The sequence below is a fragment of the Rhodococcus sp. no. 34 genome, from assembly GCF_054589475.1.
In genome coordinates this window covers 52,315-109,985 of sequence record NZ_BAAILK010000038.1, presented here as the reverse complement: position 1 = coordinate 109,985, position 57,671 = coordinate 52,315, and the positions used below count along the sequence as shown (strand labels likewise).

Here is a 57,671-nt window from a genome sequence, read left to right as displayed (position 1 = left end):
GCGCGGGCATCACACACCACCAGTCCGCCCGGCCAGTCCAGGAGGCGCTGCGCCATCGGCGCGCCCATGTTGCCTAGGCCGATGTATCCCAGTCTGGTTTTCGAAGCGCTGGCTTTCGGCGCCGATTCCGTCATGACCGGTACACCTGGCCTCCGTCGACGTTGAAGATCTGCCCGGTCACCCAGCCTGCGTCGTCGGAGAGGAGGAACAGGCACATGCCGACGAGATCGTCCGGTGTTCCCATGCGCTGCAACGGGATTCGCTTCACCATGTCCTTGACGATGTTGCCGGGGGTGACGGTTCGAGTCGCCTCCGTGTCGATAGGGCCGGGAGCGACGGCGTTGATTCGGATGTTCGACCAGCCGAGTTCGGTCGCGAGTTGTTGTGTCAGGCTGTTGACGCCGGCTTTCGCGAGTCCGTAGTAATTCGAGTACAGCCAGGCTGCTGTGGAGGACTGGTTGACGATCGAACCGCCCTTCGCTCGCATGTGAGGTACTACCGCCCGGCACACGTGCAATGCGCCGTCCATGTTGACGCTCATGAACTTTCGGTAGTAGTCCCAGTCCACCGTCAACAGGGAATCGATCTTCATTCCGCCGTAGATGGCAGCGTTGTTCACCAGGTGCTCGATGCTGCCGAACTGCTCGATCGTGAAGTCGGCGAGTGCCGCAGTCGACTCCCCGTCGGCGACGTCGACGTCCTTGAACACGGCACTTCCGCCGTCCGCGTTGATCTGCTTGGCGACTGCTTCGCCGAGTTCGCGATTGAGGTCCGCCACGACCACGTTGGCCCCCTCCGCGGCCAGAGCGCGGGCATACGCCTCTCCGATACCCTGCGCTGCTCCGGTGACTATCGCGGTGCGACCGTCGAAACGTCCCATGTCGACCTACTTTCGTGGTGATCATTCTGTGGTGAGGGTGTGGGGTGAGGGTGTGGAATGTCAGGAAGGTGAAGCGACGAGCTTGGTTTCGAGGTATTCCTCGAAACCCGCGAGGCCCATTTCGCGGCCGATCCCGGATTGTTTGTAGCCGCCGAACGGTGCGTCGGCCGAATACCAGACGCCGCCGTTGACGCTCAGCGTTCCGGTTCTGACACCGGCAACGACGTGCGCGACGCGATCGGGATCGGTGCCCCACACCGACCCGGACAGGCCGTAGGGGGAATCGTTGGCAATCCGGATAGCGTCGTCGTCGTTGTCGTACGGAAGGATCACGAGGACGGGCCCGAAAATCTCCTCCTGCGCTACGCGAGACGAGTTGTCCAGCCCGGCAATGAGAGTGGGCTCGACGAAGAATCCCCTCTCGCGATCGTCGGGACGGCCCCCACCCGTCACGATCGTGCCGCCCTCTTCGACCGCGAGGGCGAGGTAGCTCTCCACCCTGGCGCGCTGGCGCGCCGAGATGACCGGGCCACACACCGTTCCTCGCGCGCTGGGGTCGCCGGCTCGGATACCCGCCATCGCGGCAGATGCCGCGGCCAGAGCATCGTCGTACCGAGCGCGCGGCACCAGAAGTCTGGTACTGAGCGCGCATCCCTGACCGGCATGAACGCAGACGGAGAACGCGGCAACCGAGCATGCACCTTTGATGTCCGCATCGTCGAGGACGATGAATGCGGACTTACCCCCGAGTTCGAGGAAGACCTTCTTGAGAGTTTGCGCGGCCGTGGCCATCACTGTGCGTCCGGTGGCGGTGGAACCGGTGAAGGACACGAGATCGACGCGCGGATCGCTGCACAGCTGCGCGCCTAGGGAGTGATCCGTCGACGTCACGACGTTGACTACGCCGGCCGGGATCTCGGTTTCTTCTGCAATCACCTTGGCGACCAGCGCGGCGCACCAGGGCGTGTCCGGCGCGGGTTTGAGAACGATGGTGTTGCCGGCTGCGAGGGCGGGACCGAGCTTGGCGAAATTGATCTGGTGCGGAAAGTTCCACGGTGTGATTGCGCCGACGACGCCGACGGCTTCCTTGAGCAGTCGGCGATGGGTCGGAATCCCCATGGGTGACGCGTGCCCGAGATCTTGTTCCCACGAATAGGTTTCGATCAGATCGGCCCAGTAGCGAAGATCTTCGATCGGGCCTTCGAGTTGCGGACCGCTCGTCAGCATGACCGGTGCGCCGACCTCGGCGACGGTGATCTCACGCAACTCCTCGATGTGGGACTGGAGTGCATCGCACAGTTGGCGCAGGCAGCGAGCGCGAAACCCGTGATCGCGTGCCCATTCGGTGTCGTCGAACGCACGGCGCGCAGCGGCGATGGCCGCGTCCATGTCCGCGGCGGTGCCTTCGGCCGCACGGCCGATCAGTTCCTCGGTCGCCGGGTTGAAAACTTCGAAGGTTCCGCCGGATCCAGGAACCAGTTTTCCGTCGACGAGAAGTGCAGAACTGTCTGCGGGTCGAAGCGTCATAGCGCAAACCCTCTCTTTCTGGACATGTGTCTGGACTCTAGTTCACACTTGTGGTTGAGGCAATGGTTTTTGGGGCATAAGAGATTTCGAGAGCCCAGCGGTCTCGAGAGGGTCTCGGATCTGCTTCGACGAAAAGCGCCTCGTGTCCGGTGCGGCGCCGCTACGGTTCACCGCACATTCACAACCACGTCTTCACATCCACAGGAGAGAGGTCGAAATGAACAGAGTTGACGGAAAAGTGGTGTTGGTGACCGGCGCTGCTCGAGGTCAGGGGCGCAGTCACGCCGTCCGTCTCGCGCAGGAGGGCGCGCACATCATCGCCTTCGATCTGTGCGCAGACATCGCCAGCAACGAATACCCGCTCGCCAGTCCAGCCGATCTGGAGGAAACCGCTCGCCTGGTGAAAGAGGCCGGGCAGCAGGTGGTGACGGCGCGTGTCGACGTCCGTGATCGCGCCGGACTCGAAACAGCACTTGCCGAGGCGGTAGGGCAGTTGGGCGGATTGCATGTCGTCGTGGCGAACGCCGGTATCTGTCCGCTCGGCAAACACGTGTCGACCGCCGGTTTCGTCGACGCCTTCGATGTGAACTTTCTCGGTGTCGTCAATACAGTGCACGCGTCGATGGAATACCTCGGCGAAGGGGGTTCGATCATCGCGATCGGATCTGTTGCCGGTCTGGTGCCGCAGACCGGATTCAACGGGCAACAGGCGCTCCAGGGTCCGGGTGGCGACGGATACGGCTTGGCCAAGAAGCTGATTCAGGCCTATACCAGTTCGTTGGCGCTGACCCTCGGGCCGAGTTCCATTCGCGTCAACGCGATTCATCCGACCAATGTGAACACCGACATGTTGCAGAGCATGCCGATGTACCGGACGTTCCGTCCCGACCTCGAGAATCCGACGGCCGAGGATGCGGCAGTGACGTTCCCGTTCATGCAGGCGATGCCGACTCCGTGGGTCGAACCCGCGGACATCTCGCATGCGGTCGTGTACCTGTCCTCGGACGAGTCGCGATTCGTCACCGGCCAGCAACTGCGCGTGGACGCTGGTGCCGGGATGAAGATCGGTCTGTAGTAGAACTTTTCGCTTCGTGGCTGCCTGTTCGTGGTGAATTTTCGAAGTTTCCCCATTTCGTTGCCCTGGACAGGACGCTGTAGTAACGTCCAGACACGTGTCCAGCAAACGGGGCGATTCAAGTGGCGGGGGATCGATTGTCTATGAATCCACTCGCAGGCGCCTCACGGGCAAACAGGCGGAAACTGTGGCCAGGCTTGCCGAAGCAACAGTGAAAGTTCTACGCAAACAAGAGTTTTCCGGACTGACTGTCCGTTCGGTTGCGGCCGAAGCGGGTGTAGGAACTGCGACCGCCTACACGTATTTCGCGTCCAAGGAGCATCTGGTCGCAGAGGTCTTCTGGCGAAGACTTCAGAACTCGTCGGCGCCTGATGGCTCGGGGTTGGATCGCACCGCGCACGTGCTGTCTGTACTTCGAAATATCGCGCTGCTTCTCGCGGACGAACCGGAGGTATCGGCCGCCGTGACTAATGCACTGCTCGGATCCGATCCTGAAGTGGAACATCTTCGCGGGCGGATCGGACTCGAGATCCATCAACGACTCGCTTCGGCGTTGGATCCGAATGGCGAACCCGAAGTGTTGGAAGCGCTCGAAATGCTTTATGCCGGGGCGCTTCTGCGAGCGGGGATCGGCTACGGAACCTACGCGCAAATCGCTGGACGCCTGGAGGCCTCAGCTCTACTGATCCTGGAGAAATCATGACAGAAGCTTTGATCGATCCGGTGGTCTTCAATCCGTACGACTACCACTTTCACGACGATCCGTATCCGACGTACAAGCGTCTGCGCGAAGAATCACCGTTGTATCACAATCCGGACGTTGGCTTTTGGGCGTTGTCGCGATATGCGGACGTGGTCGACGGATTCAAGGACAACAAGCGTCTCTCGAGCGCCAACGGGGTATCGCTCGACCCCGCAGCCTACGGTCCACACGCGCATTATGTGATGTCGTTTCTCGCGATGGACGATCCCCGCCATATGCGGTTGCGCCAGTTGGTTTCTCGCGGATTCACGCCGCGACGGGTTGCGGAGCTCGACGGCCGGATCCTCGAACTCACGAAGCAACATCTGGTACCTGCGTTGGGCGCGGGGGAGTTCGACTGGATTACGGAGGTGGCGGGAAAGCTGCCGATGGACGTCATCTCCGAACTCATGGGGGTCCCCGAACCCGACCGAGCCGAACTGCGGCGCAAGGCGGATCTGGTGGTGCATCGAGAGGCGGGTGTTCTCGACGTGCCGCAACCTGCGGTGGAAGCTTCGATCAGTTTGATGGGCTACTACAAGGAGATGATCGCGCAGCGTCGCCGATCGCGGACGGACGATCTGACCTCGGCCTTGCTCGATGCCGAGATCGACGGAGACAAACTCTCGGACCAGGAGATCCTCGGATTCATGTTTCTGATGGTCGTGGCCGGAAACGAGACCACGACCAAGCTTCTCGGAAACGCTCTGTACTGGGGTTCGCACCACCGGGAGCAGATCACACCGGTTCTCGACGATCCCGAACGAGCCTCGGAATGGGTGGAAGAGACTCTTCGCTACGACACGTCGAGCCAGATCGTGGCTCGGACTTCGGTTGTCGACCTCGAATATCACGGACGCACCATTCCGGCGGGGGAGAAGGTCCTGCTCCTGATCGGATCGGCCAACCGAGACGCCGACGTCTTCGACGATGCCGACAGCTTCCAGATCGGCCGGAGTTCGTCGGGCAAACTCGCGAGTTTCGGTGGTGGCGTGCACTTCTGCCTCGGTGCCCACCTTGCCAAGCTCGAAGCCAAGATCGCCCTGGCGGAGTTCGGGCGTCGGGTCAGCGACTACGAAGTCGTCGAGTCCGGAATCGAGCGTGTTCATTCGACAAATGTCCGGGGCTTTGCGGCCCTGCCGGTGAAAGTTCAGGTGCGCTGATGCCTCGTTTCGAACCCAATCCCGTTCGCCGGCCGGCACTGATCAGTGGTGCGTCGTCGGGAATCGGCACAGCCACCGCGTATGCCCTGGCCGAACTCGGGCATCCGGTTGCACTCGGTGCGCGTCGAGTCGCCGAATGCGAAGCCATCGCCGAGAAGATCCGCAGCAACGGTGGTGAAGCGTTCGCCCACTTCCTCGACGTCACGGACGGTGATTCGGTCGACGGGTTCGTCTCGGCCGCAGAGGCAGTCCACGGCCCCGCGGAAATCGTCGTCTCCGGTGCCGGAGACCTCGAATTCGGGGCTGCGGACGAGATGAATCCTGAGGCGTTTCTACGGCAGATCCAAGTTCACCTCGTCGGTGCGCAGCGATTGGCGCATCGCGTACTCCCCGGTATGAGGCAACGACAGCGCGGTGACTTCGTACTGATCGGCTCGGATTGTGCCGAGCGCCAGCGTCCACTCATGGGTGCGTACGACGCAGCGAAGGCCGGGCTCGAGGCAATGGGGCGTCAGATGCGAATGGAGCTCGAGGGAACAGGCATTCGCGCGTCGATCGTGCGACCCGGGCCGACACTGACCGGCATGGGGATGGACACGACGCCGGAGATCATCGGACCGGTCGGGGAATCGTGGAGCAAGTGGGGGTTCGCCCGCCATGGTTACTTTCTGCGCGCCTCGGACATCGCCAATGCCATCGTCGCCGTTGTGTCGGCGCCGCGAGGAGCACACATCGTGCTCGTCGAAGTTCAGCCCGAGGCGCCACTGGACAAACTTCCCACTGCGAACTCACAGGAGACGACATGACGCACGGAGTGCAAGAGACGTCGCGAACACTGCCAGAGCCGCCGCGGGTGTCCGGCGGGGATCTCCCGCACGGGCATCTCGAGGAACTGCGAACCGACCCGATAGCGCTCATGCGCCGGGTGCGTGAGGAATGTGGTGACGTCGGCGCCTTTCAACTTGCCGACCGCACAGTGATCTTGCTGTCCGGAGCCGAGGCAAACGAGTTCTTCTTCCGCTCCACCGACGAGGATCTCGACCAACAAGCGGCTTACCCCTTCATGAAGCCGATATTCGGTGAAGGCGTCGTCTTCGACGCCAGCCCGGAGCGGCGTAAAGAGATGCTGCACAACTCGGCTCTGCGCGGCGAACAGATGCGCGGGCACGCCGCCACGATCGGCCGCGAAGTCGAGGCGATGGTCGCGCAGTGGGGAGACGAAGGCGAGATCGATCTGCTCGACTTCTTCGCCGAGCTGACCATCTATACCTCGTCGGCGTGCCTGATCGGCAAGAAGTTCCGCGACGAACTGGATGATAGCTTCGCCAAGCTGTATCACGAGCTCGAACAGGGAACGGATGCATTGGCTTTCGTGGATCCGTACGCGCCGATCGAGAGTTTCCGCCGCCGCGACGAGGCCCGGTTGGCGTTGGTCGCTCTGGTACAGGACATCATGAACGGGCGCATCGCGAATCCTCCGCAGGGCAAGGATGACCGCGACATGTTGGACGTGTTGGTCTCGGTCAAGGACGAGAACGGCGACCTCCGGTTCAGTGCCGACGAGATCACCGGAATCTTCATCTCGATGATGTTCGCCGGCCACCATACGACTTCCGGCACGGCAGCGTGGTCGCTGATCGAGATGTTGCGGCATCCCGACACCATGACGGACGTCGTCGACGAACTCGACAATCTGTACTCCGACGGCGCCGACATCAGTTTTCATGCCCTGCGCCAGATTCCGGTTCTCGAGGCTGTGGTCAAGGAAACCCTTCGACTGCATCCGCCGTTGATCATCCTGTTGCGGGTGGCACGTGGAGATTTCGAAGTGGGCGGCTTCGAGATCCGAGAGGGCCATCTTGTCGCCGCGACACCCGCGATCTCCAATCGAATCGCCGAGGACTTTCCCCGGCCGGACACCTTCGATCCCGGGAGGTACATCGACCCGAATCAAGAGGACATCGTCAACCGCTGGACGTGGATTCCGTTCGGAGCCGGCCGGCATCGCTGCGTCGGCGCTGCGTTCGCCCAGATGCAGCTCAAAGCGATCTTCTCGATCCTGCTGCGGGACTTCGAGTTCGAGATGGCGCAGCCGTCGGAATCCTACCGAAACGACCACAGCAAGATGGTCGTCCAGTTGCAGCAGCCGTGCGCGGTGAGGTACCGGCGCCGAACACGTCCCGGGCGTGAGGGGTGATCATGCACGTCGAAGTCGACCTCGACCTGTGCCAAGGCCATGCGGCGTGTGAGCTGGAGGCACCGGAGATCTTTGTCGTCCCGAAGCGGGGGAAGGTCAGTCTTCTGGACTCGGACCCACCCGAGTCGCTCCGCGGTGAAGCCGAGATGGCGGTCAGGTACTGCCCGACCGGCGCCCTGAGAATTGTCGATTGATTGCAGCGAATTCATGTGCTCGAGGGAGGAAGTTCAGATGACGGGTTTCGACCGCGCAGAGCTCGACGAGATGGTCCAACGCTGGATCGAGGCGAACAACAAGGCCGAAGCCGCCGGCGATTGGAAACCGTTGGCGGACATGTATACCGAGGACGCCACGTACGGGTGGAACTACGGCCCCAAGCAGGATTTCATGGCGGTGGGGCGCGAGGAGATTCGCGAAGTCGCGCTCGGTCTCGAGATGAAGGGCCTCGAAGGCTGGGAGTATCCGTATCAAGACTTTGTGATCGACGACCGTAGCGGAAACGTGATCGGCTTGTGGAAGCAGATTTCCGATGCCAAGCGTGAGGACGGTAGCAACTACTCCGTCTACGGTATCGGTGGTAGTTGGTTCCGCTACGGCGGGGATTTCCAATGGTCCTGGCAGCGTGACTTCTTCGACTTCGGGAACGTGTCGGCACTGTTCATGGAGATGATCGGCAACAACGCTCTCTCGAAGGGGATGCAGGGCCGGATCCAGCGATCGATCTCGGGCGACCCGCTACCGGGCTGGTATCCGGTGGGCACCGCGCCGGTTTCGCTGTGGTGAGTCCGATGTCGGTGCGCGATTCCTTCGAGGCACTCTCGCAGCGCGACCTTGCCGTGCTGGTGCCCGAGTTGCTCCTGTGCGGGCAGCTGATCGATCGCTCGGGCATGGCGCATCTGATCGTCGAATTCGGACGCGAGGGTATGGCACAGGTGGCCGTCGAGGAGTGGGAGTCGGCCAGCCCCTGGTACACCCGCCGCATGCAGAAGGCTCTCGGATACGAGGGCGACGACGTCGTGACGATCTTCAAAGGATTACAACTCGACATCGGCGCTCCTCCACAGTTCATGGACTTTCGATACCGGGTCGACGATCCGCTGCACGGTGAATTCTGGCTCGACCATTGCGGAGCACTCATGGACGTCGAGCCGTTGGGCGATGAGTTCGTGACCTCGATGTGTCACGACATCGAGGATCCGACTTTCGATGCAACGGCCATCGCGACCAACCCGCGCGCCCAGATCCGGCCGATTCACCGACCACCGCGCAGGCCCGCCGACCGACATCCGCACTGCGCCTGGACCGTGTCCATCGACCCGTCGCACACGCCTCCCGTGATGACCGCGCACACCGAGCAGATCGGAAGCACCGCCGCGGTGACGGTCGAGCTGAGCCCGATCGATCACGGTGGGGACGGTAGGGCGGACTACTCGGGTCCGTTGTTGTCCGACCTGAGGTTTTCCGACTTCTCGCGATCAGCCTTGGTTCGTATCGCAGAGGAGATCTGCGTGCAGCATCATCTGTTGGCGTTGGGCTTTCTGGCAGCGGTTCGCCGCCGTGCCGACGAAGACAAGGCTCGCGAGATCACGCGAAAGCAATTGACCGGAATCGCGGGAGTTGCGGCACAGCGTATTCGAGATGCGCTCGGGCTTCCTTCGACGCTGGAATCGTTGGCATTGGTCCTGTCCGTGCATCCCTTGCTGAATCCGAAGCAGTATGTGGAGAGCGAGATTCGACAGGACGGCGGTGCTCTGGAGCTGCGGATCTCGCGAGAAGCTCTTGTCGACCGAGACGGCGGTTGGCCGACCTTGCTCGGCAGCGAGCACCTCGATCCTCTCCAAGCTTTGGTCCGCGGCGTGAATCCGCACTTCACCGTGAGAGTGGTGGCCGAAGATGCCGCGGGGCTTCTTCTGGCCGTCGACATCACCGAAGCTCCCGCTCCGGAATGCGTCGAAGTCGCCATCACGAAGGTCAGTACCGGCGCGGCATTCGTATTCGAAGATCGCGGAATCCCCTTGCCTCTCTTCGTCGTCTGACCGGCCGAACCCGAAGGACTCAACCTATGGCGTACACGTTTGCAGACCTGTTCGAGCATTCCGTCGATGCGATGCCCGATCGCCTCGCGCTGATCGTTTCCGGCGACGAGGTGACATACCGTGAGCTCGACGAGCGGGCCAACCGATTGGCGCATTACTTCCAGTCCGTCGGGTTGGGTGTCGGTTCGCACATCGGTATTCAACTGCACAACTCGATCGAGGCGATGGTTGCTGTCCTCGCGGCCTTCAAGATCCGCGGCGTTCCCATCACGGTGAACTACCGCTACACGAGCGACGAATTGGTTTACCTGTACGAGAACGCGGATCTCACGGCGTTGGTTTTCCATCGTGGTTTCGCTGAGCGGGTTGCCGAGGCGTTGGTGTCCGCGCCGCGGGTCAAGTACGTGATCGAGGTGGCGGACGAACTCGCTCTCGGGAACGAACCGTCGATTCCGGGGGCAGTGGCGTACGAGGATGCGCTCGGCAACCAATCCCCGCTGCGCGTAGGTGAACATGCTTTTCCCGAGCGTTCCGGCGACGACGTCTACGTTCTCTACACCGGCGGAACAACCGGACGACCGAAAGGCGTCGTCTGGCGGCAGGAAGACATCTGGCGCGTGTTGGCCGGCGGTTACGACTTCTATTCGGGTGAGCCGATCGCCGACGAGTACCAGCAGTCGCGCGGTGGCGCCGCGGCAGCCGAACCGATGCGGTGGTGCATGCTTCCACCGCTGATCCACACCTCGGCACTGATGCCGACGTTCAACGCTCTGTTCTCCGGAAACACCGTCATCTTCGAACCGAAGTTCGATGCGGCGCAGGTCTGGAAAGTCGTCGCCGAATATCGCCCGCAGGTCATGGTCATCACCGGCGACGCCATGGGCCGTCCACTGGTCGAAGCCCATCACGAATTGCAACCGGATGCGTCGAGCCTGGCCGTGCTCGCCTCCGGCGCTGCGCTCTTCTCCGGATCGGTCAAAGATGCGTTCTTCGACGTCTTTCCGAATCTGATGATCTCCGATTCGGTTGGATCGTCCGAAACAGGCTTCGGCGGAATCGGATTCGCAACCAAAGGGCTCGAGCAGCGTGGCGGACCCAAAGTGGGTGCCAACAGATTCACGGTCGTCGTCGACGACGACAACCGAGTGTTGGAGCCGGGCTCGGGCGCCGAAGGATGGCTGGCGAAACTCGGAAACGTTCCACTCGGCTACTACAAGGACCCGGTGAAGTCGGCCGAGATATTCCGCGAGGTGAACGGCGCACGGGCAGTGGTGACCGGAGACCGGGCGCGGATCGAGGACGACGGCTCGGTCACCCTCCTCGGACGGGGAAACATGGTGGTCAACACCGGCGGTGAGAAGGTCTTCGTGGAAGAAGTCGAAGCAGTGGTGAAGGCCCATCCCGACATCTACGACGCGACAGTGATCGGTGTTCCGGACGAGCGGTGGGGCAATCGGGTGGCGGCGGTGCTTCGCATCCGCGACGGTGTGGAACCGGATTTCGAATCCATCGAGAAGCACGCCCGCAGTCACCTCGCCGGCTACAAGATTCCGCGTTCCTTCTGGACCGCCGACGAGGTCGTTCGAGCGCCGAGCGGCAAGCCGGACTACCGCTGGGCCAAGGAGTTCTCACAGAACAGCGACCCGGTCCACCGGATCGACTAGCGCTCACACGCAACACCAGGCACCCGGCACCCACCCGTAAAGGAGCATCTGCAATGCCTGAGATCGACCTTCCCGACGGGTTCGACGTGACCGACCCGCATCTGTACGGCGAGCGCGTCCCGCTTGCCGAGTTCGCCGAACTACGACGATGCGCTCCGGTCTGGTGGAACGCCCAGGAACCGGGTACCGGCGGATTTCACGACGGTGGTTGTTGGGTTGTCTCCCGCCACGCAGACGTCCGCGACGTCTCGTTGCGCAGCGAGGAGTTCTCGAGCAACGTCAACGGCTGCATTCCGCGGCATGAAGACAACATCTCGGCGGAGGAGTTGGAGGCGACAAAACACGTCCTCATCAACAAGGACGCCCCTGAGCACACACAGCTGCGCAAGTTGGTGGCGCGCTTGTTCACTCCGCGGTCGGTGGAAGCGATGCGGGCCGGGTTGGAAGCGCGGGCAGAAGACATAGCGTCGGCTGCCGTGGCGGAAGGTAGCGGTGATTTTGTCAGCCAGGTCGCCAGCGAGTTACCCATGCAGGCGATCTCGGAGCTGATCGGTGTACCGCAGGACGGGCGCCGTCAGCTGTACGAATGGTCGAATCAGATGACGGGATACGACGACGAGTCGCTCGCCGGCGAGTCTCGGATGGCGTCGGCGCAGATCCTGGGCTACGCCTATCAACTGGCCGAGGCGAGACGGGAGGAACCGCTCGACGACATCATCTCACGCTTGGTGCATGCCGACATCGACGGGCAGAAACTCACCCCGGAACAGTTCGGTTTCTTCGTCATCATGTTGGCTGTCGCGGGCAACGAAACGACGCGAAACGCAACGACACTCGGCATGATGGCATTTCTCGAGCATCCGGATCAGTGGGAACTGTACAAGCGCGAGCGTCCGCGCACCGCCGCGGACGAGATCATCCGCTGGGCTTCGCCACTGACGTCGATGCAACGAACAGCCGTGGTGGACACACAGATTGCCGGCACTGCGATTGCGAAGGGGCAGCGCGTCGTACTGCTCTACGGCTCGGCGAACTTCGACGAAACCGTCTTCGGGAACCCCGACGTCTTCGACATCACCCGAGACCCGAACCCGCACCTCGCGTTCGGAGGAACCGGGCCGCACTACTGCGTCGGCGCCAACCTGGCCAGAATGGAGGTCGATCTGATCTTCGGCAAGATCGCCGATCACATGCCCGACATCAGCAAGCTCGGCGATCCGAGCAGGCTCTCGTCCGGTTGGCTCAACGGGATCAAGGAATTCAAGGTCGACTACGGCAACTCCACGTCATGTCCTTCGGGGCATTGACGTGTACAGCGGAAGAGTTGCACTTGCGGGCCCGATGCGCGAACTCGGCCAGTTCTACCGGATGGGCGCCGATGTCGCAGTGGGCTTGTTCCGCACTCGCTTTCAGGTGCAGGAGTTTCTCGAGCAGAGTTGGATGATCGCCCGGGTGTCGATCGTGCCGACCGTATTGGTGGCCGTGCCGTTCACGGTCCTGGTGAGTTTCACGCTCAACATCCTGCTCCGTGAGATCGGTGCCGCCGACCTCAGCGGCGCCGGGGCCGCGCTCGGCGCCGTGACTCAGGTCGGTCCGGTGGTGACGGTGCTGATCGTGGCAGGTGCGGGCGCGACTGCCATCGCCGCCGATCTGGGATCGAGAACGATTCGTGAAGAGATCGACGCCATGGAGGTGCTCGGGATCGATCCGATCACTCGGCTGGTGATTCCTCGGGTGGTCGCGTCGACCGTGGTGGCTTTGCTGCTCAACGGACTCGTCTGCGTCATCGGCATCGCCGGCGGTTACGCCTTCTCGGTGTTTCTCCAGGGCGTGAACCCTGGCGCCTTCGTCGAGGGAATCACGTTGCTGACCGGCCTGCCCGAGGTGGCGTTGTCGATGGTCAAAGCTGCACTGTTCGGGATGCTGGCGGGATTGGTGGCCTGCTATCGCGGACTGTCGGTACGGGGTGGGCCGAAAGGCGTGGGGGAGGCCGTCAACGAAACGGTGGTGTACGCATTCATGGCGTTGTTCGTCGTCAACACCATCGTCACCGCGGTCGGCATCCGATTGACGGCGGGGTGATCGAGGTGACGCTGTCGGATTCGCTGGCACAAATCGGCAAGTTCGGACGCACGCGGGCGCGGGTGGCTCGAACGTCACGCTCGATCGACGACGTCGGGCGACAAGCTGTCTTCTTCGCGCGCGCCATCGCTCACATCCCGTGGGCAATTCGCAAACACCCGAAAGAAGTGTTGAGGCTGGTAGCCGAGATCAGCATGGGCACCGGAGCTTTGGCAGTGATCGGCGGCACGGTTGCGGTCGTAGGATTTCTGACTCTCGCCTCGGGCGGTACCATTGCGATCCAAGGTTTCAGCTCACTGGGAAATATCGGAGTCGAAGCGCTCACCGGATTCTTCTCCGCCTTCATCAACGTTCGTATCGCTGCGCCGGTCATCGCGGGAATCGGCCTGTCGGCCACGATCGGCGCAGGTTCGACCGCGCAGATCGGTGCCATGCGCATCAGTGAGGAAATCGACGCCCTCGAATCGATGGCGATCAGTTCGGTCCCGTACGTCGTCAGCACCCGCGTCACCGCAGGGATGATCGCGATCTTGCCGCTGTACTCATTGGCGCTCGTAGGATCTTTTCTGGCCGGAAGGTTCACCACGGTCGTGCTGTTCGGTCAGTCCTCCGGTCTTTACGACCACTACTTCACGACCTTCCTCGATCCGGTCGATGTCGCATGGTCCTTCGTTCAAGTGCTCGTGATGGCACTACTGGTGATGCTGATCCACACGTACTACGGATACAACGCGTCCGGGGGACCGTCGGGCGTGGGAACTGCAGTGGGCCGCGGGGTTCGGCTCTCGCTGATCTGCGTCGTGGCGGTGACCCTGCTCGTCTCACTCGCGCTCTACGGCGGTTCCGGCAACTTCAATCTGTCCGGTTAGGGGGACTGCGTGCACAGATACGGCTACAAGTTGGCTGCTCTGGGCTTGGCTGCGGCGATCGTCGGGGTCATCGCTTTGTCGGTCGCGTCTTTCAACCAGGTGTTTGTCGTTCGCGTCCCGATCACGGTGATCGCGGAGCGCGCGGGGCTCGTGATGGATCCGGGCGCGCGGGTGAAGATGGCCGGGGTGACCGTGGGCTCGGTGGAGTCCATCACGCCGACTGACGACGCTACCGCACAACTGTCGTTGTCGATCGATCCCGAAGCGCTCGAATCGATTCCGTCAAACGTGGATGTAGCGATCACGTCGAACACGGCCTTCGGCGCGAAGTTCGTCAGTCTGTCCTCGCCGGAGCAGCCGAGCAGCGTGCGACTTGCCGCCGGGGCGACGATCGACGCATCCCGGGTGACTGTCGAGCTGAACACGGTGTTCGAGAAACTCACCACCGTGCTCCGGACGGTGGACCCGGGCAAGCTCGATTCGACATTGGGTGCCCTCTCGACTGCTCTGCAAGGACGCGGCGAACGGCTCGGGGTCGCACTCGAGCAAGCAGATTCCTCCTTGCTCGAATTCAACACTGCACGTGAGGCTCTCGATCATGTGTTGACGGATTTACCAGCCGTCACACAGACCTACCGCGACGCTGTTCTCGACTTGATGGACACCCTCGACTCGCTCACGACGACGGGAACCACTGTTCTCGACGAGCAGCAGAATCTTGATCTCCTCTTGCTCAACGTGATCGGGGTCGCCCGCACCGGAGAAGATGTACTGGGAGCCAACGCCGACGGTATCGACACCGTTCTGTCGTTACTGCGGCCGACCACCGCACTGCTCGAGGAGTACTCCCCGGTGATTCCCTGCATGTTCCACGGACTTCAGGAGAGCAAAAAGATCGGCGACGGCGCCTACAACGGACAACCAGGAATCAAGATGTCGATCGGTCTGATCGCCGGAACCGAACCGTACCGATATCCCGACGACCTTCCGAAGGTCGCGGCAACAGGTGGCCCGCAGTGTATGGGTCTTCCACTGCGCGACCCGAACATCAATGCGCCGTACCTGGTGACCGATACCGGGGTGAATCCGTTTGCGCCCGAGCGTCAGCCGAATGGTGGGCAACCGATGAACACGGTCCCGGATCTGATGAGCTACCTGTTCGGGACGGAGATCCGATGAAAGTTCGTGGGTACACCGTCAAGTTCGGAATTTTTGTTCTGGTGATGATCCTCGTCAACGCCGGGCTGATCCTCGTGTTCGGCCAGATGCGAGGTGGCGACGCGAGGTCGTACTCGGCGGAGTTCGTCAACGCCTCCGGGCTCAGAGCCGGCGACAAGGTGCGCATCGCAGGTGTGCCGGTCGGTTCTGTCGGCTCCGTCGAATTCGGTGGGAATCACCGTGCCCACGTGAGTTTCAGTGTGGATACGGGTGACACCGTGACTGTATCGACCAGAGTCGCTGTTCGATATCAGGATCTGGTGGGTAATCGATACCTCGAACTGCTCGACGATCCGGGGATCGCGGAACCGCAACCGGAGGGCGAGAGCATCCCCGTCGATCGCACCGCACCGGCACTCGACCTCGATGCGCTACTCGGTGGTTTCAAGCCGCTGTTTCAAGCCCTGGACCCGGAGCAGGTCAACGCGTTGTCGATGTCCTTGCTCGAGGTGTTTCAAGGCCAGTCCGGAACTGTGGCATCGGTGCTGGCGCACACCGGATCGATCACGAACACTCTCGCAGACCGCGACCAACTGATCGGTCGAGTGATCGGCAACCTCGACGGTGTGCTCAGTGAATTGCGCAGCCGCGGTGGTCAGTTCAGTGACACTCTCGATCACCTGCAACAGCTGGTCAGCGGGCTCGCGGCGGACCGGGAGATGATCGGGACTGCCGTCGAGAGTGTGAACACAGCATCAGGCACCTTTGCCGATCTCCTCGCCGGAGTTCGCCCGGACATCGCGGGAAACCTGTCGAAGCTGGACGCAAGCCTGAATCCGCTGATCGAGCAACAGAGTGAGCTCGATCGGATTCTCGCGTCCATGCCCTCGAACTACAAGCAGCTGATCCGAGTCGGCTCGTACGGATCGTTCTTCAACTTCTATCTGTGCGGAATCGCGCTGAAGGTCGACGGTGCCGACGGTACTCCGCTCACTGTCGACCTGGTGGATCAGACGACCGGAAGGTGCGCACCACGATGAGAGAGATGGCACAGAGCCAGGCCGTACGCGTGGGGGTCGTGGGATTGGTCGTCACGGCCGCCGTCGTATTGGCATCGCTCCAGTATCAGAATCTGCAGTTCCTGAAATCGGGTGTCGGGTACAGCGCGGTGTTCGCCGACGCCAGCGGTCTCGCGCCGGGAGACGAAGTCAACGCCGCCGGAGTGAAGATCGGAACGGTGGATCGGATCGAGGTCGAGCACGGACTCGCGCGCGTGGATTTCACACTGGAAGGCTCGATCGGTTTGGGAGAAAGCACATCGGCAGCCGTCACCACGATGTCGTTGCTCGGCAAGCGAGCGATGTCACTCGATCTGGACGGTACGGGAAGGATCGCGGTCGGCGGCGAGATCCCGGTCGAGCGAACAAGATCGGCGTACTCGCTTCCCGACGTACTCGGTGACCTCACCACGACGGTCGAGGACATCGATCTCGACCAACTCTCCGAATCGCTCGACGCAGTGGGACAGGTGATGTCCGACAGTGCGCCGAACCTGAGGCCGGCACTGGACGGTGTCGCACGGATCTCCGACAGCGTCAATAGACGCGACGACATGTTGCGCACCTTGCTGTCCGATGCAAACGACGTCGCCGGGACGCTGGCCGAGCGTGGACCACAGGTCAACGCGCTACTCGTCGACGGCAACGCCTTGTTGGGAGAACTGGATCGGCGACAGGCGGCGCTGGGGGAAGTGATCACGAACATCTCGGCGTTGTCGACCCAGCTGAGCGGACTCGTCCACGACAACGAGGCGCAATTGCAGCCGGTCCTCGGCAAACTCGACACGGTTGTCGGCATTCTGCAGAACAACAAGGACAACCTTTCTCAGGGAATCGACGGTCTCGGTACGTACGTGGGCACGCTCGGTGACACCGTGGCCAGCGGCCCCTTCTACTACGCCTACGTCCAGAACCTGGTGCCGGCGCAATACACCCAACCGTTGATCAACGCGATGTTCGGGCTACCACCTGCGCCGCTACCGATTCCGGAGGTTCGATGATGGGTGCTTCACGAGTTCGCACTCCGCTGAACTGGCGTCGAATCGCCGTCGTTGGTGGAAGCGTCATCGGTGCGGCGATCGTCGTCGTGTCGGGATACCTTGCGGTGCAACATCTGCGCTACTACAACGTGACGGCCTACTTCACCTCGACGACCGGTCTGTATGTCGGTGACGACGTTCGTGTCGTGGGAGTCGACGTCGGCCGCGTCACCGCGATCGCCCCACAGGGAGATCGAATGCGCGTCGAACTGAAATTGGCGCGCGAGGTTCCCGTCGCCGAGGACGCGAAAGCGGTGATCGTTGCCCAGTCGCTGGTCTCGGCCCGCTTCGTGCAGTTGACGCCGGCGGTGACGGACGGCGCCGACGCACTGAATGACGGTGCGGAGATCCCACTCGACAGAACGGCGGTCCCGGTCGAATGGGACCAGATCAAGGAACAGCTGGGCCGGGCTGCCGATGCTTTGGGTCCCGACGGGGACGATCGCGGTCCCGCCGCCGACTTCCTCGACGATGCCGGATCCGCATTGGCCGGCAACGGGGAAGCGCTGGGGCGCTCGGTGACCGAACTCTCGGAGGCTATGAGCACACTCGACGAAGGCGGAGCCGATCTGTTCGGCACTATCCGCGGCCTGCAGACCTTCACGACCGCACTCGCCGCAAGCGACGAACAGATCGTTCAGTTCCAAGGACGACTGGCAAATGTCTCGAGTGCGCTCGCCGAGAGCCGGACGCAATTGGCTCCGGCTCTCGCCGATCTGGACGCCGCCGTCGTCGACGTACAGCGGTTCGTCGAACAGAACCGAACCGGCTTGACGGAGCAGATCGCGAAGTTGGCCGACGTGTCCCAGGTATTGGTCGACAAGCGCGCAGGTCTCGAGAAGGTACTGCATCTGGCTCCGACAGCGTTGTCGAACTACTACAACGTCTACCGGCCGGCCCAAGGAGCGATGGTGGGTGTGCCCGCATTCCAGAACGTCGGCAACCCAATCGACTTGATCTGCGGCGGAATCGCCGGCCTGGCCAACGACACCTCGAAGGGCGCGGATTTGTGCATCGAATACCTCGGCCCGTTGCTCAACACGATCAAGGCGAACTACCCGGACCTGAGCATCAATCCGACCCGGGCGCTCGGCGCTCTTCCGGATCAATTGGTGTACAGCGAGCCTGATCTGGAACCGACTGGCGCCTTGAGCTTTCCGACGGTACCGGTGGCGTCTGATCTGACCGGCTTGCTCATGCCGTCGACAGGATCACGATGATTGGCCGCCGGTGGGGAACAGTTTGTGTGGCGGCGAGCGCCGTGCTCGTTCTGACGGGTTGTCAATGGAGCGGGCTGAATTCGGTGTCGCTGCCGGGCGCGGCCGGCCGCGGTGAGGGAAGTTTCTCGGTCGTGATCGAGATGCCGGACGTCACGTCGATCAGTCCCAACTCTCCGGTCATGGTCAACGACGTGACAGTCGGAAGTATCAGTGCGATCGAGACCGACAACTGGCACGCACGGGTGACGGTTGCGCTCGACGGCTCGGTGTCGCTGCCCGCCAACGCGACTGCCAAGATCGGCCAAACCAGTCTGCTCGGATCCAAACACGTCGCGCTCGCGCCGCCCACCGAGGTGGCGTCGGAAGGGCGGTTGTCGGAGGGATCCGTGATTCCCCTTGCATCGGCCAGTGTCTATCCCACCACCGAGGAAGCGTTGACGGCACTGTCCTTGGTGCTCAACGGCGGTGGGCTGGCCCAGATTCACAGCATCACCACGGAACTGAACACTGCTCTCGGCGGACGGACGGATGCGGCGCGCGACCTGCTGAGCCAGATGGACACCGTGACCGAGACACTCGACCGTCAACGCGAGGCGATAGTCACGACCATGGAGAATCTCGACGTGTTCGCCGGCGAGATCACGGCTCAGCGAGACGTTCTCGGTGAGGCGTTGGAGACCCTTGATCCAGCCTTGGCGGAACTGAGCGCCCAACGCGTCGACCTGACCACCGCCCTCGATGCGGTCGGCAGGTTCGGGGACGTCGGGACCGATCTGGTCGACCGGACCCGCGACGATTTGAAAGCCAATTTGAGCGCCTTGGAATCGACGCTGCAGAAGGTGGTCGAAACGGGGCCGGACCTGATCAACAATTTGGGCAACCTGAGTACCTTTCCCTTCCCTCAGACGACCATCGACGACGGAATGCGCGGCGATTACACCAATCTGTGGGCGCTGATCGACCTCACGAGTAATCGTCTCCAGTCGGGGCTCGGCTTCGGCACTCCGTTCGGGGCGCCGCAAACCCCCGTGGAGAACGGAGTACTGGTCGATCCCTTGACCGCCCCACTCGGCACAGGGCAGCCCGGCCCACTTGGCACAGCGCAGCCCGCCCAGGGAGGTGGACGATGATTCTCACGAAGTTGGTGCGAAGGCAATTGACGATCTTCGCGATCCTGGCGGTGATAGGCATGAGCGCAGCGGCTATCTCGTACCTGAGAGTTCCGACCATGCTCGGCATCGGGCGCTATTCGGTGACAGTCGAACTGCCCGACGCCGGCGGCCTGTATCGGAACGCGAACGTGACCTATCGCGGCGACACCATCGGTCAGGTCAGGTCGGTGCGTCTGTCTCCGGGAGTGGTACGCGCCGAATTATCTTTGGAGAGTGCGGTTCCCGTTCCCTCCAGCGGGCTCACAGTAGCGGTGCGAAGCGTGTCGGCCATCGGCGAGCAATACGTCGACATGCAACCGAGAACCGCGGACGGACCCTTTCTGACCGACGGAGACGTGATCGGCCCCGACGCTGTCACGATCCCGACCGAGATCGGACCGGTCCTCGATCAGGCGCAGGCGATGCTCGCATCCGTACCGCAGGACAAGTTGCGATCGGTGATCGACGAGTCCGCGGCAGCATTCGGAGGCAGGGGAGAGGACCTGGCTCGTCTGCTGGATTCGACCACCTCGTTCGTCGATCAGATGTCCGCTGCCACAACGCCGGCTACGACGCTCGTACAGCAGTTGGATCCGCTCCTGCAGACACAGGTGGTGACGGGCGATCAGATTCGCCAGTGGGCGTCCAGTGTCGCTCAACTCAGTGGACAGTTGGAGGTCGCCGACGGGTCCGTGCGCAATATCCTCGAGACCGGACCGGGCTTCGCGACTGAAGCCGACCTGCTGTTTCAAGGCCTCAAACCCACTTTGCCTGTGCTGCTTGCCAATTTCACCAGCACCGCTCAGGTGGCTTTGACGTACAACGCCGGTTTGGAGCAGGTGCTCGTCATCTTGCCGCCACTGGTCGCGGCACAGGAAACCGTCGTACAACGCGGGCAGGTGGACGGCGCCGCGAACGTCAACTTCCATCTCCAAGCGCAGGACCCTGCGGCGTGCTCGACCGGTTACCTTCCTGCCGATCAGCGACGGGACCCGACCCAGACGAGTGTGCCGGACACCCCGGCTGATCTGTACTGCAAAGTGCCACAGAACTCGGTCTTCGCCGTTCGTGGATCTCGGAACATTCCCTGCATGGAGGTACCGGGCAAACGAGCACCGAGCCCGGAGATCTGCCGGAGCCCCGAAGCGTACGTGCCGTCGGGGACCAATGCACCCGGCGAGTTGTACACCGGGCCTGACGGAGTCGACTATCAACACACGGAGTTGGCTCCGGCTGACTCCGGCCCGGGGGAGGGTGAGCCGTGGCAACAGTTGCTGACGCCGACGAATCGCTGAGAGGTGAGGTGCTGGATCCGGTCGGAGGGAAGCGCGGTGTACTCACTGCCCTGGTCTGGATTGCACTCGCGGCTCTGAGCGTCGTTGTCGTCTTCGGTGCTCTGGCAGTTCAATCCGACCGGGCGCGCGAGACCCAGCGTCAAGAGTACGTCGACGGTGCGGTCGCAGGAGCCCTCGCTCTGATCGACGTTCACTCCGCCACAGTCGACGAGGATCTCGCGACGCTACAGGCGCTGAGTACGGGGGCCTTTGCCGACGAACTGAAGTCCGGCGAATCTGCGTTCGTCGCGTCCATCCGTGATTTTGCCGTCGATTCCGACGGGCGTGTCGACACCGCAGCCTTGGCATCGGAGTCCGGTACCTCGGGGGTGGTGCTGATCGCCGCCTCTGCTCAGGTCGCCAATTCAGCGGGAGAGTCTTCGGCTCGAACCTACCGTCTGCGCGTCGGTGTCGAGGACGTCGACGGGCGGGTACTGATGTCGAGTGTGGAGTTCGTGCCGTGAAGCGCATGGTCTTGGCGTTTGCAGCGCTGATCTTGGTGGGAGTCGGCGGGACTCTGCTCTGGAGTCACCACCGTTCGGCAGCCGCTGAAACCGCACGTGTAGAGGTGATCGGTGTGGCGCCGATGCTCGTCGAGTATCTCTTGACCTACAACAGCGACACGGTGGACGAGGATCTTGCACATGCTGCCGAGGGCGCAAGTGGAACATTTCAGGACGGCTTCGCCGAATTCGGATCGAAAACCGTTGCACCCCAGTCGAAGGAGCAAGGAATCAGCACGAAGGCGCGAGTAGTCGACGTCGGAGTGCTCTCCGCTGCTGCAGACCGAGCAGAATTGCTCCTGTTCGTCGATCAGATCACGACGAGTATCGCGCGGCCGGCACCAGCGTCGACGTCGAGCCGAGTCGAGGTGACACTCGATCGAGTCGACGGCACATGGCTGGTGAGTGCCATGACCCCCATCTAGTGAAGGTTGTCGCGGCCCGCCATGATCAGCCTGGCAGTGACTTCGAGCCGGTCTGCGATCTGCGAATAGGACTCGTAACCCATGCCGGCTCGAACAAGCGCTCCGGACCAGGAGATTTCGAGTGCTTCGAGTACGTCGGGATCGTATGACGGCCCCAGCGCCTCGATGAGCCGCTCGCGGATGTTCTTGCCGATACGTCCCCGAAGGTGTTCGACGTCGGGATCATTGCCCATCATCGCCGTGGTCACGGCCGCGGCCAGCTCCGGTTCGTCGGAAACGAGGAGTGCGACGCTTCGAAGGACCGAGCAGACCTGCGCTTCTCGTTCCGCCTCGGGGGAGGGCTCGTGCGGTACCGCGTCGAGTCGGCGCCAGAACAGTTCTGCCACAAGGTGACTCTTGGACGAAAAATAGGTGTATGCCGTGGCTGCGGCGACACCGGCTTCCGCTGCCACCATTCGTACAGTCAGATCGGCAAACCCTTTGTCGCGCAGGACCGTGATCGCTGCCGCGGTCAATCGATCGACGGTTTCGGCTTGCTGCTGTGTGAGCCGTCGACGAGTGGACTCGAACTTGGTCTTACCAGACATGTGTCCAGACACTACGGGATCAGACCCGTGCGAGCAAAGTGTGCGCTATCGCTGCTCGTTCTCGCTCCCGCTCGGCGTCATGTCTCGCTCCCGCTCGGTGGGACAGAATTTCGAACCCCCGCGATCGCTAAGTCCATGTGTTAGAACGATTTCTAGAACATGTTCGGAAACTGTGCCCAGAATCAGAGAGGCTGACGATGACGAAGTGGGACGAGACGTGCGACGTACTCGCTGTGGGATCAGGCGGCGGACTCACCGGCGCGTACACGGCAGCCCGCGAAGGCCTCGACGTCATTGCGATCGAAGCAACCGACAAGTACGGCGGAACAACGGCGTACTCGGGCGGCGGCGGAATGTGGTTCCCGTGCAACGCCGTTCTTCGTCGGGGCGGGGACGACGACACCATCGAGGATGCGCTGGAGTACTACCGATCAGTGGTGGGTGATCGTACGCCCGCCGACGTTCAGGAAGCCTACGTTCGAGGTGGCGCCGGGTTGATCGACTACCTCGAAGAGGACTCGAACTTCGAGTTTCAGATACTGCCGTGGCCCGACTACTTCGGTGAAGAGCCCAAGGCTCGAGCGAGTGGACGGCACATTGTTCCCAAGCCAATGAACGCGAACAAGATGGGTGCCCTTCGTGATTCGCTTCGTCCGCCGCTGGCGAGGGAACGGCTGGGGGAGAAGTTGCCGAAGTACCTCGTCGGCGGCCAGTCGTTGATCGGTCGATTCCTGTTGGCTCTTGCGGAACTCCCGAACGCCACCATGCACCTGAAGACCACTCTCGAAGAATTGGTCGTCGAGGACGGATCGGTCGTCGGCGCGGTCGTCGACCGAGATGGTCGGCGTCGAACCATTCAGGCACGCAGAGGAGTGATCCTCGCCGCCGGTGGATTCGAGCAGAACGAGACCTTGCGGGCCGAATTCGGTGTCCCCGGATCCGCTCTCGACACGATGGGCTGCCCCGGCAACCTCGGGAAGGCACACCAGGCGGCGGTCGCCGCGGGCGCCGACACCGACCTCATGGGAGAGGCCTGGTGGTCGCCGGGACTGACCCATCCGGATGGCCGCTCCGCGTTTGCGCTGTGGTTCACCGGCGGAATCTTCGTGGACGACGACGGTCGCCGATTCGTCAACGAATCAGCGCCGTACGACCGCTTGGGCCGCGCCGTCATCGAACACATGCGGGCAGGGAAAGTAACCACGCCGTACTGGATGATCTACGACAACAGCGAAGGCGCAGTGCCGCCGGTGAAGGCGCCCAACGTACCCATGGCACAGACGGAGCAGTATGTGGATGCGGGGTTGTGGAAGAGTGCACAGACACTCGAAGACCTCGCTGCCCAGATCGATGTTCCCGCAGCGGAACTGGTGGAGACCGTGAAGCGATTCAACGCGTTTGCGGCGACTGGCGTCGACACGGACTTCGGTCGAGGAGACGCTGCGTACGACCGCGCCTTCTCCGAGGGGGCTTCGCCGCTCGTACCGATCGACCAAGGGCCGTTTCACGCTGCCGCGTTCGGCATCTCCGACCTCGGGACCAAAGGTGGTCTACGCACCGACGCGACCGGGAGGGTGCTCAAAGCCGACGGTACGGCGATTGCCGGGTTGTACGCGGCGGGGAACACGATGTCAGCGGCAAGCGGGACTACGTACCCCGGCGGTGGAAACCCGATCGGAGCGAGCATGCTGTTCAGTCACTTGGCTGCACTCGACCTCGCGAAGCTGCCGTCTTGATCATCAGTCGCTCGTCTCGGGGATGTGGTCAGGCCTTGCCGAGTCCGGCGGCGATTCCCTTGTCCAGTTGGGTGAGCATTGCTGTACCCAACGACGAAAGCTGGGCGACCTGGCGATCGTCGAGGCCCTCGAAGAGGAGACCTTGAACTGAGGCGACGTGCGGCGGTGCGGCCGCGACCACCTTTGCCATTCCCTCGTCGGTGAGCACTGCGTTGGAGCCGCGGCTGCCACGAATGACTTCCCGTTTCACCCAGCCGGCCTTCTCCATCTTCGTGATCACGTGCGAGAGGCGGGACAGGGACGCGTTCGCGCGCTGGGCCAGTACCGACAACTGGAGCTTGTGGTCGGGGGCGTCCGAGAGTGCCGCGAGTACGAAGTATTCGAAGTGTGTGAGTGCCGAATCGCGTTGTAGTTGAGTGTCGAGTGCGGCAGGCAACCGTGTCACGAGAGCGATCAGTGTCAGCCATGCTTCTTGCTGCTCGGCTGTGAGCCACTTCGTCTGAGACTGCGCGTCGGGCTGCGCGGTCGGTTCACTCATCGGTGACTTCTCCTTCGGGTCGAGCATTCTTCGTGCACGGAGCGTGCTTGTGTACAGCGTCTCAGACGCATGTCCAGAAGAATCCTGCGGGGAATAGTTGCGGGACGCAAGTGTTGAGTTCTATATTAGGTTGAACCTTCAACTTACGACGAATGTCTATCCCGAGGAGTCCGTATGTCCACCACAACCATGCCTGCGCTGTATCTCAGCCACGGTGCTCCGCCGCTGGTGGACAGCGCGTTGTGGGTCGACCAGTTGGGGGCGTGGGCCGGCGATCTTCCGCGGCCGACGGCAATCCTCGTCGTATCGGCGCACTGGGAATCAGCACCGCTGACGATCGGATCGACGACCACGGGCACCCCGCTCATCTACGACTTCGGTGGTTTTCCCGAGAGGTTCTACCGCGCGAAGTACAACTCTCCCGGCGCTCCGGAACTCGCCGCCCAGGTTGCCGCGTTGATGCCGGACAACGAACGCGTGGTTCAGCAGCCGAATCGAGGCCTGGATCACGGTGCCTACGTGCCGCTCACGGTGATGTACCCGGACGCAGACATCCCGGTACTGCAAATTTCGCTGCCAACCCTCGATCCCGAGCGTTTGCTCCATCTCGGACAGCGCCTACGGCCACTCCGTGAGCAAGGTGTACTGATCGTGGGATCCGGATTCACCACGCACGGGCTACCGTTCCTGCGCGATCCGTCACCGGAGGCGCAGGCCCCGGGATGGTCGGCGGAATTCGACGCGTGGGCAGGGGAGAGGTTCGCTGCCGGTGACGTCGATTCCTTGATCGACTTCCGCGCTCAAGCTCCCGGGATGCCGTACGCGCATCCGACCATCGAGCACTTCGCCCCGTTGTTCGTCACGCTCGGTGCGTCGTCCGATCCGGAACAGGTGCCCACCCAGGTGATCGACGGATTCTGGATGGGGCTTGCGAAGCGCTCGATTCAGGTCGCCTAGAGATTTCAAATCGCGCAGAGAAGTCAGGTTGCGCAGAGAATCAGGTCGCCCAGGTGAGTCAGCTTCGATTGCGAAGGAACTCGAGCGCCTGGTCGCCGTGGGTGTTGGCGCGTAGTTCACTCGAGATGACTTTGAGGACGGTGCGGTCGGTGTCGATCACGAAGGTCGAGCGTTTGACCGGAGCCAACTTGCCCAGGAGTCCGCGCTTGACGCCGAACTGTTCGGCTACCTTGCCCTCGGTGTCGGCGAGTAGGGGGTAGTCGAAGGATTGTGCGGTGGCAAAGGTGGACTGAGCTTCGACCGTATCGGTGCTGATACCCGCCCGCGAAGCGCCCGCCGCGGCGAATTCGCTGCCCAGGTCACGGAAGTGGCACGCCTCGGCGGTGCACACCGGCGTCGAGGCTGCCGGGTAGAAGAAGAGGACCAAGGGGCCGTTCTCGAGCAGGCTCGTCAGCGAGCGCGGAGTTCCGTCCTGGTCGGGCAGCGAGAAATCGGGGGCGAGTTGGCCTGGTTTCATTCGGCCGAGGTTACCCGCGCACGACGACCGTGTGGGGGAGCCTGGGATGATGGAGGCATGCACGGCGAGCCCACCTCCATGTCCGCACGGTCGTCCGACACCGCGATCGTCGGTGACGCGTCCGATTCCACCACCACCCGGGAGCAGTTCCGTGCCCTCGCAGCTGAGCACCGGGTCGTTCCGGTCACTCGGAAAGTGTTGGCGGACTCCGAAACTCCGCTCTCGGCATACGAGAAGTTGGCCGGCAATCGTCCAGGCACCTTCTTGCTCGAGTCGGCCGAGAACGGTCGTTCGTGGTCGCGGTGGTCGTTCATCGGCGTCGGAAGTCCGGCTGCACTGACCGTCGTGGACGGAGAGGCGGCCTGGTACGGCAACGTTCCGGCCGGTGCTCCGGCCGGCGGCGACCCGATCAACGCGCTCGGCGCCACCCTCGAGCTGCTTCGTTCGGAGCGGCTGCCCGACCTGCCACCGCTGACCGGCGGAATGGTCGGATTCCTCGGCTACGACGCGGTGCGGCGCCTCGAGAGATTGGGTGACTCCGCGGTCGACGACCTGCAGATCCCCGAGATGGTCATGCTGCTTGCCGCCGACATCGCCGCAGTCGATCACCACGAAGGGGCGATCACCCTCATCGCCAATGCCGTCAACTGGGACGGCACGGACGAGCGCGTCGACACGGCGTACGACGACGCAGTCGCCAGGTTGGACGCGATGACTCGTGCTCTCGCGGCGCCGGCGAAATCGACGGTGTCGACATTTTCGAAAGCGACTCCGAACTACCGCCGTCAGCGCACCACCGAGAGCTTCGGTGTCGACGTCGAAAAGTTGATCGGCGACATCGAAGCGGGCGAGGCATTCCAGGTAGTCCTCTCGCAGAGATTCGAGATCGATTGCACTGCAGCGCCGATCGACGTGTACCGGATGCTGCGCGCGTCGAACCCCAGCCCGTACATGTATCTGCTCAATGTGCCGAACGGTGATGGAGAGACTGCGTTTTCGATCGTCGGTTCGAGCCCGGAAGCACTGGTCACCGTCGCCGAGGGCGTCGCGACAACACACCCGATCGCTGGAACCAGATGGCGCGGTGCCACAGAGGAGGACGACATCCTGCTCGAGAAGGACCTCCTCGCCGACGAGAAGGAAAACTCCGAGCACCTCATGCTCGTCGATCTGGGGCGAAACGATCTGGGTCGTGTCTGTCGCCCGGGCACGGTGAAGGTGCACGACTACCGGCACATCGAGCGGTACAGCCACGTGATGCATCTCGTATCGACCGTCACCGGTCATCTGGCCGAGGGAAAGCACGCTCTCGACGCCGTCACCGCATGCTTCCCCGCTGGAACCCTGTCAGGGGCACCCAAGGTCCGAGCGATGCAGCTGATCGAAGAACTGGAACCGACCAGGCGCGGTATCTACGGCGGCATCGTCGGCTACCTCGACTTCGCCGGCGACGCCGACACCGCGATCGCGATCCGAACGGCATTGATCAAGGACGGGATCGGATACGTCCAGGCGGGCGCCGGTGTCGTCGCCGACTCGGATCCGCTCTACGAGGACACCGAGGCCCGCAACAAGGCGATGGCAGTGCTGAGCGCGATTGCGTCGGCGCACACCCTGCGCACCATCGGAGGTGACGATCAGTGAGTGAGAACGAGTCGAGTGCAGCGGAGCCTACAAGCGTTTCTCGTGGCACCGCCGTGCCGAGAACGCTTCTGCTGGCGTTGTCGGCAGCAGCTCTGTGGGGCAGCTCACGAATGACGTGGGTTCATCTGACCTCGAGCGACGGCAAGACGCTGGAGAGGACGACGGATCTCGACGGCAGCACCTGGGCGGCGGCGATGACTCCGCTCGCGCTCGCGCTGCTGGCGGCGATCGCGGCGTCGTTTGCGGTGCGAGGTTGGGCACTTCGGGTAGTCGGACTGTTGGTTGCCCTCGTCGCCATCGCGGTAGCGGTTCCGGCAGTGCAGTTGTTGGTGTCCGGAGCCTCTGCGGACCGAGCGGTGGAGTTGGCCGAGTTGTCCGGTCACCCCGAAGATCTCTCGACGACTGTTTCGGTACTGCCTGCCTTGCTTGAGTTGCTCGGAGCGGTGGCGGCGCTCGGCGCGGCAGTACTTCTGATGCGCAAACCTCCAGTGCGAGGCGGGTTGTCGTCGAAATACGACAACCCTGCCGCGCGCCGCGAGGCCGCGGCCAAGCTCGGTCAGGGAGACAAACCTGCATCGGACGAGCCTGTGACACAACGGATGTTGTGGGATGCGCTCGACGCCGGAGAGGACCCGACAGCGACTGACGGGGACGACGGAGTTGGGGGAGACAACGGCGCGAAACCGGGGTCGTCCCACTGAGTAAGACTGAACCCTCACCTGCGTGGGTACCCCGACGGAGTAGCAAAATTTCGTCCCACTAGGCTGAGACCACCCTGATGACGTATCTCACATCGGGCTCTTGCCCAGAAAGGATTCGGGCCACGATGACCGTACTCGACTCGATTCTCGACGGGGTGCGCGCTGATGTCGCCGCCCGCGAAGCCGTACTCGACTTCGCTGCAGTCAAGGCTGCTGCGGCCGCTGCACCGCCTGCACTCGATGCTGCAGCAGCACTTCTGGAATCGAGCATCGGCGTCATCGCCGAGGTCAAGCGAGCGAGCCCGTCAAAGGGTGCGTTGGCCGACATTGCCGATCCCGCTGAGCTTGCCGCGGCGTACCAAGCCGGTGGCGCACGCATCATCAGTGTTCTCACCGAAGAGCGCCGTTTTCACGGCTCGTTGGCCGACCTCGACGCAGTCCGTAAAGCGGTCACCATTCCGGTGCTGCGCAAGGACTTCATCGTGGGGCCGTACCAGATTCACGAGGCTCGCGCTCACGGCGCCGACGTCATCTTGCTGATCGTGGCGGCACTCGAGCAGCAGGCGCTCGCCTCGTTGATCGATCGCACCGAATCTCTGGGAATGACTGCCCTCGTCGAGGTGCACACGGAGGAAGAAGCCAACCGCGCGCTCGAAGCCGGCGCCAAGGTGATCGGTGTGAACGCCCGCAATCTCAAGACTCTCGAGGTGGACAAGAACACCTTCGGTCGCATCGCTCCCGGTCTTCCGACCGAGACGATCAAGATTGCCGAGTCCGGTGTTCGCGGAACTGCCGATCTGTTGGCGTACGCCGGGGCGGGCGCCGACGCAGTGCTCGTCGGTGAAGGCCTCGTGACCAGCGGCGACCCTCGCAAGGCCGTCGCAGATCTGGTCAATGCAGGTGCGCACCCGTCCTGCCCCAAACCGTCTCGATAAATCGCTGCACCCGCCCGGCGTGCTTTGATGCACCCGGGCGGTGACCAGCGACACCGTTGGGGCAGACTGGTGGGGTGACTTCACGTACTCAGGAACCAGGCTCCGGTGCAATATTCAAGGGCGGCAATCTGCCGCCGGCCAGCGCGGGACTCACCGAGCGCTCCCACGATCCCGATGCCGGAGGCCATTTCGGCGTCTACGGCGGACGGCATGTGCCGGAAGCCCTCATGGCGGTTATCGAGGAAGTCACTGCGGAGTACGAAAAGGCTCGAGCGGACGACACGTTCTTGAACGAACTCGATCGCTTGCAGCGCGATTACACCGGGCGTCCGTCGCCGATTTTCGAGGCAACGCGAATGAGCGAGTTCGCCGGCGGTGCGCGCATCCTTCTCAAGCGTGAAGATCTGAACCACACCGGTTCTCACAAGATCAACAACGTTCTCGGTCAGGTTCTGCTGGCAAAGCGTATGGGCAAGACCCGCATCATCGCCGAGACCGGAGCGGGCCAGCACGGTGTGGCATCGGCCACCGCCTGTGCACTGCTCGGTCTCGAGTGCGTCATCTACATGGGTGCTGTCGACACCGAACGGCAAGCACTGAACGTCGCACGCATGCGCCTGCTCGGCGCGGAGGTCGTCTCGGTCGAGACCGGTTCGCGCACGCTCAAGGACGCGATCAACGAAGCCTTGCGCGACTGGGTTTCCCACGCGGACAACACCTATTACTGCTTCGGTACCGCGGCAGGTCCGCACCCGTTCCCCACCATCGTTCGCGACTTCCAGCGAGTGGTCGGCCTCGAAACACGCGTCCAGGTTCAGGCACTGACCGGCCGCCTGCCCGATGCAGTCACAGCCTGCGTCGGAGGCGGCTCCAACGCAATCGGAATCTTCCACCCGTTCATCGACGATCTGTCGGTACGGCTGGTTGGCTACGAAGCAGCCGGCGACGGTGTCGAAACCGGAAGGCATGCAGCAACGTTCGCCGGCGGTACCCCTGGCGCATTCCAGGGTGCCTACTCCTACCTGCTCCAGGACGAAGACGGTCAGACCATCGAATCGCACTCGATCTCTGCTGGTCTGGACTACCCGGGCGTCGGACCCGAGCACGCTTACCTGAGCGATATCGGGCGTGCGACCTACGAACCCGTCACCGACAGTGAAGCCATGGATGCGCTGCTGCTGCTCTCGCGCCGCGAGGGCATCATCCCGGCCATCGAATCGGCCCACGCCGTCGCCGGCGCACTCCGACTTGGCAAAGAACTCGGTGAGGGCGCGATCATCGTCGTCAATCTCTCCGGTCGCGGTGACAAGGACATGGACACCGCCGCAAGCTGGTTCGGTCTTTTCGACGGCGCCTCAGGTCAGGCAGCCGCTCCGGATGATGCAGCAGACGAGAACGACAACACGGAAGGCTCGGACAAGTGAGCGAACGACCATCACGCCTCGCACCCACCTTTGCCGCGTGCAAGGCTGACAAACGTGCCGCCCTCGTCGGTTACCTGCCTGCCGGTTATCCGACCGTTCCCGAATCGATCGACGTGTTCAAGGCGATGGTCGACGGTGGCTGCGACATCATCGAAGTCGGTGTCGCGTATTCCGATCCGGTCATGGACGGTCCGACCATCCAGCGTGCAGCCGAAACCGCACTCACCAACGGCGTTCGCCTTCGCGACATCTTCACCGTGATCGAGCAGATCAGTTCGGTCGGCGGCAAGGCCGTCGTGATGACCTACTGGAACCCGGTACTGCAGTACGGCGTCGACAAGTTCGCACGAGACCTCGCTTCCGCCGGCGGGCTCGGACTCATCACCCCCAACCTCATTCCGGAAGAAGCCGGCGCCTGGATGGAAGCATCCGAGGAGCACCACCTCGACCGGATCTTCCTTGTCGCCCCGTCCTCGACGGAAGAACGGCTCGCGATGACACTCGATGCGAGTAGTGGATTCATCTACGCGGCCTCGACAATGGGTGTCACCGGCGCTCGCGACGCCGTGTCGTCGATGGCTCCGGAACTGACCGCACGGATCCGCGCGCATTCCGACATTCCCGTCGGCGTCGGATTGGGAGTTCGCTCCGGCGCACAGGCTGCCGAAATCGCGGCATACGCCGATGCCGTCATCGTCGGCTCGGCTCTGGTCTCCGCGGTCGAGAACGGCCTGGGAGCCGTTCGCTCGCTCACCGAAGAACTCGCCGAGGGCGTCCGCTCGGCTACCGTGGCGTCGTGACCTCAACTGTGGACCTGCTGGCCTATATCCCCAGCCCGCCCCAAGGCGTCTGGTACGTCGGACCGGTGGCGCTTCGCGCCTACGCGCTCTTCATCATCCTCGGCATCATCGTCGCGATCGTGTGGGGAGATCGTCGTTGGGTCGCCCGCGGCGGCGAGAAGGGGACCGTTCTCGACATCGCGATCTGGGCCGTTCCCTTCGGTCTGATCGGTGGCAGGCTCTACCACGTTTTGACCGACTGGCCCGCTTATTTCGGCGAGAACGGTCAGCCACTCGACGCACTCAAGGTGTGGCAGGGAGGCCTCGGAATCTGGGGAGCAGTGTTCCTCGGCGGCATCGGTGCGTGGATCGGCTGCCGTCGACGCGGCATTCCGGTGTCCGCGCTCGGTGATGCGATTGCGCCCGGAATCTTGCTCGCGCAGGCCATCGGTCGTATCGGCAACTACTTCAACCAGGAGTTGTACGGTCGCGAGACCACCGTCCCGTGGGGCCTCGAGATCTTCGAGCGTGTGAACTCTTCCGGCCAGCTCGATCAACTGGCAGGTGTCTCCAACGGAGAAGTCATTCGGGTCGTTCACCCGACTTTCCTCTACGAAGCTGTGTGGAACGTCCTGATCGTGATCCTGCTGGTCCTCGTCGACCGCCGATTCAAGATCGGCCACGGACGCCTGTTTGCTCTGTACGTCGCGGGCTATTGCCTGGGCCGGTTCGTCGTCGAACTGATGCGCGACGATTTCGCCTACGAGATCGCCGGCATTCGCGTCAACACATTCACTTCGGGGATCGTGTTCTTCGCCGCACTGGCCTACTTCTTCCTGGCGAAGAAGGGTCGTGAGGATCCGGCTGATTTGAAGTCGAAGGACTACGTCGCTGCGGTAGCCGCCGGTGAAGCAGGAGTCGCGGCGCCAGTTACCGAAACTGATTCGGCGAAGGCCGACGCTGAAGATTCTGAATCCGATGCTGCTGAATCCGCTTCCAGTGAGGCAAGCGCCTCCACGGCAGCGTCGGATGAGTCGTCGGACGCGGTGAAGCTGTCGAAGAAAGACAAGCCGTGACAGGTCCCTATTCGCAGGGGGGATTCCCCGAGGATCAGGGACCGGTCTACGGCGCGCCCAATCCGTACGGATATCAGCAGCCATTGCCGCCTCCATCGATGTACGGGTTCGGAGATCCCTACGCCCCGTACGGTCGGCACCCGGTAACCGGGGAACCGTATTCCGACAAGTCGAAGGCCACCGCTGGACTGTTGCAGATCTTGCTGGGCTTCTTCGGAATCTGTGGAGTCGGGCGCCTCTATATCGGAAGTGTCGGCATCGGATTGTGCCAACTGCTCGGCATGTTCTTCGCGCTGTTCATGTCGGCGTTACTCATCGGAATTCCATTTGCGATCGGAATCTGGATCTGGGCGTTCGTCGACGGCATCGTGATACTTTCGGGCAATGCGCGGGACGGTGCTCGCCGGCCATTGCGAGGATGAGTCGCGAGCGCGAACCGAGGAAACATGTGTGGGGGACTGGCCTCGAGAAGGTCGAGCCTTCTCGAAGTCCGATAACAAAAGCTATTACGTACCGTCGTCGAATCGAAGGAAAGTACGTTGCCTAACTTGAACAAGAATCCGGAACCTTCCGAGTCGGGGGACTCGTCTGGATCACAGCCGCCGGTTCCACCGCAGTTCGGGTCGCCGTTCGACTACGACGCGACGGCGGATGCGTCGTTGACGGAAACCTCGGCACCCACCGAAAAGACGCCGTCGACGGAGACCACCGGCACCGGTCCAGGCTGGGACACGTATTCGGGAGTCGGAAACGGTCCGGGATGGGGAAACCACCCCATCTACCCGCCGCCGACCGGAACCGAATCGACCACAGCGTTTCCCGCTGCCGATTCTGATTCCACCCCGAATCAGCCAACAGCGCCGTACACGTCGCAGGAAAGCTACGCCGCTCAGAACTATCCGGCGACCGACTATCCGGCGCCGGACTACTCGAGGCCGACCCAAACCCCGACGGACGGTCCCGTCTACGGTGCACCGGCAGATCAGACTCCGAATCCCTACGCGGCTCCGCCGCAGGGCTACCCCCAGCCGGGATACTCACAGCCGGGTTACGGTCAGCCTCAGGGGTATCCACAAGCTCAGGGTTATCCTCAGCCTGGCTACGGCCTGGTCGACCCGTCCGCACCATACGGACGTGACCCGATGACCGGTGAACCGTACTCGGACAAGTCGAAGACGACTGCCGGATTGCTGGGCATTCTGCTCGGCGGATTCGGTGCAGGACGTTTTTATCTCAACCAGCCCGGCATGGCTGTCGCACAGATCGCGGTCACTTGGTTGACCTGTGGAATCGGTGGCATCTGGCCGCTCATCGACGGAATCATGATGTTGACCGGCAGTGTGCGCGATCAGTACAACCGCCCTTTGCGTAGCTGATCGAAACGATCGTCGGCAAGTGTGACCCCCTGATGCCTCGTTATCAGGGGGTCACCGTTTTGCTCTCGCGACCTGCGGTTATGGGCTGATAAACTAGCGCTCGTCGGCTGCATGTCCGCGTGGAGGTCGCCGAGTGCCGTTTTCTCGAATACCTGAACCTCGAGGCCTGTACGACCCCGATCAGGAAACCGATTCGTGTGGTGTAGCCGTGGTAGCAGACACCTCTGGACGCCACCTGCATTCCGTTGTCGACGATGCGCTCGCGGTCCTGGGCAATCTCTCCCATCGCGGCGCAGTTGGGCGCGAATCCAACAGCGGAGACGGCGCGGGCATTCTGATTCAGCTGCCGACGGAGTTCTTCGACGCGGTGACCGAGTTCGAGCTTCCACCACCCAACGCGATGGGTGAGAACACCTACGCGGCCGGAAACTGCTTTCTCCCGGTGGATCAGGAAGCACGTCGGCGCGCGGTAGTTCGGATACACCGGTACGCAGCGGCAGAAGGACTGCAGATTATCGGGTGGCGAGAGGTGCCGGTCGACCGAGACTGCGTCGGAACCGTTGCCGCGCAGTGCGCTCCGTACATCAGTCAGTGTTTTGTGACGTGCGCCGAGTCACGAGATCGTAGTGTGGGCGGAATTGCCTTGGACCGACGAGTCTTTGCCCTCAGGAGACAAGCCGAGCGGATTCACTGTGCCGACACTGCAGTGTATTTCCCCTCGTTGTCCGCCCGAACCATCGTGTACAAGGGCATGCTGACGCCGACGCAGTTACCCGGTTACTTCACCGACCTACGCGACGACCGAATGCGAACTGCGTTGGCAGTAGTGCACAGTCGATACTCCACGAACACATTTCCGTCGTGGCCACTCGCTCAGCCGTATCGCTGCATCGCCCACAACGGCGAGATCAATACGATTGTGGGAAACAGGAATTGGATGCGCGCTCGCGAGCCGATGCTGCGGAGCACACTTTTAGGTGGGGACATCGATCGCCTGTTTCCGATCTGCACCCCGGGAGGATCCGACTCTTCGTCGTTCGACGAAGTACTGGAGCTTTTGACGCTCGGGGGCCGCAGTGTGCAACACGCCATCGCGATGATGATTCCCGGAGCCTGGGAGAACGATTCTTCGATGCCCGACGAGATAAAGGCCTTCTACCAATTTCACGGTTGTCTGATGGAACCGTGGGACGGTCCGGCGTCCGTGACGTTCAGCGACGGCATTGTTGTCGGGGCCGTGTTGGATCGCAACGGTCTTCGCCCAGGGCGATGGTGGCGGATGAAGAACGACCGTATCGTGTTGGCCAGTGAGAGCGGTGTGTTCGACGCTCCCACGTCCGAGGTGTTGGAGAAGGGGCGCCTCGAACCGGGACGCATGTTTCTCGTGGACACCGCTCGCCATCGGATCGTTTCCGATGCGGAGATCAAGTCCGAACTCGCGAGCACAGCCCCCTACCGGGACTGGGTCGACGGGGGATTGGTCGACCTCGAGGAAATCCCCGAGACTGCGCCTGCCCGAGGCGATCCGGCTCCGCTGTTGCAACGGCAGTTGCTCTTCGGATACCACGCCGAGGACCTGCGGGACATTCTTGTCCCGATGGCAAGCTCAGGATCGGAGCCGTTGGGATCGATGGGTGTCGACACGCCTCTCGCCGTTCTTTCGGATCGGCCGAAGCTGTTGTACGACTACTTTATTCAGCTCTTTGCTCAGGTGACCAACCCGCCTTTGGACGCGATTCGCGAGGAAGTCGTCACAACGCTTGGTGTCACCCTCGGCGCTGAGCAGAACTTGTTCGAAGCGTCGGCGCTGTCGTGCCGAAGGATTGTTCTCGATAAACCGGTGATCGGACCGGTGAAGATGGCGAAGGTCGCCGAACTATGCGGCGCAAGAACTCCGAGAAGCGCTGTCCTACGGGGAGGTTTCGATCCGAGGGGCAGTCTCACCGAAGGCGTCGAGAGGCTTCGTGAGTCCGCCCGAACAGCCGCCGCAGCCGGTATCGAGATTCTGGTGATCTCCGACCGTGGATCAGGCCCTGAGCAGGCTCCCATTCCGTCATTGCTCGCAGTATCAGCCGTGCACCACGATCTGGTTCGTCATGGCCTGCGGACCAAGGTTTCCCTTGTCGTCGACTCGGGTGACGCGCGCGAAGTTCATCACATCGCGCTGCTGATCGGCTACGGTGCGGCGGCTGTCCACCCGTATCTTGCTCTCGAATCTGTCCAAGCCCTCAGCGAGCAGGACGAACTTCCCGGGATAGATCCGAAGACTGCGTCGGACAACTACCTGAGAGCAACAAATTTCGGCGTGCTCAAAGTGATGTCGAAGATGGGAATCGCTACGGTTCACTCCTACACGGGCGCACAGGTATTCGAGGCAGTGGGCTTGGGCCGAGAATTGGTCGACGAATACTTCTGCAACACACGAAGCCGGATCGGCGGGATCGGTATCACCGAAGTCGCGCGCGAAGTTCTGATGCGCCACACGGCTGCGTTCTCGTCGTCCGCAGTGCAGCATCGTCAGTTCGACAATCGTCAGTTGACCGACAGCGGACAATACCGGTATCGCCGCGATGGTGAATTGCATGTGTTCACACCCGAATCCGTGTTCTTCCTTCAGCATGCGACCCGGACCGGGCGAAGTGAGATGTTTCGTCGCTACAGCGATGAAGTCGATCGACTGAGCGCGCAGGGCGGAACACTTCGGGGATTGATTCGATTTCGGTGTGAGGTTCGTCCGCCGATTCCGCTCGATCAGGTCGAACCCGTCGAGTTGATTCTCGCTCGATTCAACACCGGTGCGATGAGCTACGGTTCCCTCTCTGCGGAGGCGCACGAGACGATGGCGGTTGCGATGAATGCTCTCGGCGGGCGTTCCAACACCGGTGAGGGCGGAGAGTCGCCGGAGCGGTTGCGTGACGACAAGCGTCGAAGCGCAGTCAAGCAGGTCGCGAGTGGGCGCTTCGGGGTGACCAGCGATTACCTGGTCAATGCCACCGACATTCAGATCAAGATGGCCCAAGGTGCCAAGCCCGGTGAAGGAGGGCAGCTTCCGGGGTCCAAGGTGTACCCGTGGATCGCGGAAACCCGGTACTCGACACCTGGAGTCGGGCTCATTTCCCCGCCCCCGCACCACGACATCTATTCGATCGAGGATCTCGCCCAATTGATCTACGACCTCAAATGCGCGAACGATCGCGCGCGGATACACGTGAAGTTGGTCAGCGCAGCCGGAGTCGGGACTGTTGCGGCAGGTGTGGCCAAAGCGCACGCCGACGTGGTGCTGATCTCCGGTCACGACGGCGGGACGGGTGCTGCGGCACTCTCGTCCATCCACCACGCGGGTACGCCGTGGGAGATCGGGCTGGCCGAAACTCAGCAGACCCTGGTGCTCAACGGGTTACGCGATCGGATCGTCGTCCAGTGTGACGGGGGTTTGCGCACGGCGCGGGACGTCGTCGTCGCCGCGTTGCTGGGAGCGCAGGAGTACGGGTTTTCCACGGCGCCACTCATCGCGGCCGGGTGCGTCATGATGCGGGTATGTCACCTCGACACCTGCCCTGTCGGAGTAGCGACGCAGAATCCCGAACTGCGCGAGCGATTCACCGGCCGACCCGAGTACGTCGAGAACTTCTTTCGCTTCATCGCCGACGACGTACGACGGCTGTTGGCAGAACTGGGGTTTCGAAGTATCGACGATGCTCTGGGGCACGCAGACGTATTGGAAATGTCTCCGGCGGTGGCACATTGGAAGAGTCGCACGTTGGACCTCTCACCACTCTTCGACGTTCCGGCCGCGCCGGCCGGCGCGGCCTACCAACCGTATGTACCTACTTCGAGCGAACTCGAACGCACCCTGATCAAGTTGGCTGCGAACTCCCTCGAGGACGCTCGACCCGTGCATATCGAACTGCCAGTACACAATACGGATCGAGCGGTGGGAACGAGGCTGGGCGCTGAGGTGACCAGACGCTACGGCGCCGTCGGGCTACCTCAAGGCACCATCGACGTCATGCTCCGTGGAACGGCAGGCCAGTCACTCGGTGCGTTCCTGCCACCGGGCATCTCGCTGGTCGTCGTCGGCGATGCAAACGATTACGTGGGAAAGGGGCTCTCGGGTGGACGAATCGCGCTTCGGCCGAGTGAGGACGCACCCTTCGTGGCCGAGGAGCAGGTGATTGCCGGCAATACGCTGCTGTACGGCGCTACGAGCGGTGCGCTCTATGCCCGGGGGCGTGTCGGGGAACGATTCGCGGTGCGCAACTCGGGTGCGGTCGCTGTGGTGGAAGGCGTCGGCGACCATGCGTGCGAGTACATGACCGGGGGTCGCATCGTCATCATCGGCCCAACCGGTAGGAACCTTGCTGCGGGAATGTCCGGCGGACTTGCCTTCGTACTCGACGTGAAGGCAGAAAAGGTCAACCGCGACATGGTCGTTCTGGAGCAGCCCTCGGCGGAAGACTGTCGTCAGCTGGTCGACATTCTCGGCGCGCATTTGGCCGCTACCGGTTCGCCGGTGGCGGCGAAACTACTCGACGACTGGGGTGGACAGAGTCCGAGATTCACCAAAGTCTTGCCTGTCGATTATCAGAAGGTCGTGGAAGAGAACCAACTGGTGGAGCCGGCTCATGCCTGACCCACGCGGGTTCCTCAACGTGAAACGATCCGACGCACCGACCAGACCGCCCGATGTGCGTGTCGGCGACTGGGCGTCGGTAGACGAGTCGCTGGATCCCGTCGTGCGAAATCGAGACGTATCTGCACAGGCCTCGCGTTGCATGGACTGCGCTGTGCCGTACTGCCATTCGGCCGATGTGGGGTGTCCGCTCGGCAATCTCATTCCGGAATGGAACGACCTGGTTCGGCGTGGACGGTGGTCCGAAGCCTCGGAGAATCTGCATTCCACCAACAATTTCCCCGAGTTCACCGGACATCTGTGCCCCGCACCGTGCGAAACGGCGTGCGTTCTCGCACTCGACGGCGAGCACACGTCGGGGGGTGTCACCATCAAGCGCATCGAACAGGCAATCGTCGACAACGCCTGGGAGTCGGGTTGGTTGGGGCCGCAGGCACCGGTAGTTCACAGCGGAAACTGTGTTGCGGTTGTCGGTTCGGGACCGGCGGGACTGGCCGCAGCTCAACAACTGACACGAGCCGGACACAGTGTCACGGTGTTCGAGCGGAGCGATCGGATCGGGGGACTGCTTCGCTACGGAATTCCGGAATTCAAGTTGCCCAAGGCCCTCATCAACCGGCGGCTGGACCAACTGACCGCCGAGGGGACCAGGTTCGTCACCGACTGCGCCGTCGGAGTGAACGTGAGCGCGCACGACCTCTCGACGGAATTCGAGGCGGTAGTCCTGGCGGTCGGGGCTGATCGTGCCAGAGACACCGACGTACCGGGTCGTAGTCTTCGCGGAATCCATCGTGCGATGACGTACCTGCGTGCGGCCAACCGCGAATGCGAGGGTGACGGTGCGTCGAGCATCTCGGCGCGAGGTAAGAACGTCGTGATCATCGGTGGCGGCGACACGGCCGCCGACTGCCTCGGCACGGTGCATCGCCAGGGTGCGCTCTCGGTGACGGAATTGGATTGCCACGTCCCACCTCCGGCACGCCGCGATCGAGATCGCGACCCATGGCCGTTGTGGCCGCGGGTCCTGCGCACCTCGCCGGCGGACGAGGAGGGCAGTGACAAACGATTCCGATGGGCGGCGCAGGAATTTCTCGACGACGGTGGGGGTGCGGTCCGCGCAATCCGGATGGTTCCGGTAGCCGTGTCACGAGCGAAGGACGGACAACGGACCCTGGTGGAGACCGGCGACACGACGGATCTGGTGTGCGAGATGGTCCTGCTCGCTCTGGGTTTCGACGGCGTCGAAACCGCCCCGCTGCTCACCGACCTTGATGTCGGCACCGATCCACTCGGCAGAATCGAGTGTGATGTCGGGTGGCAGACCCGGACACCCGGCGTATTCGTCTGCGGCGACGCGCATCGCGGGGCGTCGCTGGTCGTTTGGGCGATTGCCGAGGGACGGTCGGCCGCACGTGCCGTCGACGTGTTTCTCACAGGCGAGTCGGCGCTTCCGGCTCCGGTTCATCCAAAGGCATTTCCGCTGTTCGTGAGCTGACCAACTGAATCGAGTAAGTACAGAAAGTGCAGGTCGCAAATGCCGGATAGAAGTGCGGTGGGGTAGCGACTAGGCTCGAGCCGTGAACCGACGGACAAAAATTGTATGCACACTTGGACCTGCGACAGCTTCTGGCGACCGCATCCGTGAGCTCGTGGAGAGCGGCATGGACGTGGCGCGCCTCAACTTCAGCCACGGCGAGCATGCCGATCACGAAGAAAACTACATTCGCGTCCGCGCCGCGTCGGACGCCACCGGAAAGGCCGTCGGTGTTCTCGCCGACCTTCAGGGGCCCAAGATTCGCCTCGGCCGATTCAAGGACGAGCGGACCACCTGGGCCAACGGTGAAGAGGTTCGTATCACCGTCGACGACGTCGAGGGAACGCACGATCGCGTCGGGACCACGTACAAGGAATTGGCGCGCGACGCCAAGGCCGGCGATCGACTGCTGGTCGACGACGGAAAGGTCGGCCTGGTCGTCACGTCCATCGACGGCAACGACGTCGTCTGTCGGGTCACCGAAGGCGGTCCGGTCAGCAACAACAAGGGCCTCTCACTGCCCGGTATGAACGTCTCCGTTCCAGCCCTGTCGGGCAAGGACATCGCCGACCTCGAGTTCGCTCTCAAGTTGGGCGTCGACTTCATTGCACTCTCCTTCGTTCGCTCACCGGCGGACGTCGAATTGGTTCACGCCATCATGGATCGAGTCGGGCGCCGCGTTCCCGTCATCGCGAAGCTCGAGAAGCCCGAGGCCATCGACAATCTCGAAGCCATCGTGCTCGCGTTCGACGCCGTCATGGTCGCCCGCGGTGACCTCGGTGTCGAGTTGCCGCTCGAGCAGGTCCCGCTCGTTCAGAAGCGCGCAATCCAGATTGCTCGTGAGAACGCGAAGCCGGTCATCGTCGCGACGCAGATGCTCGAGTCGATGATCGAGAACTCACGTCCCACTCGCGCAGAGGCATCCGATGTCGCCAACGCCGTTCTCGACGGCGCCGACGCAGTCATGCTCTCGGGCGAGACTTCGGTGGGCAAGTACGTCATGGAAACCGTTCGCACCATGGCCCGCATCGTCGAGGCCGTCGAGAACGAATCAACCCGTGTCCCACCGTTGACCCACGTCCCGCGCACCAAGCGCGGTGTCATCTCGTACGCAGCACGCGACATCGGCGAACGTCTCGACGCCAAGGCCTTGGTTGCGTTCACTCAGTCCGGTGACACGGTGCGTCGACTGGCTCGTCTGCACACGCCGCTGCCGTTGCTCGCCTTCACACCGCTGCCCGCGGTGCGCAGTCAGCTGACGCTGACGTGGGGAACCGAGACGTTCCTGGTCGATGCGGTGGCCACCACCGACGAGATGGTGCGTCAGGTGGACAGTGCGTTGCTCTCCCTCGGGCGGTACGTCAAGGGCGACCTCGTGGTCATCGTTGCCGGATCCCCTCCGGGAACTGTCGGTTCCACCAACCTCATTCACGTCCACCGTATCGGCGAAGAGGACCACTGAGTGACCCACGCGAACGCGTCCACCGACCTCGGTACTCTCCTCGGTCTGTTGGATCTGGAGCAGATCGGTGAAGACGCGTTCCGTGGATACCACCCGAAACAGGTAGGTTCGCGGACGTTCGGCGGTCAGTTGGTGTCTCAGGCACTGATGGCCGCCGGGCGGACCGTCGACGGTGATCGCCCCATCCATGCGGTGAATGCCCATTTCATTCGCGGCGGAGATGTCAAGGCGCCCATCGAGTATCGGGTGGATCGTCATCGCGACGGGCGGGCGTTCGCCAACCGTCAGGTGACTGCCTATCAGGGTGAGAACGAATTGTTCGTGATGCTCGCGGCGTTCCAGGACTCCGGCAAGGGGCTCGACCATGCTGTCGAGATCCCGGATGTTCCACTTCCGGAGTCGTTGCCTCCCATCGGCGATCATTTGGTGGGGTACGAGGAAAAACTGCCGCATTTCAGTGCGGCGCTCAAGCCGATCGACATGCGGTACGCCAACGATCCGGCGTGGATCCTCAAGGGCACCGGCGAGAAACTCAACCACAATCGGGTGTGGATGCGCCCCGACGGTGATCTGCCGGACGATTCGCTCATTCACGCTGCGACGCTGGCATATTCGTCCGACACCACCGTGCTCGATTCGATTCTGACCACTCATGGTTTGTCCTGGGGTCATGATCGTATCGTCGCGGCGACGGTCAATCATTCGATCTGGTTCCATCGCCCGTTCCGGTTCACCGACTGGGTTCTGTACGCCACCGAATCGCCGGTCGCCGCAGGTTCGCGCGGTCTGGCAACCGGACGGTACTTCTCGGTGGAAGGACTGCTGTTGGCGACGGTGGTCCAAGAAGGAATGATCAGGCATTTCCCGCGCAAAGGGGAATGAGATGCGGGCCCGAGACTGAACTCGGGCCCAGAATCAAGCAGACTTGCGATATTGCGGTGAGAGTTCGTCGGCGCGGTCCCACGGAGACCAGTCGACTTCGCGTCCATCGAGTTGGGCCGCAACAACTTCCAAGCCCGCGTGCCAGCCGGCAGCGTGGGCGTACGCGGACTCTTCGTCTTCCATCGTGTGGGTGAGGGTCAGCCAGCAACCGCCGGTGCCGTCCGGTGCCAGTTCCCAATGCAGAGTATCTGCGTCCCAGAGGAATTCGAGAATTCGGTGCGGGTGGACGCTGATGACCGTCCCGCGCGTCACGTGATCTGCTGGCAGTCCGAATCGCTCGACTTGTTCCGGGGTCACCTTGAACAGCAGATCCGCGCCTGGAGTGAGATTGAAATCGACGTCCGCCGGGAACCAGGCGTCGAGGTACTCGCGTTCCGTTATCACTTTCCAGACCTTGTCCGGTGCGTGCGGAATTGCCAGTTGGAAGCTCAGTGACACCCGACCGTCATAGGTCAGGTTTATCTTGCCGTTGTCCATCGGTGCCTCCAATGCTTGGTGCCCGTGCGGTTGCCCCCATCGTGCCATCTAATTGCTTGGGATGGAATAACTGCAGGTCAGATCGTTACCTATTGATAGGTTATGTCGATTTGTCTCGTTTTGAGAGCGGCGTTCCGGATGCGTTTCGTGGCAGTGAGACAAACGCGCGGTACGCTGACCACGCACGACTGGCGCGGGTGGGAATTACCACCGGGGAGTGCACATCGCGAGGCATCGACCGCCTGGGTGCTTCACACATCTTGTGTGAAGGGGATCCATGTCTATCGAGAATCGGCCCACCGAAAATCTGTCTACCGAAAATCTGCCCAGCCAGAACGTGGCCGCTCGAATAATCGACGGACGCGCAATTGCCGATGCTGCGCTCGCGGACCTGTCAGTGCGCACCAGGCAGTTTCGTGATGAGGCGGGGCACGTTCCTTGCCTGGCCGCCGTCATCGTGGGAGCGGACCCGGCCTCGAAGGCGTATGTACAGATGAAGGCCAAACGATCTGTCGCCGTCGGAATGACGTCGCGGACGGTCGAACTCCCGGTGAGTACAACCACCGAAGAACTGGTCGACGTGCTGAGAGCGTTGTCGGCGGACCCTTCGATCGACGGCATACTGCTGCAACACCCGGCGACAGGCCACATCGACGAACGGGCCGCGTTCGATGCCATCTCGGCCGACAAAGACGTTGACGGCGTTACCTCGGCAGCGTTCGCGGCAATGGCGTTGACCGGTGGGGGATTCGAATCATGTACACCGAGTGGCATCCTGCGCCTGCTCGACGCCACAGGCGTCGAACTCACCGGAAAGCATGCTGTCGTGGTCGGCCGAAGCCCGATACTCGGATTGCCGATGGGAATGCTCCTCCTGCGTCGAGGCGCAACGGTGACATACTGCCATTCGCGCACCGTCGACCTGGCCGCCCACGTCGCCTCGGCAGACGTCGTCATCGCGGCCGTCGGTGTTCCGGAACTGATCAAAGGGACGTGGATCAAGCCTGGGGCAGTGGTGATCGATGCGGGGTACAACGAGGGCAACGTCGGAGATGTGGAGTACGCCGCTGCGCTCCCACATGCCGGTGCGATCACACCGGTGCCGGGTGGCGTCGGCCCCATGACGGTGGCAGTCCTGCTGGAACAAACACTGGCAGCAGCAGTTCGAGCAGCGGAAGTTCGGGCATGTAGTGAAAATCATGACAGTCGTGTTGAACCGGACCCCGCAATCGCCTCGGATCGATTGTGAGACCTCGGTTTCGAGACGGAGTATTCATCCGCCCCGCGATTACCGAATTACCGCGTCGAGCACCGCTGCGCTGGAATGGCTGAGCTGAGCGCGCAATTGGGTATTCGACAGTCAGCTGTCTGCCTTGGGGATGTCGATCGTCAACTGGGACGGTGAATCGGATGTCGATACGGTGTATGCCGGACGGATGTCGACCGTGCCGACAAACGACTGCAGGATCGCACTGTTCCTGGCTGCACTGTCTATGCGCGTGATGTTTTCGCCCTCGTGAGACACGGAGTTGAGCGACGAATCCGATTGGACTCCCATCAGGTCGACTTGAAGTATCGATCGACTTCCGACGTCCACGACTGTGCTGTCACCCGCTCGGATTGCTTCACTGACGTATTCGGTTTTCCAGAACACTGATCCATTTCCGTCGAATCGGTAGGTGATTCGGGTGAAACCATCGTGATCGGTTACGTCGATCTCGGTCACGTCGACGCGCGGATTCGGTGAAGGGATCTCCGTGTCGTTCGGGAACGGAGCAAGCGTGGAGATCTCGGTTGGTGGGGCATCGATCGGGGGAGTGCCGACCTGAAGGGTGCCTGTCTGTGTTGCAGCATCAAGGACGGTCTGGGTGGAAGATTCGCCGGCAGTGTTGGATTCGCCGGCAGTGTCGGATTGGCCGTCTGTTTGACACCCGGTGAGCAGCGCGAGAATCGATATGGCTCCGAGCAGAGCAATCAGGCGACGACCGTTCATGGATCGAATCTAACGGCGGTCGATCTGGGGTACAGCCGAATGCCGAAACCTTGCGGTGCGGCCAGCTGCGGCAGGTGGTGCCCTCGGTGAGACTCGAACTCACACTGGACGGGTTTTGAATCCGTTTCCTCTGCCAATTGGGATACGAGGGCTTGTTGCGATGACTACATTAGAAGATGCGATTTCAATGTCAAACACCGGTACCCTCTAATCGTTCGCGTCTCGTGTCGGGGCGGTTCGATGGAGGAGGATGGTGGCCATGAATTCGCCGCAGCCGCAAGGCAATCAGCTCGCACCCCGTCGTGTTGTCGTCGCTGAAGACGAGGCGTTGATCCGCATGGATCTGGTCGAGATGCTCCGCGAAGAGGGCTACGACGTCGTCGGTGAGGCGGGTGACGGGCAGGTCGCGGTGGAGTTGGCCGAGTCGCTCAAGCCTGATCTGGTCATCATGGACGTGAAAATGCCCAGGAGAGACGGCATCGACGCCGCTTCGGAGATTGCCGCCAAACGCATCGCTCCTGTTGTCATTCTCACAGCGTTCAGTCAGCGCGAGTTGGTCGAGCGCGCACGCGATGCCGGCGCCATGGCTTACTTGGTCAAGCCGTTCTCGATCAGTGACCTCGTTCCCGCTGTCGAATTGGCGGTCAGTCGTTTCCGCGAGGTGACGGCGCTCGAGCGTGAGGTCGCTGATCTTTCGGACCGGCTCGAAGCACGCAAGCTGATCGAGCGAGCCAAGAGTGTTCTGATGGTTCGCCAAGCGCTCACCGAACCTGAGGCGTTCAAGTGGATTCAGCGCGCCGCGATGGATCGGCGCTCCACGATGAAGGCGGTCGCACAGGTCGTACTGGAAACTCTGGGCGGTGAACCGGACGCTTGAGCAAAGTGTCCGGGTTATCCGGCTGCACTGAGTGGCTGCGTCGCCCGTCGAAACGTCGCGCAGCGCTACAGCCGTGTAAACACTGTGCACCTTCAGATAACAGTCAGGTCACAGGGCTTTCTTGAAGGATCGCGAAACGGTTCCAAGGTCTAGCGTCTGATCCCACAGCGAGCGCCAGTTCGGGTGGCGCGAGCACCGGCTGATCTTAGGAGCGTGGGATGGCTAGACGAACACTTGTGCGTACTGCTGCAGTTCTCGGCGCGGCATCACTGGCACTTGCAGGCTGTAGCTCGGACAAGTCGGATGACTCGTCTTCGAGTGGCTCTACGTCCGGCGCTTCTGCCGCGACGACATCCGTCACGACTGATTGCACCCCGGAGCAGGCCAAGGCCGGCGCCACCCCGTCCACGGAAGCGCTGCGCATCGGCACGCTTCTTCCCGATACAGGCAGCTTGTCCTTCCTCGGGCCGCCGATGGTCGCGGGCACCCAGCTGGGAGTCAACGACGTCAATGCAGCCGGAGGCGTTCTCGGCCAACCGGTCCAGCTGATTCCCGGCGATTCGGGTGACACCACAACGGACACCGCCAATACCACCGTCGACCGCGAATTGGCTGCAGGCACTCAGGTCATCGTCGGCGCCGCGTCGTCCTCGGTCTCGCTCAAGGTGATCGACAAGATCGCCAGCGCAGGCGTCGTGATGTTCTCGCCTGCCAACACCTCGGACCAATTCGTCTGCTACCCCGACAAGGGCATGTACTTCCGCACCGCTCCGACGGACGTACTGCAGGCTCAGGCCGTCGCACAGCTCATTTCGGACGACGGTGGTCAGCGCGTAGCGATCATGGCCCTCAACGACCCGTACGGGACGGGTCTGGCGGACAACATCGAAAAGAATCTGATCGATTCGGGTGTCCCCTCCGATCAGATCGAGAAGATCATCTACGACCCGAACGCGCAGTCGTTCAACTCCGAAGTCGATCAAGTCAAGAACTTCAATCCGGATGCAGTGGCATTGGTGGGCTTCGAGGAGTCGGCGAAGATCATCACGCGCATGCACGAAGTGGGCATCGGCCCGTCGGACGGAATGGCGATGTACGGCGTCGACGGCAACATGGGTAACGCTCTCGGCGAATCCGTGGCGAAGCCGTTGCTCGACACCATGCAGGGAACCACGCCCCTGACGGACGTCGGAGCTGCCTTCCAGGATCGTTTGAAGGCTGTGAACCCCTCTCTGATCGACTTCAACTACGCCGGAGAGTCGTACGACGCGGTGGTGATCTCAGCGCTCGCTGCCGAGCAGGCGAAGTCGACGGCCGGTACCGACATCGCGGCCAACATCAACAGCGTCACCGAAGGCGGCACCAAGTGCACGTCCTACGTCGAGTGCCTGCCGTTGGTGAAGGCGGGAACCGACATCGACTACGACGGCATCACCGGTGAGTTGGACTTCAACGATTCGGGGGAGCCGTCCATCGGTTCGTACGGAAAGCTCAAGTTCGGCCCTGAGAACACCCTGACCACAGAAGGATTCGTGGTGGTGGGCAAGTAAGTCGTGGGCAAGTAAGCAGCCAACGAGAATGGGCCAGGGTCGCGAGACCCTGGCCCATTCTCGTGTCTGTCCTACTTCTCTTTGCTTCCGGCGAGCGTTCCCAAGTACAACTCGATCACCTTGGGGTCGTTCATCAGATTGGCGCCGGTGTCGGTGTACGCGTTCTTACCCTGATCGAGTACGTAACCGCGGTCGCAGATCTGAAGGCAGCGGCGCGCGTTCTGCTCGACCATGATGACCGAGACACCCGCAGCATTGATCTTCTTGCAGCGGATGAACACCTCGTCCTGGAACATGGGGGACAGGCCCGCGGACGGTTCGTCGAGCAGCAGCACCGACGGATCCATCATCAGGGCCCGGCCCATCGCGACCATCTGGCGTTCGCCGCCGGAGAGTGCGCCGGCCTTCACCTTTCGTCGTTCACTCAGAAGAGGGAACAGTTCACTCACGAAGGCGAATCGTTCCGCGAATGCCTTGGGCCGCAGATAAATGCCCATCTCGAGGTTTTCTTCGATGGTCAGAGTCTGAAAGACGTTCTGTGTCTGAGGGACGTACCCGACTCCCTTCTGAACGAGGACGTGAGCGGGCGCAGACGTGATGTTGTCCTCGCGTAGGGTGACCGACCCTTCGCGTACCGGTATCAGTCCGAACAGTGATTTCAGGAGTGTCGATTTGCCTGCGCCGTTCGGTCCGATGATCCCGACGATTTCCCCTTCCTTCAGGAAGAAGTTGCATTCACGCAGGATGTTGACGCCGGGAATGTAGCCCGCGACGAGGCTGTCGGCGCGGAGCAGGGCACCTGCCGACAGTCGCTGATGCTCCTCGGCCGTCGCGGCGAACTCTGCAGGCGTGAGTGAACGTGCGTGGTTCTCGCTCATGGCTTCTCGTGCCTTCCGCGCGGTTCCTCGGGACTCGATTCCAGCGTCGCGGCGAGATCGGCCGGAAGGTTGTCGACGTCGGGTTCCGACAGGTCCCCGCCCGACTCGAGGGTTTCGACCTCAGCTTCAGCGAGGGCGGCGGCCAGAACGGCCGTCTCGCCCACCGGATTTCCGTTGTCGTCGAACTCGAGGGCCTGGTCATGGTGGCTGCCCAGATATGCGTCGACGACGGCAGTATTGGACGAGAGCTCGTCCGGGGTGGATTCGGCGATGACGCTGCCCTGCGCCATGACCACCACCCAATCGCTGATATCTCGGATCACGTCCATGTCGTGCTCGACGAACACGACGGTCATTCCGTCGTCGCGCAATGACTTGATGTGTCCGAGCAGGCTTTGCGTCAGAGCAGGATTGACCCCAGCCATCGGTTCGTCGAGCATCACCACCGAGGGCGAGGTCATGAGTGCGCGAGCCATTTCGAGCAGTTTGCGCTGCCCACCGGAGAGTGAACCGGCGAGGTCGTCTGCCTTGGTGTCGAGTTTGAATCGTGCGAGGAGTTCGTTGGCGCGATCGGTGATCTCGCGTTCCTGGCCTTTCCAGATCCACGGGACGAGAGATGCAAAAATGCGTTCACCACGTTGGCCGGTGGCACCGAGACGTACGTTGTCCAGCACGGTGAGTTTGGAGAGCGCCTTGGTCAACTGGAACGTCCGTACCACTCCTTTCCTGGCTACCTGGTGGGGATACATGCGGCCCAGCGATTGACCGTCCATCGACCACGTACCGGTGTCCGGCCGGTCGAATCCGGTAAGGAGGTTGAAGAGCGTCGTTTTTCCGGCACCGTTGGGACCGATCAGACCCGTGATGCACCCTCGTTGAATTTCGAGGTGATCGACGTCGACGGCCTTGAGACCGCCGAACGTCCGCGAGACGTTGTCAGCGACCAACACCGGGTCGGGTTTCGCCGATCCGGGAAGGTGAGGAACGTCGGCAAAGATCTGTGCTCTGGTATCGGCGTCAAGCATTGAGTTGCACCTCCCGCTTGTTACCCAGTATTCCCTGCGGTCTGAAGACCATCAGGAGAGCAATCATCAATCCGAGCAGGACATACCTGGTGGCTCCGACCTGTTGTTCGGTCAGCGAGAGCAGCGGATTCTCGCCGGAGATCGCCTGACGCAACAAGGCGTCGGGAATGGCCAGGAGGAACCAGAACAACATCGCGCCGACCACCGGGCCGAACACCGTTGCCGCCCCGCCCAGAATCAGTGCGCCGAACGCGAAGAACGTCTGCGCGGTCGAGTAGAAATCCGGGTTGATGGACTTGGTCTGCAGGGCGTTGAACACCCCGGCTAGACCACCGATCACGCCGCCGAGAACCAGCGCCTGCATCTTGTACACGAACACGTTCTTGCCCAACGATCGCGCTGCGTCCTCGTCTTCGCGTACCGCCTTGAGGACGCGCCCCCACGGACTGTGCGTCAACAGGTAGACGAATCCGCACAAGATCAAGACCAGCGTCCACCCCACGACCATCGACCAGAGGTCGTCTCCGTAGAACTTCACGCCGAGAAATGAGTACTGCTTGGCCGAGTCGAAGGGGCTCAGTGCGGTGAACGGGTCTGCGAAACCGAACAGGCCATTGGTGGAACCGGTCACCGAATCCGACGCGGTCGAACGGAAGATCAGACGCAGGATCTCCGAGGCCGCGATGGTGACGATGGCGAGATAGTCGGCGCGCAGACGCAGCGTCGGAATACCGAGCACGAGCGCGAGAAGGCCGGCTGCGGTGAGTCCGACGAGGATGCCGAGCCACAACGGCTGGTCGTAGGTCACGGTCATGATGCCGACGCCGTAGCCGCCGAGAAGGGCAAAACCGATCTGACCGAAATTGAGCAGTCCGGCGTAGCCGAAGTGCAGGTTCAACCCGATTGCCAACAGTGCGTAGAAGATTGCCGACGGCCCGATCAGCTGGGCGAAGGAAACCTGGAAAGCTCCCATGATGTCCATATTCGTCACCCGATCCTTTGTCTGGATCCGAGGATGCCCTGAGGGCGAACCACGAGGATCACGATCAAGACGAGAAGTCCGCCGATGTATTTGAGGTCTGGGTTGATGATGAGCGTCGAGAGTTGGACCAGAAGTCCGACGATGACGCAGCCGAGTAGCGCTCCGTACGCGGTTCCCAGACCACCGAGTGTGATTCCGGCGAACATGAGCAGCAACAGTTTGAAGCCCATTTCCCACTGGACGCGTCCGCCGAGTTCGGAGATACCGAACAGCACGCCGCCGAGTGCGGCCAATCCGCCGCCGAGACCCCAGACGAACATGATCACGCGCTCGACGTTGATTCCGGACGAAGCGGCGAGGTCCCGATTGTCGGAGACGGCGCGCATGGCCTTTCCGATGCGAGTCTTCTGCAGAAGCAGTGCGACGCCGACCAGGACGACCAGACTGACGATCATGACTATCGCGTTGGCGTCGGTCAGTGCGATCGGGCCCCAGTTCTTCTCGACCTGGCCCTGGTAGTCGTCGAACGGTTCGGCGCGGTCGGAGAAGAAGATCAGGATCAAGTAGCGCAATGAAATCGCGAGACCGATCGAGACCACCAATTGCGCGATCAACCCGGTCTTGCGCTTACGCAGTGGTTTCCAGACGATTCCGTTGGTCAGCAGGCCGATGCCGATGCCGACGAAGATCGCGAGGATCGTGGCGGGAATCAGCGGAACGCCGAAGGACGTGTTGATCACCCAGGCAGCAACGGCTCCCAACGTCACCATCTCGCCGTGAGCGAAGTTGGTCAGGCCAGTGGTGCCGTAGATCAGGCTCAAACCCACACCGGCGATCGCGATCACGAGGCCGAACCGCAGACCGTCGACCGTCGTGCGGATCAGCTTCTCGCCGAAGCTGACATTCGAGGCGGTACGTACCTCGCCGAACGAGAAGATCACGGTGTTCGCGCGGCCGGCCACCACCTCGCGTTCGACAGCGGCTTGCACACTGACCCCGTCGGGAAGTGTGTCGGCAACGATCTCGAAGGTGTAGGTGCCCGGTGCCACGGCCAGTTCCCAACGGCCGTTCGATGCCGATTCTCCGGTGGCGACTTCCGTGCCGGAAGAATCGAGTGCACGGACGGTGACGCCCTCGAGGCGTGTGCCGCCGTTGTTGAGATTGCCGCTGACGGGGACAGCGTTGTCGGGAACCGGTGCTGTCGGTGTTGCGGATGCTGTCGGGGTCGGCGGTGTAGGGGAAGTGGTCGGTTCCTGAGCCGAAGCAATTCCGGCCAGGCTGAGTAATGCGAAGAACGTCAGTAATGCAAAGGCCAGTAGTCGGCTGAGTGTCGCGAGGGTCTGCCGTTTCACTACGGGTGGGGCCACGTACGTCCTCCGAGCGGGTCGGGAATAGCGCGTCTGGACAAAGGTGCCGCGCAGCACAGGGATTGTTTCGTTGCTGCGATTTCCGGACTCTAACGGCTCCGTTCGCTTCAGATGGGGTTCTGAGATTTCCGGGATGTTTCGGTTCCGTATCGAAGGCCGAAGGCTGCATCAATTGTCCGATTCTTGTGTCTGTTCCTGCGTAAACAACGGCGAAGGCGTCGATGTCGGTCGCGATCCCTAGACTGATGAACCGTGAGCCCCGCAACCACAACTCGGTCCAGCACGTCCACCGCTTCAGCCGGCACCACCGGCAAGGCGGACGATCGCCCTCTTCTGATGCTTCTCGACGGGCATTCGTTGGCATTTCGCGCCTTCTATGCGCTGCCTGCAGAGAACTTCAAGACACACAGTGGGCAGGCCACCAACGCGGTGTACGGCTTCACGTCGATGTTGATCAACCTTCTTCGTGACGAGCAGCCCACCCACTTGGCCGCGGCTTTCGACGTGTCGCGTCAGACGTTTCGCGCCGACCTGTTCCCCGAATACAAGGCGCAGCGCGCGAAGGCTCCGGACGAATTCAAGGGCCAGATCGACATCACCAAGGACGTTCTCGGCGCGCTGGGCATCCCGGTCATGGCCGAGGAAGGTTTCGAAGCCGACGACGTGATCGCCACCTTGACCACGCAGGCGGAGGCACTCGGATACCGGGTTCTCGTCGTGACCGGTGACCGTGACTCGCTGCAACTGGTGACCGACAACGTCACTGTGCTCTACCCGAAGAAGGGCGTCTCGGAGCTCACCCGATTCACACCGACGGCCGTCGAGGAGAAGTACAGCCTCAGCCCGTCGCAGTATCCGGATTTTGCTGCCCTGCGCGGCGACCCGAGTGACAACCTCCCCGGCATCCCCGGCGTCGGCGAGAAGACCGCCACCAAGTGGATCCGTGAGTACGGCGACCTGCAGGGACTGGTAGACAACGTGGACAAGGTCCGCGGCAAGGTGGGCGACTCACTGCGGGAGAACCTCGCGAACGTCTTGCTCAATCGTCAGCTCACCGAAATGGTTCGCGACGTTCCCTTGCCGTACACGCCCGAGCAGTTGGTGTTGGCCCCGTGGGACCGCGAGAAGATTCATGCGTTGTTCGACGATCTCGAGTTCAAGGTTCTCCGCGATCGACTGTTCGCGACCCTGTCGTCGTCCGAGCCCGAAGCAGAGGAAGGGTTCGAGGTCAGCGGCGACGCACTCGCCCCGGGTGCGGTTGCCGCGTGGCTCGACGCCCACGCGCGAACCGGTGAGCGTCACGGCGTGACGGTGCTCGGAACCAGAACTCCGTTCGCCGGCGACGTCACTGCACTCGCGATCGCGGCCTCCGACGGTGAATGTGCATACATCGCGGCGTCGACGGCAACACCGGAAGACGAAGCAGCTCTCGGTGATTGGCTCGCCGACGCATCGCAGCCGAAGGCGCTGCACGAAGCCAAGTGGGCGATCCATGCTCTGCGTGGGCGTGGTTGGACGCTCGGTGGACTGACCAGCGACACTGCTCTGGCCGCGTACCTCGTCCGGCCGGGCCAGCGCAGCTTCAATCTCGACGACCTCTCGCTCCGCTACCTCAAGCGTGAACTGCGCGCCGAAACATCCGGCCAGGAACAGCTTTCACTGCTCGACGACACCGAGCAGCTCGATGCCGAAGCGGCCGAGACCGCGATGCTCAGCGCTCAGGCCGTTCTCGACTTGGCAGCTGCACTCGACACCGAGTTGGAGTCGATCGAGTCCAAGTCGCTCCTCTCCGACATGGAACTGCCGTTGACGATCGAGCTCGCTCAGATCGAGGCCACCGGCATCGCCGTCGACAGCGCGCATCTGCACGATCTTCAGAGCCGTTTCGCCTCCCAGGTCGCCGACGCCGCAAACTCCGCCTACGAGGTGATCGACAAGCAGATCAACCTGGGTTCGCCGAAGCAACTGCAGGTGGTCTTGTTCGAAGAACTCGACATGCCCAAGACGAAGAAGACGAAGACGGGCTACACCACCGACGCCGAGGCGTTGCAGGGTCTGTTCGACAAGACAGGACACCCGTTCCTCGAACACCTTCTCGCGCATCGTGATGCGACGCGTATGAAGGTGACCGTCGACGGTCTTCTCAAGGCCGTAGCCGAAGACGGACGCATTCACACGACGTTCAATCAGACGGTTGCCGCGACCGGACGCCTGTCGTCGACCGATCCGAACTTGCAGAACATCCCGGTGCGAAACGACGCGGGGCGCGAGATTCGCGACGGATTCGTAGTCGGGCAAGGGTTCGACGTTCTGCTCACTGCCGACTACAGCCAGATCGAAATGCGCATCATGGCGCACGTGTCAGGCGACGAGGGGCTGATCGAGGCATTCAACACCGGTGAGGACCTGCACAGTTTTGTCGGCTCGCGTGCATTCGGTGTACCGATCGAAGAGGTGACTCCCGAACTGCGTCGCCGGGTCAAGGCGATGTCGTACGGTCTGGCCTACGGGCTCAGTGCCTACGGATTGGCGTCGCAGCTGAAGATTTCGACCGAAGAAGCGAAGCAGCAGATGGATGCGTACTTCGCTCGTTTCGGCGGCGTGCGGGATTACCTCCACGCGGTGGTCGAGCAGGCACGTAAGGACGGCTACACCTCGACGCTCTACGGTCGTCGTCGCTACCTGCCGGACCTCAACAGCGACAACCGTCAGCGTCGTGAGGTTGCCGAACGTGCTGCCCTCAATGCGCCGATCCAGGGCACTGCGGCCGACATCATCAAGGTGGCGATGATCAATGTGCAGAAGGCTCTCGCCGACGCCGGATTGACGTCGCGCATGCTGTTGCAGGTGCACGACGAATTGGTGCTCGAAGTGGTTGCCTCCGAGTTGGAGGAGGTCACCGCGCTGGTCAAGGACAAGATGGCCACAGCCATCGAGCTGTCGGTACCCCTGGATGTTTCGGTGGGAACCGGTCGAAGCTGGGACAGCGCGGCTCACTAGGCAGCAACGAAAAAGGCTGGGCCGGAATCGACTTCGATTCCGGCCCAGCCATTTCACGCTATTCAGCAGATGCGGTCTGCTCTGCGATCTGCTTGCGGACCTCGTCCATGTCGAGTGCCTTGACCTGAGTGACGAGCTCTTCGAGCTGAGCGGCGGGAAGCGCGCCGGCCTGGTTGAACACGAGTACGCCTTCGCGGAAGGCCATGATCGTGGGGATGGAGCGGATGTTGGCGGCCGCTGCGATTCCCTGCTCGGCCTCGGTGTCGACCTTGGCGTGAACGACGTCGGCATGCTTCTCCGAAGAGGCTTCGAACGTCGGTGCGAACTGGCGGCACGGGCCGCACCAGGAGGCCCAGAAGTCCACGAGGACGACGTCGCTGCCGTTGATCGTTTCGTCGAAGTTCTGCTGGGTGAGTGTCTGGGTGGCCACAGGGGTCCTTTCCATTGTGCGGGCTGTTGGTGTGTGCAACGCCCCGGAACCGCTGATTCTTCCCTGAGCCGATTTCAGCTTGCGTTCTCGGTCGCCCGAAACGTCCGGCGGTAGGCCTGCGGCGTGGTGCAACGCAGACGAATGAAGTGCTGGCGAAGCACGGCACCGCCGCCGAATCCGACGCGTTCTGCGATGACGTCGACGGAGAGGTCGGAATTCTCGAGGAGGTGTTGGGCGGCCAGTACTCGCTGATCGCTGAGCCAGCGGGCGGGGGTTGTTCCCGTTTCCGCTTGGAAACGGCGCGCGAACGTGCGCGCGGACATGTTCGCGCGGGCCGCGACCATGCCCACAGTGAGGTCGAGGGCGAGGTTCTCCGTCATCCAGTCGAGTAGCGGGGCAAGGGTTGCACTCGGCGTCGAGGCGAGGGGAGTGGCAACGTACTGGGCTTGCCCACCGTCACGATGGGGCGGCACCACCATCCTTCTCGCGATGCCATTGGCAACGCGAGAACCCTGTTCTTTTCGGACGATGTGCAGGCACAGGTCGATTCCTGCCGCGGTGCCTGCGCTGGTGAACACCGGATCTTCGTCCACGTACAACACGTCCGGATCGACCTTGGCTTCCGGATACGTCTGGGCAAGCCTCTCTGCATGCCGCCAATGCGTCGTGCATCGCCTTCCGTCCAGTAGTCCAGCCGCCCCGAGGACGAACGCTCCGGTGCACAGACTCGCCACCTTGGCGCCCCGGGCTACGGCCTCGTTGAGTTTGACCAACAGGGGATCGACACTCGAGTCGGGACTCGGTGAGCACATGTACGCGTCGCCGGCGTCGTAGGTTCCGCCGGCGGACACGACGATGAGATCGGCGTCGTCGAGAGAATCGAGGTTGTACGGAACATCGATGTTGTAACCGAACCGCGTTCGGATCGGGCCCGGAACTGCGGCGATCAGCGAGAAGTCGTACGTGGGGAGGCCGTCGTCGGATCGGTCGAAGCCGAAGACTTCACATGCCACGCCGAGTTCGAACGCCTCGGTCATCGGCATCAGTGGGACCACCACTTTCGCGAGCATCTTTCGAGTGTGACAGAAAAACGGGAAAGTGGCAGAAAATCGTCCAAGTCTGGCTTTTCTGCCACTACTGCCACGTGGGACATTCCGTCAGGCTGGACACATGGCAATCATCGTCGTCAGCCTCTTGGTCCTACTGGTCCTGAACGTACTAGCTCTTGCCGGCCGAACGCCCGACACTCGTCACGACGTCAGTCCGCACGGAGACTTCACCCTTTGAGGGCAAGTCTGGCCTTTCAATACACCGCAGCTGCGGTGGTGTGGGGAGCCAGTTTCCTCTTCATGAAGATCGGGCTCGAAGGTCTGTCCTTCACGCAGGTAGTTCTGTGGCGCTTGGTCTTCGGTGCGCTCGCGCTGGTTCTCGTGTCAGCGGTCAGCCGGATCGGCCTACCGAGGGAATTTCGTGTCTGGAAGCACCTGGCTTTTCTCGCAGCGACGCAATGCATCGTTCCGTGGCTGCTGTTCAGTTGGGCCGAGCAAAACATGTCCTCGGGACTCGCGAGCATCTACAACGCCACCACGCCACTGATGACTATGGCTGTCTCCCTTGCCTTTCTGCCGGGGGAGACGCTGACGCGATACAAGTCGCTGGGGTTGCTTCTCGGATTCGGTGGGGTGCTGATCGTATTGGCGCCGTGGAATCTCGGCGTTGGCGGAAGTGTGAGTGCTCAGGTCGCTTGCCTGGGAGCGACTGCGTCGTACGGGATTTCGTTTGTCTACCTCAGGCGTTTCGTGCTTCCTCTCGGCGTCGACACTCGTACGGTCGCGCTATTACAGATCAGTATCGGAGCTTTCGTGATGGTTCTGGCCTCACCGGTCATCGCGAATAGACCGATGCACCTGACGCCGGCAATTGTCCTGTCGATGATCGCTCTGGGCGCACTGGGGACCGGGCTCGCATTCATCTGGAACACCAATGTCGTTCAGGGGTGGGGGCCGACTGCGGCGTCCACCGTCACTTATCTCAGTCCAGTGGTGGGCGTCGCTCTCGGCGCAATAGTCTTGAACGAAAGCGTTGGCTGGAATCAGCCGGTTGGTGCACTCGCGGTGATCGCGGGAA

General features: G+C 62.2%; 53 protein-coding genes, 1 tRNA gene and 1 riboswitch (1 of these 55 running past the window's edge). Of the genes, 39 read left to right on the top strand and 15 right to left on the bottom strand.

Annotated features, from left to right (window positions below):
* The 3 genes in view from ACYP01_RS17390 to ACYP01_RS17380 are tightly spaced (at most 60 nt apart) and all read right to left on the bottom strand, a layout consistent with a single transcriptional unit that may run on beyond the window.
* Window positions 1-134, bottom strand: the 5' portion of a protein-coding gene (locus ACYP01_RS17390) for an NAD(P)-dependent oxidoreductase (protein ID WP_459681451.1). It extends 802 nt beyond the left edge of the window; only the first 134 of its 936 coding nucleotides appear in the window; it begins with the start codon at window positions 132-134; its stop codon lies off the left edge, out of view.
* Complete coding sequence (locus tag ACYP01_RS17385; RefSeq protein ID WP_459681449.1) at window positions 131-880, bottom strand: SDR family oxidoreductase; 750 nt, start codon at window positions 878-880, stop codon at window positions 131-133. Before ACYP01_RS17385 ends, ACYP01_RS17390 begins: the two co-directional genes overlap by 4 nt.
* Before the next feature lie 60 nt (window positions 881-940).
* A complete protein-coding gene (locus tag ACYP01_RS17380) occupies window positions 941-2,407 on the bottom strand; it encodes an aldehyde dehydrogenase (RefSeq protein ID WP_003944082.1) in 1,467 nt (488 codons plus the stop codon).
* Between the two features lie 217 nt (window positions 2,408-2,624).
* On the opposite strand from ACYP01_RS17380, the gene ACYP01_RS17375 reads away from it, so the two are divergent.
* The 20 genes from ACYP01_RS17375 (at window position 2,625) to ACYP01_RS17280 (ending at window position 22,124) form a co-directional block, all read left to right on the top strand.
* Complete coding sequence (locus ACYP01_RS17375; RefSeq protein ID WP_007728643.1) at window positions 2,625-3,482, top strand: mycofactocin-coupled SDR family oxidoreductase; 858 nt, start codon at window positions 2,625-2,627, stop codon at window positions 3,480-3,482.
* 136 nt (window positions 3,483-3,618) lie between these two features.
* A complete protein-coding gene (locus ACYP01_RS17370) occupies window positions 3,619-4,185 on the top strand; it encodes a TetR/AcrR family transcriptional regulator (protein ID WP_024487471.1) in 567 nt (188 codons plus the stop codon).
* Window positions 4,182-5,387 carry a cytochrome P450 gene (locus ACYP01_RS17365; RefSeq protein WP_073513281.1) on the top strand — a complete coding sequence of 402 codons (1,206 nt, stop codon included), beginning with the start codon at window positions 4,182-4,184 and terminating at the stop codon, window positions 5,385-5,387. The genes ACYP01_RS17370 and ACYP01_RS17365 overlap by 4 nt, the downstream gene beginning before the upstream one ends.
* Window positions 5,387-6,193, top strand: a complete 807-nt coding sequence (locus ACYP01_RS17360; protein ID WP_003944110.1) for an SDR family oxidoreductase — start codon at window positions 5,387-5,389, stop codon at window positions 6,191-6,193. Before ACYP01_RS17365 ends, ACYP01_RS17360 begins: the two co-directional genes overlap by 1 nt.
* Window positions 6,190-7,584 (top strand): cytochrome P450, encoded by a 1,395-nt coding sequence (locus ACYP01_RS17355; protein ID WP_007728646.1) that lies wholly within the window; start codon window positions 6,190-6,192, stop codon window positions 7,582-7,584. The genes ACYP01_RS17360 and ACYP01_RS17355 overlap by 4 nt, the downstream gene beginning before the upstream one ends.
* Window positions 7,585-7,586: 2 nt before the next feature.
* Window positions 7,587-7,778: a ferredoxin gene (locus tag ACYP01_RS17350; protein ID WP_020907945.1), complete on the top strand. Its 192-nt coding sequence runs from the start codon at window positions 7,587-7,589 to the stop codon at window positions 7,776-7,778.
* Window positions 7,779-7,815: 37 nt separating this feature from the next.
* On the top strand, window positions 7,816-8,367 hold the full coding sequence (locus tag ACYP01_RS17345; protein ID WP_459681444.1) for a Cif family virulence factor: 552 nt from the start codon (window positions 7,816-7,818) through the stop codon (window positions 8,365-8,367).
* Between the two features lie 5 nt (window positions 8,368-8,372).
* Window positions 8,373-9,620 (top strand): hypothetical protein, encoded by a 1,248-nt coding sequence (locus ACYP01_RS17340; RefSeq protein WP_081557939.1) that lies wholly within the window; start codon window positions 8,373-8,375, stop codon window positions 9,618-9,620.
* Between the two features lie 26 nt (window positions 9,621-9,646).
* Window positions 9,647-11,284 carry an acyl-CoA synthetase gene (locus tag ACYP01_RS17335; RefSeq protein ID WP_459681442.1) on the top strand — a complete coding sequence of 546 codons (1,638 nt, stop codon included), beginning with the start codon at window positions 9,647-9,649 and terminating at the stop codon, window positions 11,282-11,284.
* Between the two features lie 53 nt (window positions 11,285-11,337).
* Window positions 11,338-12,591 carry a cytochrome P450 gene (locus ACYP01_RS17330; RefSeq protein WP_030536770.1) on the top strand — a complete coding sequence of 418 codons (1,254 nt, stop codon included), beginning with the start codon at window positions 11,338-11,340 and terminating at the stop codon, window positions 12,589-12,591.
* A 34-nt stretch (window positions 12,592-12,625) separates the two neighbouring features.
* Entirely contained in the window at window positions 12,626-13,366 is a 741-nt protein-coding gene (locus tag ACYP01_RS17325; RefSeq protein ID WP_030536769.1) for an MlaE family ABC transporter permease, read from the top strand.
* Window positions 13,363-14,235, top strand: coding sequence for an MlaE family ABC transporter permease (locus ACYP01_RS17320; RefSeq protein WP_003944051.1), 873 nt, complete (start codon window positions 13,363-13,365; stop codon window positions 14,233-14,235). The genes ACYP01_RS17325 and ACYP01_RS17320 overlap by 4 nt, the downstream gene beginning before the upstream one ends.
* Window positions 14,236-14,244: 9 nt before the next feature.
* On the top strand, window positions 14,245-15,414 hold the full coding sequence (locus ACYP01_RS17315) for an MCE family protein (RefSeq protein ID WP_459681438.1): 1,170 nt from the start codon (window positions 14,245-14,247) through the stop codon (window positions 15,412-15,414).
* Window positions 15,411-16,433 carry an MCE family protein gene (locus ACYP01_RS17310; protein ID WP_231783421.1) on the top strand — a complete coding sequence of 341 codons (1,023 nt, stop codon included), beginning with the start codon at window positions 15,411-15,413 and terminating at the stop codon, window positions 16,431-16,433. The genes ACYP01_RS17315 and ACYP01_RS17310 overlap by 4 nt, the downstream gene beginning before the upstream one ends.
* On the top strand, window positions 16,430-17,452 hold the full coding sequence (locus ACYP01_RS17305) for an MCE family protein (protein ID WP_459681436.1): 1,023 nt from the start codon (window positions 16,430-16,432) through the stop codon (window positions 17,450-17,452). Before ACYP01_RS17310 ends, ACYP01_RS17305 begins: the two co-directional genes overlap by 4 nt.
* Window positions 17,452-18,711, top strand: a complete 1,260-nt coding sequence (locus tag ACYP01_RS17300; RefSeq protein WP_459681434.1) for an MCE family protein — start codon at window positions 17,452-17,454, stop codon at window positions 18,709-18,711. Before ACYP01_RS17305 ends, ACYP01_RS17300 begins: the two co-directional genes overlap by 1 nt.
* On the top strand, window positions 18,708-19,841 hold the full coding sequence (locus tag ACYP01_RS17295) for an MCE family protein (protein ID WP_459681432.1): 1,134 nt from the start codon (window positions 18,708-18,710) through the stop codon (window positions 19,839-19,841). Before ACYP01_RS17300 ends, ACYP01_RS17295 begins: the two co-directional genes overlap by 4 nt.
* On the top strand, window positions 19,838-21,157 hold the full coding sequence (locus ACYP01_RS17290) for an MCE family protein (RefSeq protein WP_459681430.1): 1,320 nt from the start codon (window positions 19,838-19,840) through the stop codon (window positions 21,155-21,157). The genes ACYP01_RS17295 and ACYP01_RS17290 overlap by 4 nt, the downstream gene beginning before the upstream one ends.
* Window positions 21,124-21,660, top strand: coding sequence for a hypothetical protein (locus tag ACYP01_RS17285; RefSeq protein ID WP_459681428.1), 537 nt, complete (start codon window positions 21,124-21,126; stop codon window positions 21,658-21,660). Before ACYP01_RS17290 ends, ACYP01_RS17285 begins: the two co-directional genes overlap by 34 nt.
* A 5-nt stretch (window positions 21,661-21,665) precedes the next feature.
* On the top strand, window positions 21,666-22,124 hold the full coding sequence (locus tag ACYP01_RS17280; RefSeq protein WP_459681468.1) for a hypothetical protein: 459 nt from the start codon (window positions 21,666-21,668) through the stop codon (window positions 22,122-22,124).
* Here ACYP01_RS17280 and ACYP01_RS17275 read toward each other — a convergent pair.
* Window positions 22,121-22,711 carry a TetR/AcrR family transcriptional regulator gene (locus tag ACYP01_RS17275; protein WP_003943994.1) on the bottom strand — a complete coding sequence of 197 codons (591 nt, stop codon included), beginning with the start codon at window positions 22,709-22,711 and terminating at the stop codon, window positions 22,121-22,123. The genes ACYP01_RS17280 and ACYP01_RS17275 overlap by 4 nt on opposite strands.
* Before the next feature lie 197 nt (window positions 22,712-22,908).
* Between ACYP01_RS17275 and ACYP01_RS17270 the strand changes: the two genes are divergently transcribed.
* On the top strand, window positions 22,909-24,447 hold the full coding sequence (locus tag ACYP01_RS17270) for an FAD-binding protein (protein WP_459681425.1): 1,539 nt from the start codon (window positions 22,909-22,911) through the stop codon (window positions 24,445-24,447).
* Window positions 24,448-24,475: 28 nt separating this feature from the next.
* On the opposite strand, the gene ACYP01_RS17265 is transcribed toward ACYP01_RS17270, so the two are convergent.
* Window positions 24,476-24,985: a MarR family winged helix-turn-helix transcriptional regulator gene (locus tag ACYP01_RS17265; RefSeq protein ID WP_030536759.1), complete on the bottom strand. Its 510-nt coding sequence runs from the start codon at window positions 24,983-24,985 to the stop codon at window positions 24,476-24,478.
* Between the two features lie 174 nt (window positions 24,986-25,159).
* Here ACYP01_RS17265 and ACYP01_RS17260 point away from each other — a divergent pair, with 174 nt between their 5' ends.
* Window positions 25,160-25,942 carry a dioxygenase family protein gene (locus ACYP01_RS17260; RefSeq protein WP_003944012.1) on the top strand — a complete coding sequence of 261 codons (783 nt, stop codon included), beginning with the start codon at window positions 25,160-25,162 and terminating at the stop codon, window positions 25,940-25,942.
* Between the two features lie 58 nt (window positions 25,943-26,000).
* Here the strand turns inward: ACYP01_RS17260 and ACYP01_RS17255 are convergent, their stop codons facing one another.
* The gene (locus ACYP01_RS17255) at window positions 26,001-26,459 is read right to left on the bottom strand and encodes a peroxiredoxin (protein ID WP_003944036.1); all 459 of its coding nucleotides are present in this window, start codon (window positions 26,457-26,459) and stop codon (window positions 26,001-26,003) included.
* 57 nt (window positions 26,460-26,516) lie between these two features.
* Between ACYP01_RS17255 and ACYP01_RS17250 the strand changes: the two genes are divergently transcribed.
* The 12 genes from ACYP01_RS17250 to ACYP01_RS17195 all read left to right on the top strand — a co-directional run bounded on the left by ACYP01_RS17250 (window position 26,517) and on the right by ACYP01_RS17195 (window position 42,905).
* Window positions 26,517-28,103 carry an anthranilate synthase component I gene (locus ACYP01_RS17250; RefSeq protein WP_459681421.1) on the top strand — a complete coding sequence of 529 codons (1,587 nt, stop codon included), beginning with the start codon at window positions 26,517-26,519 and terminating at the stop codon, window positions 28,101-28,103.
* Window positions 28,100-28,804, top strand: a complete 705-nt coding sequence (locus ACYP01_RS17245) for a TIGR02234 family membrane protein (protein ID WP_459681419.1) — start codon at window positions 28,100-28,102, stop codon at window positions 28,802-28,804. Before ACYP01_RS17250 ends, ACYP01_RS17245 begins: the two co-directional genes overlap by 4 nt.
* Before the next feature lie 125 nt (window positions 28,805-28,929).
* Window positions 28,930-29,739: an indole-3-glycerol phosphate synthase TrpC gene (trpC, locus tag ACYP01_RS17240; protein ID WP_003944016.1), complete on the top strand. Its 810-nt coding sequence runs from the start codon at window positions 28,930-28,932 to the stop codon at window positions 29,737-29,739.
* A 74-nt stretch (window positions 29,740-29,813) separates the two neighbouring features.
* Window positions 29,814-31,163, top strand: coding sequence for a tryptophan synthase subunit beta (trpB, locus tag ACYP01_RS17235; RefSeq protein WP_070161397.1), 1,350 nt, complete (start codon window positions 29,814-29,816; stop codon window positions 31,161-31,163).
* Window positions 31,160-31,963: a tryptophan synthase subunit alpha gene (trpA, locus tag ACYP01_RS17230; RefSeq protein ID WP_003944010.1), complete on the top strand. Its 804-nt coding sequence runs from the start codon at window positions 31,160-31,162 to the stop codon at window positions 31,961-31,963. Before trpB ends, trpA begins: the two co-directional genes overlap by 4 nt.
* Window positions 31,960-33,018 (top strand): prolipoprotein diacylglyceryl transferase, encoded by a 1,059-nt coding sequence (gene lgt, locus ACYP01_RS17225; RefSeq protein ID WP_172403549.1) that lies wholly within the window; start codon window positions 31,960-31,962, stop codon window positions 33,016-33,018. The genes trpA and lgt overlap by 4 nt, the downstream gene beginning before the upstream one ends.
* Window positions 33,015-33,440: a TM2 domain-containing protein gene (locus tag ACYP01_RS17220; protein ID WP_218748574.1), complete on the top strand. Its 426-nt coding sequence runs from the start codon at window positions 33,015-33,017 to the stop codon at window positions 33,438-33,440. The genes lgt and ACYP01_RS17220 overlap by 4 nt, the downstream gene beginning before the upstream one ends.
* Window positions 33,441-33,566: 126 nt before the next feature.
* Complete coding sequence (locus ACYP01_RS17215) at window positions 33,567-34,394, top strand: TM2 domain-containing protein (protein WP_007728705.1); 828 nt, start codon at window positions 33,567-33,569, stop codon at window positions 34,392-34,394.
* A gap of 133 nt (window positions 34,395-34,527) precedes the next feature.
* Window positions 34,528-39,027, top strand: a complete 4,500-nt coding sequence (gltB, locus tag ACYP01_RS17210; protein WP_404649695.1) for a glutamate synthase large subunit — start codon at window positions 34,528-34,530, stop codon at window positions 39,025-39,027.
* A complete protein-coding gene (locus ACYP01_RS17205) occupies window positions 39,020-40,522 on the top strand; it encodes a glutamate synthase subunit beta (protein ID WP_404649694.1) in 1,503 nt (500 codons plus the stop codon). The genes gltB and ACYP01_RS17205 overlap by 8 nt, the downstream gene beginning before the upstream one ends.
* Window positions 40,523-40,604: 82 nt before the next feature.
* Window positions 40,605-42,023, top strand: coding sequence for a pyruvate kinase (pyk, locus tag ACYP01_RS17200; RefSeq protein ID WP_003944038.1), 1,419 nt, complete (start codon window positions 40,605-40,607; stop codon window positions 42,021-42,023).
* Entirely contained in the window at window positions 42,024-42,905 is an 882-nt protein-coding gene (locus ACYP01_RS17195) for an acyl-CoA thioesterase (protein ID WP_003944096.1), read from the top strand.
* A 33-nt stretch (window positions 42,906-42,938) separates the two neighbouring features.
* Here ACYP01_RS17195 and ACYP01_RS17190 read toward each other — a convergent pair whose 3' ends face one another.
* Entirely contained in the window at window positions 42,939-43,442 is a 504-nt protein-coding gene (locus ACYP01_RS17190) for an SRPBCC domain-containing protein (RefSeq protein WP_003944006.1), read from the bottom strand.
* A gap of 174 nt (window positions 43,443-43,616) precedes the next feature.
* Window positions 43,617-43,697, top strand: a riboswitch (ZMP/ZTP riboswitch).
* 22 nt (window positions 43,698-43,719) lie between these two features.
* Here ACYP01_RS17190 and ACYP01_RS17185 point away from each other — a divergent pair.
* Window positions 43,720-44,691 (top strand): bifunctional 5,10-methylenetetrahydrofolate dehydrogenase/5,10-methenyltetrahydrofolate cyclohydrolase, encoded by a 972-nt coding sequence (locus tag ACYP01_RS17185; protein ID WP_459681413.1) that lies wholly within the window; start codon window positions 43,720-43,722, stop codon window positions 44,689-44,691.
* Window positions 44,692-44,802: 111 nt separating this feature from the next.
* Here the strand turns inward: ACYP01_RS17185 and ACYP01_RS17180 are convergent, their stop codons facing one another.
* Both ACYP01_RS17180 and ACYP01_RS17175 read right to left on the bottom strand, forming a co-directional pair.
* Window positions 44,803-45,435 (bottom strand): AMIN-like domain-containing (lipo)protein, encoded by a 633-nt coding sequence (locus ACYP01_RS17180; RefSeq protein ID WP_459681411.1) that lies wholly within the window; start codon window positions 45,433-45,435, stop codon window positions 44,803-44,805.
* A gap of 75 nt (window positions 45,436-45,510) precedes the next feature.
* Window positions 45,511-45,587, bottom strand: a tRNA-Leu gene (locus ACYP01_RS17175).
* A gap of 107 nt (window positions 45,588-45,694) precedes the next feature.
* Here ACYP01_RS17175 and ACYP01_RS17170 point away from each other — a divergent pair.
* Both ACYP01_RS17170 and ACYP01_RS17165 read left to right on the top strand, forming a co-directional pair.
* Complete coding sequence (locus ACYP01_RS17170) at window positions 45,695-46,312, top strand: ANTAR domain-containing response regulator (protein WP_003944029.1); 618 nt, start codon at window positions 45,695-45,697, stop codon at window positions 46,310-46,312.
* A gap of 218 nt (window positions 46,313-46,530) precedes the next feature.
* On the top strand, window positions 46,531-47,862 hold the full coding sequence (locus ACYP01_RS17165; protein ID WP_003944031.1) for an ABC transporter substrate-binding protein: 1,332 nt from the start codon (window positions 46,531-46,533) through the stop codon (window positions 47,860-47,862).
* Window positions 47,863-47,933: 71 nt separating this feature from the next.
* Here ACYP01_RS17165 and ACYP01_RS17160 read toward each other — a convergent pair whose 3' ends face one another.
* Genes ACYP01_RS17160 through ACYP01_RS17145 form a run of 4 tightly spaced genes read right to left on the bottom strand, consistent with a single transcriptional unit; the run spans window position 47,934 to window position 52,063 of the window.
* Window positions 47,934-48,740, bottom strand: a complete 807-nt coding sequence (locus ACYP01_RS17160; RefSeq protein ID WP_007728720.1) for an ABC transporter ATP-binding protein — start codon at window positions 48,738-48,740, stop codon at window positions 47,934-47,936.
* Entirely contained in the window at window positions 48,737-49,765 is a 1,029-nt protein-coding gene (locus ACYP01_RS17155) for an ABC transporter ATP-binding protein (RefSeq protein ID WP_007728722.1), read from the bottom strand. Before ACYP01_RS17155 ends, ACYP01_RS17160 begins: the two co-directional genes overlap by 4 nt.
* On the bottom strand, window positions 49,758-50,747 hold the full coding sequence (locus ACYP01_RS17150) for a branched-chain amino acid ABC transporter permease (protein ID WP_003944088.1): 990 nt from the start codon (window positions 50,745-50,747) through the stop codon (window positions 49,758-49,760). The genes ACYP01_RS17155 and ACYP01_RS17150 overlap by 8 nt, the downstream gene beginning before the upstream one ends.
* A 5-nt stretch (window positions 50,748-50,752) precedes the next feature.
* On the bottom strand, window positions 50,753-52,063 hold the full coding sequence (locus ACYP01_RS17145; RefSeq protein WP_037126618.1) for a branched-chain amino acid ABC transporter permease: 1,311 nt from the start codon (window positions 52,061-52,063) through the stop codon (window positions 50,753-50,755).
* Between the two features lie 303 nt (window positions 52,064-52,366).
* Between ACYP01_RS17145 and polA the strand changes: the two genes are divergently transcribed.
* A complete protein-coding gene (gene polA / locus ACYP01_RS17140) occupies window positions 52,367-55,114 on the top strand; it encodes a DNA polymerase I (protein WP_459681406.1) in 2,748 nt (915 codons plus the stop codon).
* 58 nt (window positions 55,115-55,172) lie between these two features.
* Here the strand turns inward: polA and trxA are convergent, their stop codons facing one another.
* The gene (gene trxA / locus ACYP01_RS17135; protein WP_003944106.1) at window positions 55,173-55,544 is read right to left on the bottom strand and encodes a thioredoxin; all 372 of its coding nucleotides are present in this window, start codon (window positions 55,542-55,544) and stop codon (window positions 55,173-55,175) included.
* Window positions 55,545-55,618: 74 nt separating this feature from the next.
* Window positions 55,619-56,614, bottom strand: coding sequence for a helix-turn-helix domain-containing protein (locus ACYP01_RS17130; RefSeq protein ID WP_003944097.1), 996 nt, complete (start codon window positions 56,612-56,614; stop codon window positions 55,619-55,621).
* 213 nt (window positions 56,615-56,827) lie between these two features.
* Here ACYP01_RS17130 and ACYP01_RS17125 point away from each other — a divergent pair.
* A partial coding sequence (locus ACYP01_RS17125; RefSeq protein ID WP_459681403.1) for a DMT family transporter occupies window positions 56,828-57,671 on the top strand: 844 nt, incomplete at its 3' end.

Bases quoted from the DNA above. Each gene is read 5' to 3' on its own strand.
- ACYP01_RS17385 (WP_459681449.1), bottom strand. From the start codon at position 880: ATGGGACGTTTCGACGGTCGCACCGCGATAGTCACCGGAGCAGCGCAG.
- ACYP01_RS17380 (WP_003944082.1), bottom strand. From the start codon at position 2,407: ATGACGCTTCGACCCGCAGACAGTTCTGCACTTCTCGTCGACGGAAAA.
- ACYP01_RS17375 (WP_007728643.1), top strand. From the start codon at position 2,625: ATGAACAGAGTTGACGGAAAAGTGGTGTTGGTGACCGGCGCTGCTCGA.
- ACYP01_RS17365 (WP_073513281.1), top strand. From the start codon at position 4,182: ATGACAGAAGCTTTGATCGATCCGGTGGTCTTCAATCCGTACGACTAC.
- ACYP01_RS17360 (WP_003944110.1), top strand. From the start codon at position 5,387: ATGCCTCGTTTCGAACCCAATCCCGTTCGCCGGCCGGCACTGATCAGT.
- ACYP01_RS17355 (WP_007728646.1), top strand. From the start codon at position 6,190: ATGACGCACGGAGTGCAAGAGACGTCGCGAACACTGCCAGAGCCGCCG.
- ACYP01_RS17350 (WP_020907945.1), top strand. From the start codon at position 7,587: ATGCACGTCGAAGTCGACCTCGACCTGTGCCAAGGCCATGCGGCGTGT.
- ACYP01_RS17345 (WP_459681444.1), top strand. From the start codon at position 7,816: ATGACGGGTTTCGACCGCGCAGAGCTCGACGAGATGGTCCAACGCTGG.
- ACYP01_RS17340 (WP_081557939.1), top strand. From the start codon at position 8,373: ATGTCGGTGCGCGATTCCTTCGAGGCACTCTCGCAGCGCGACCTTGCC.
- ACYP01_RS17335 (WP_459681442.1), top strand. From the start codon at position 9,647: ATGGCGTACACGTTTGCAGACCTGTTCGAGCATTCCGTCGATGCGATG.
- ACYP01_RS17330 (WP_030536770.1), top strand. From the start codon at position 11,338: ATGCCTGAGATCGACCTTCCCGACGGGTTCGACGTGACCGACCCGCAT.
- ACYP01_RS17325 (WP_030536769.1), top strand. From the start codon at position 12,626: ATGCGCGAACTCGGCCAGTTCTACCGGATGGGCGCCGATGTCGCAGTG.
- ACYP01_RS17310 (WP_231783421.1), top strand. From the start codon at position 15,411: ATGAAAGTTCGTGGGTACACCGTCAAGTTCGGAATTTTTGTTCTGGTG.
- ACYP01_RS17305 (WP_459681436.1), top strand. From the start codon at position 16,430: ATGAGAGAGATGGCACAGAGCCAGGCCGTACGCGTGGGGGTCGTGGGA.
- ACYP01_RS17300 (WP_459681434.1), top strand. From the start codon at position 17,452: ATGGGTGCTTCACGAGTTCGCACTCCGCTGAACTGGCGTCGAATCGCC.
- ACYP01_RS17295 (WP_459681432.1), top strand. From the start codon at position 18,708: ATGATTGGCCGCCGGTGGGGAACAGTTTGTGTGGCGGCGAGCGCCGTG.
- ACYP01_RS17290 (WP_459681430.1), top strand. From the start codon at position 19,838: ATGATTCTCACGAAGTTGGTGCGAAGGCAATTGACGATCTTCGCGATC.
- ACYP01_RS17280 (WP_459681468.1), top strand. From the start codon at position 21,666: ATGGTCTTGGCGTTTGCAGCGCTGATCTTGGTGGGAGTCGGCGGGACT.
- ACYP01_RS17275 (WP_003943994.1), bottom strand. From the start codon at position 22,711: ATGTCTGGTAAGACCAAGTTCGAGTCCACTCGTCGACGGCTCACACAG.
- ACYP01_RS17270 (WP_459681425.1), top strand. From the start codon at position 22,909: ATGACGAAGTGGGACGAGACGTGCGACGTACTCGCTGTGGGATCAGGC.
- ACYP01_RS17265 (WP_030536759.1), bottom strand. From the start codon at position 24,985: ATGAGTGAACCGACCGCGCAGCCCGACGCGCAGTCTCAGACGAAGTGG.
- ACYP01_RS17260 (WP_003944012.1), top strand. From the start codon at position 25,160: ATGTCCACCACAACCATGCCTGCGCTGTATCTCAGCCACGGTGCTCCG.
- ACYP01_RS17255 (WP_003944036.1), bottom strand. From the start codon at position 26,459: ATGAAACCAGGCCAACTCGCCCCCGATTTCTCGCTGCCCGACCAGGAC.
- ACYP01_RS17250 (WP_459681421.1), top strand. From the start codon at position 26,517: ATGCACGGCGAGCCCACCTCCATGTCCGCACGGTCGTCCGACACCGCG.
- trpC (WP_003944016.1), top strand. From the start codon at position 28,930: ATGACCGTACTCGACTCGATTCTCGACGGGGTGCGCGCTGATGTCGCC.
- ACYP01_RS17205 (WP_404649694.1), top strand. From the start codon at position 39,020: ATGCCTGACCCACGCGGGTTCCTCAACGTGAAACGATCCGACGCACCG.
- ACYP01_RS17190 (WP_003944006.1), bottom strand. From the start codon at position 43,442: ATGGACAACGGCAAGATAAACCTGACCTATGACGGTCGGGTGTCACTG.
- ACYP01_RS17185 (WP_459681413.1), top strand. From the start codon at position 43,720: ATGTCTATCGAGAATCGGCCCACCGAAAATCTGTCTACCGAAAATCTG.
- ACYP01_RS17180 (WP_459681411.1), bottom strand. From the start codon at position 45,435: ATGAACGGTCGTCGCCTGATTGCTCTGCTCGGAGCCATATCGATTCTC.
- ACYP01_RS17170 (WP_003944029.1), top strand. From the start codon at position 45,695: ATGAATTCGCCGCAGCCGCAAGGCAATCAGCTCGCACCCCGTCGTGTT.
- ACYP01_RS17165 (WP_003944031.1), top strand. From the start codon at position 46,531: ATGGCTAGACGAACACTTGTGCGTACTGCTGCAGTTCTCGGCGCGGCA.
- ACYP01_RS17160 (WP_007728720.1), bottom strand. From the start codon at position 48,740: ATGAGCGAGAACCACGCACGTTCACTCACGCCTGCAGAGTTCGCCGCG.
- ACYP01_RS17155 (WP_007728722.1), bottom strand. From the start codon at position 49,765: ATGCTTGACGCCGATACCAGAGCACAGATCTTTGCCGACGTTCCTCAC.
- ACYP01_RS17150 (WP_003944088.1), bottom strand. From the start codon at position 50,747: ATGGACATCATGGGAGCTTTCCAGGTTTCCTTCGCCCAGCTGATCGGG.
- ACYP01_RS17130 (WP_003944097.1), bottom strand. From the start codon at position 56,614: ATGCTCGCGAAAGTGGTGGTCCCACTGATGCCGATGACCGAGGCGTTC.